This is a genomic window from Achromobacter agilis (assembly GCF_900496965.1).
Classification (GTDB): domain Bacteria; phylum Pseudomonadota; class Gammaproteobacteria; order Burkholderiales; family Burkholderiaceae_B; genus Achromobacter; species Achromobacter agilis.
This window is the reverse complement of the sequence record NZ_UFQB01000011.1, coordinates 54809-110644: the sequence shown is the minus strand read 5'-3', so window position 1 is coordinate 110644 and position 55836 is coordinate 54809. Positions and strand designations below refer to the sequence as shown.

Genomic DNA, 55836 nt, shown 5'->3' with positions numbered 1-55836 from the left:
GACCAGCATGCCCATGCCTTCGGTGAACTCGCCGTTGCCGTCAGGCAGCAGCGTGATGTTGGCGGACTCCTGGTCCTTTGCCCATTCGTTCATGACGAAGGTGTCGTTCACCGACACGCACACGATGCTGTCCACGCCGGCTTCGAAGAAAGCGGGCGCCAGTTCGTTGTAGCGCGGCAGGTGAGTCGACGAGCAGGTCGGCGTGAAGGCGCCGGGGAGCGAGAAGACCACGACGGTCTTGTTCTTGAACAGGTCGTCCGAGGTGACCTGCTTCCAGGTGTTGTCCTGGCGGACGGGGAACGTTACGTTCGGAACACGTTGGCCTTCGCGGTTTTGCAGCATTCAATCTCTCCTTGGGTAGCGGGGTTTCGTTCAACCACCATGGAAAGAATGATAAATCCTGGCTATCAATTAATCAAATTTAATAATTTAAATTGATTGATAGCTTTAATCAATGATAAAAAATAAACCGCCAGACGCGAACTATCATAGCGCGGCTGGCGGCCAGGGAGATTACACGCGCGCGGGTTGGTACCCGGCCTCGCGGATCGCGGCCTCGATCTTGTCGGCTTCGCCAGCGCCCGCCACGGTCACGCGGTGCGACGGCAGGTCCACGGTCACGGTCGCGCCGGGCGCGGCCTGGTTCACCGCGCCGGTAATCGTCTTGACGCAATGGCCGCAGGTCATGTCAGGCACTTGGAACTCGATGCTCATGTCTATCTCCAAAGGGATTCAAGGTTGGCGGACAGTGTTTCATCCATCGTGAATACAGCTTAAACCTTCCAACAATGTCAAGGTCAAGCGTAGAATCGAGGTATTGGAACGAAAGGAGTCGCGCGATGAATATCGGCCAGGCAGCGAAAAGCTCGGGCATTTCTGCCAAGATGATCCGCTATTACGAAAGCATCGGCCTGATCGGGCCGGCCGTGCGCACGGATTCCGGCTATCGGGTCTACAGCGACCATGACCTGCACACGCTGCGCTTCGTGCGCCGGGCGCGGGATCTGGGCTTCTCGGTGGAACAGATGAACGAACTGCTGGCGCTCTGGAAAGACCGCAGCCGGGCCAGCGCCGACGTCAAGCGCATCGCGCTGGAACACGTGCAGGAATTGGAGCGCAAGGCCGAGGCGCTGCGCGACATGGCCGCCACGCTCAAGCACCTTGCACATCATTGCCACGGCGACGACAGGCCGGACTGCCCTATTCTCGAGGGCCTGGAGCGGGCGCACTGATGCGCCGCCCCAGCGGCCCGGCGCATTAACCCGGGACCGGCGCCCCGGCCGCGGCGACGGCAGCTTGCGCCTCGGCCGCCTCAGCCGCCGCTGCCAGCTTGGCGGCTTCGGCTGCTGCGGCGTCGGCGGCGGCCTTTGCGGCGCGTTCGCGGGCGCGTTCCTTCACCACCTGGACGCCCTCGGCGTCCAGCGATTCGAATACCGCGATGGATTCCACGTGGCCCGTGTGCGGGAACATGTTGATCACGCCCGCGCTCTTGAGCACGTAACCGCCTTCATGCACGAGGATGGCCGCGTCGCGCGCCAGCGTGGCCGGATTACAGGACACGTAGACGATACGGCGAGGACGCTCCTGCGGTTCGAGCTGCGACAGCGCCTGCGCCACGGCCTGCGCGCCTTCGCGCGGCGGATCGATCAGCATGCGGTCGAAATAGCCCAGGCCGCGCAGCCAGTCCACGTCTACTTCGAATAGGTTCAAGGTCGCGAAGCTGGTGCTGCCGCCCAGGCCGTGGCGCGACGCGGCGTCAAGGGCACGGTCGGTCAGCGCCTTGCTGCCCTCCACGCCCACCGCCTCGCGGGCCTGCGTGGCCAGGGGCAGCGTGAAATTGCCCAGGCCGCAGAACAGGTCGGCCACGCGGTCGGTGGGCTGCACTTCCAGCAGTTGCAGGGCCCGCGACACCATGGCGCGGTTGATGGAGTGATTGACCTGCGTGAAGTCCGTGGGCCGGTACGGCATGCGCAGGCCGAACTGCGGCATGGTGTAGGCCAGCGTGTCGTCGTGCTCGCGTTCGAGCGGGTGCACGGTGTCGGGCCCCTTCGCCTGCAGCCACCACTGCACATTGTGCTTGGCGGCGAAGGCGCGCAGGATGGCGATGTCGCCGTCGGTCAGCGGCAGCAGGTGGCGCAGGACCAGCGCGGTCACGCCCTCTCCCAGCGACACCTCGATCTGCGGCAGGCGGTCGGGCGCCGACATGGAAGCGATCATCGCGCGCAGCGGCAGCAGCAGGTCGCTGACGTGGCGGGGCAGCACGTGGCATTCGCGCATGTCGGCCACATAGCTGCTCTTGCGTTCATGGAAGCCGACCAGCACGCCGCCCTTCTTCGGCACGACGCGCACGGACAGCCGGGCGCGGTAGCGGTAGCCCCAGGTCGGGCCTTGCAGGGGAGCCAGGATGCGCGCGGGACGCAGCTTGCCGACGTGCCAGAACGTGTCTTCCAGCGAACGCTGCTTGATGGCGACCTGCGTGCTGGGCTCCAGGTGCTGCATGGCACAGCCGCCGCAGACGCCGAAGTGCGGGCAGCGCGGCACCACGCGCTGCGAGGACGGCCGCAGCACCTCGTCCACGCGTGCGATCTCATACGAAGGCTTGCGGCGCACCGTGACCGTCGAGACCCGCTCGCCCGGCAAGGCGCCTTCCACGAATACGACTTTCCCGTCGCGGCGGGCGATACCCCTGGCTTCCAGGTCCAGGGATTCGATATTCAAAACGTCAGACATCTCACGCAGTCCAGAATTACACGCAACCCATTATTGTAAAAGGACTGCGGCCGATCCCGGAAATGGCCTTTGGGCCGCCCAGGCCGGCTGCCTGGGCGGCATGCGCCGTGCGGCTGAAATGCAGGGTTTCCGCCGCCGCGATGAACTGCCGCAGCAGGCGGTTTTCCATCATTGGCATGCCCCAGGCATCGGTGTCAGAAAGAGCGCGACACGGAGAACACCGCGCCCAGGCGCCCCGAAGGATGGCCGTATTTGGTAGGCAGCCAGTTGTCCTTCGTGGCCCCCACGGCGGCCAGGCCCAGGATCCAGCCCTTCAGGTCCTTGGTCACGCCGACCTTGTAATCGACGTAATGGCCAATCGAGTCGCCTTCCATATTGGTCTGGTTCTTGAGCTTCTGGTAGCCCAGGTGGCCGACGAGACCCCAGCCGTCGCCCAGGTCGAAGTTGGCCGTGCCGTCCAGGTACCAGGTGCCCTTGCTGTCGGGCGTGCTGAAGAAATCGCTGGGTGTGTAGGAGTACTTGAGGCTGTAGCTGCCGTACGAGGCGCCCAGGTAGAGATCGGTGTTGTTGTAGTTGCCGCCCTTCGGGGAGTTCGAACCCGGGTAGTAGTAGTGCAGCACGCCCGCGTCCAGCGAGAAGCCGCCGCCGACGTCACCCTTCCAGCCGCCGTAGAAATCCATTTCCAGGTTGCCGTCGGTGAACACGAAGCTGGAAACGTTCGAGTTCCAGTTGCCCAGGTAGAAGCCGGAACTGTGGGTCAGGTCGAAGCCCAGTTGCACGGCGGGCCGGAAGTCGGTCTGCGAATAGCCGCGGAAGCGATAGTCGCTGGCGATGGTGGCGTTGCCGCTGAGCGAAAAGCCGCCTCCCAGGTCGGTGGGTTCGGCCAGCGCCGGCGCGGCGAAGCAAACGGCAAGCACAAGGGGCAAGGCGGACAGCGTCTTCTTCATGGTGCGGAGTCCTGATCGGATTTAACGGGAGGTGGATGGCGTTGGCGCGCATCCATCAGACCGGCGTTACGGCGTCGTGACCGGTTCCCTATCCCTAAAGCAATGTCTGTGCCAACTGGCGGGCCGCGCGCGGCAACTCCCCAAAGAGGCGGCCCAAGCTGCTCGGCGCACCAGGATCGTGCAAACCCGGGCCGCCGAGGCGCGCCGCGTGCGTCAAGATGGGGAGCGCGCGCCTGGCAGCAAAAGACCCCGGTACACGCAAGCGTGTCCGGGGTCTGGCGGGCATGGCGGCCTTGCGGCCGGCCCAGGGTTTACTTGGCGGCGGGTGCGGCGGACGGCGCCGCTTCGGCCGGGCCCCTGCCCTTGCCGTGGCGTGCTTCCATCTTGGCCATGCGGTCCTGCCGCTTGGCTTCGCGGTCCTTGAGCATCTGGGTCACCTGGCCGCGCTGGGTGTCGTTCAGGCTGTCCCAGACCGCCAGCCATTGGTCGCGGACCTGCTTGGCTTGCGTGCCGAAGGCGTCGCGCGACGTTTCGGACTGAGCGATCAGCGCGCGCGGATCCAGCTTGCCGCTGTCCAGTTGCGCCTTCAGCAGGTCGTGGCGCTTGCCGCCGGAAGCGCGCATGGCTTCATGCAGGCTGCGCTGGCCGTCCTGCGCGGTCTTGAACAAGGCTTGCTGCTTGTCGTCCAGCTTCAGTTCGGCGACCTGCGCCTTGGACACGGGACCCAGGCCCGGGACGAACAGGCCGTCGCGCATGCCTTTGTGAAAGCCGCCGCCATGATGGCGTTCGTGCATCGCGGCGGGGCCGCCGTCGGCCGGGGTAGGAGCAGCCATAACGGTGCCGGCCACCAGGCCACCCGTAGCGGCGACAAGAGCAAGAGCGGCCAAGTTGGAGCGGATAGCGAATCGGGACATGAAGGTCTCCTGTAAGTGAAGAAAGCGAGACCATTGTGCGATCGGGCCGGTTTCATCCGGGTTTCGTCCGCGCAAGCCATGTTTCAGTCGATTGCGTGCGGCCAGGACGTGAAAACGGGGCCGCGCGGGCCCCGTCGTTATTGCTTCCTGGCTTGGCGGGAACGCCCTGCGTTCACTCGGCGTCCCAGGCCGCCATATATTCCTTCCAGTGCGGCGCGTCGCTGGCGGTGAGCGTATCGCGCACCAGCGCGATTTCTGCCTCGTAGGCCGTGCGGTCGAGTTCGCCGCGCAGGAAGCGGAAGCGGCAATACACCAGCCAGGTGTTGACCACGTCCGTTTCGCAATAGGCCCGCACTTCGTCGGCGCGGCCCTGGCTCCAGGCTTCCCATACCTTGCTGCCGTCCATGCCCAGCTTGCCGGGAAAGCCGCAAAGCTTGGCCAGTTCGTCCAGCGGCGCGTTGGCGCGGCCGTTGTACTTGGCCAGCAGGTCCATCAGGTCCAGGTGGCGCGAATGGTAGCGCGAGATGTAGTTGTTGAACTTGAAATCGCGGTCTTCTTCGCCCATGTCCCAGTAGCGCGGCGCGGGCACTCCCTGGATCAGGCTGCGGTAATGCAGCACCGGCAGGTCGAATCCCGAACCATTCCAGCTCACGAGCTTGGGTGTGTAGCGTTCGATGGTCTTGAAGAAGCCCGCCAGCAAGGCGGCTTCGGGATCATCGGGCTGGCCCAGCGTCTTGACGCGAAAGCCCTGGTCGTCGCGGAATACGCAACCCACCACCGCGACCTTGTGCAGGTGCAGCGGCAGGAAATCGTGCCCGACGGCCTCGCGGCGCGCCGTCAGCGCGCGCTCGACCACTTCCTGGTCGGAAACCTCGGGGCCCCAGCCGTTGAGCTTGCGCAGCCCGTCGGCATCGGGGATGGTTTCCAGGTCGAATACCAGGGTCGGGGTCATTTGGCGGGCAGGTATTGCATCGGGTCCACCGGCGTGCCCTGGCGGCGGATTTCGAAGTGCAGGCGCGGCGAGGTGGTGTCGCTTTGGCCCAGTTCGGCGATCTTGGCGCCGCGCTTGACCGTCTGGCCCGTCTTCACCAGCACCGCGCGGTTATGCGCGTAAGCGGTGATGAAACCGTTCTGGTGTTCGACGATGATCAGGTTGCCCAGGCCGCGGACGCCGTTGCCGCTGTACTTGACGAGCCCGTCGGCGGCGGCGGTGATCGGATCACCCAGCGCGCCGGCGATGTCGATGCCCTTGCTGCTGGAGTTGAAGCCCTGCACGATCTGGCCATTCGCCGGCCAGGCCCAATTGATGACGCCGGCGTCCGCCGCGCGCGTGGCGGGTTTGGTCTCGACCGGCGCGGGCGCCGGGGTCGCCGTGGTTTCAGGCGGCGGCGTGGTGGTATCGGGCTGGTCCAGCGGACGCGGCTGCGGCTTGGCGCCGCCCACCGGCGCAGTTTGCGCGCCGCCGGCGCTGCCGGACATCTTCAGCACCTGGCCGACGGAGATCTGGTTGGGATCGCTGAGGTTGTTCCAGCGCTTGACGTTTTCGACATCCACATTGTTGGCGCGGGCGATCTTGTAGAGCGTGTCGCCCGGCTTGACCACATAGGTGCCGCCGGGCGCGACCGGCGACGCGGATTGCCCGCCGGTCATGTCGACCACCGGGGCACGAGTACCTTTCGATGCGCAGCCCGCCAAAATGGCCAGGCTGAGCGCCCCCGCGATGAAGAGCGGGCGGCGCAGGCGCGTCGACGACGCGCCCAGAGTGATATCGGTCAGTTGCAACTGCCCGTTGAGCATACGTTTCTCCTGTTTGCTCAAGATTGTATTCCGGCCCGTAGCGGCACAAAGCGCACGGCCTCTAATTCATTGCGTTTCCAGCTGGCCGCGCCTGTGCGTTCGATCAGAACCAGGCGCTGGTTGGCGCCCCCTTCAGGAGCGATCAGGCGGCCACCCGGCGCAAGCTGCGAGAGCAGAGCCTGCGGGATGGCGAGGCCAGCGGCAGCCACAACGATAGCATCGAACGGCGCCACGCCGGGCAGGCCCAGCATGCCGTCGCCATAGATGAGTCGGATCCTCGTGGTGAGCTTCAAGGCGCGCAGATGTTCGCGCGCGAGTTCGTACAGCCCGCGGATGCGTTCGATGGTGTGCACCTCGCGCACGAACTGCGCCAGCACGGCGGCCTGGTACCCGCAACCCGCGCCGACTTCCAGCACGCGGGTGGGCGCGCGGTCCTCGCACACCGCGGCGATCATGCGCGCCACCACCCAAGGCTGGGAGATGGTTTGCGAATGGCCGATGGGCAGCGCGGCGTCTTCATAGGCGCGGCTTGCCAGCGCCTCGTCCACGAACAGGTGGCGAGGCACCGCGCCCATGGCGGCAAGCACCCGCTCGTCGCTGATGCCCTGCGCGCGCAGGCGCTCTACCATGGCCTGGCGCAGGCGGTCGGAGTTCAGCCCCAGGTTGCCGCCGGAGGCAGGCGCCGGGGCCTGGGCCTGGCGCGGCAGCGTGGCCGCCGAGATCCGGGTGTTGCTGTTCGCGGGCGTGACGCCCGGGCTGAGCCGGCCCGAGTCATAGCGGACCGGGCCGCTGCGTCCCGGCACGGCCTGCGACACATCCGGTTGGCTTACGCGTCTACGCATAGCGGCTCCGCCCAGGTACGGATCTCGTCGAGCTGGCTGTGCTGGGTGAGATCCAGCCGCAGCGGCGTGACGGACACCGTTCCTTGTTCGACGGCATGGAAGTCCGTGCCCGGGGCGGCGTCGGCCGCCATGCCCACGGGACCGATCCAGTACACCGTATCGCCATAAGGGGTGGTGGTGCGTACCACCGGCTGCGACGGATGGCGCTTGCCCAAGCGCGTGACCGTGAAACCATGGAGGTCTTCGAAGCGGCGGCTGGGGATGTTGACGTTGAGCAGCACCGGCGCGGCCAGGGGCTGGGCCAGATGGCGCTCCACGACCAGGCGCGCGGCGCGGGCCGCGGAGTCGATGTGCGCCCAGCCTTTCTCGGCCAGGGAGAACGCAATGGCGGGGATACCGAACAGGTAGCCTTCGCTGGCGGCGGCCACGGTGCCCGAATAGAGCGTGTCGTCCCCCATGTTGGCGCCGTTGTTGATGCCCGAGACGACCAGGTCCGGGCGTGTATCCATGAGCCCGGTGAGGGCCACGTGGACGCAGTCGGAGGGCGTGCCGTTGACGGCGATGAAGCCGTTGGCAGCGGTACGCACCGACAAGGGGCGGTTCAACGTCAGGGAGTTGGAGGCGCCGCTGTGGTTGGTCTCGGGCGCGACGACGGTGAGATCGCCCAGCCCTTGCAGCGCCTCTACTAGCGCTTCGAGCCCAGGGGCCGAATAACCATCATCGTTCGAAACCAGAATTCGCATTGTGCATCCGAAAGAAAATATGACACGGGTGGACGTGTCGGATTGTACCGTCCGCAGCCCCCGTCCGGATGACAGGGCCGCGACCCTGCCACGCCGCCACGCTCGATAACCCGTAGCCGGCCCCGGCGCGGGGCGCGGTAGAATCCGCAGCCATTACGACAATAACGGATTCCCTTTCCATGGCGATAACCGCACCCTCCCTGGCGTTCAATGTTGCGCTCATCCTGCTGGCCTACCTAATCGGCTCCGTGCCCTTCGCCGTGGTGGTCAGCAAGGTTATGGGCCTGCAGGACCCCCGCAGCTACGGCTCCAAGAACCCGGGCGCCACCAACGTGCTGCGCACGGGCAACAAGACAGCCGCGGCGCTGACGTTGCTGGGCGATGCGGCCAAGGGATGGTTCGCGATCTGGCTGGCCGAAAAAATCGCCCCCGGCATCCCCGCCGGAGCGCTGGCGGCAGTGGCGCTGGCCGCTTTCCTGGGCCATTTGTACCCCGTTTTCCTGGGGTTCAAGGGCGGCAAGGGCGTGGCCACGGCGCTGGGCGTGCTGGTGGCGATCCAGCCGTGGCTGGCTGTCGCCACGGCGGCCACCTGGCTGATTATCGCCGTCTTTTTCCGGTATTCGTCCCTGGCCTCGCTCGTGGCGGCCTTCTTCGCCCCGGTGTACTACGTGTTCGGCTCCGGGCTGGCCTGGTTCGCCCAGCCCGCCATGGGGGTGGCGCTGGCCATCATCGGGGTTCTGTTGTTCTACCGCCACCGGGCCAATATCACGCGCCTGCTCCAGGGCACGGAAAGCCGGATCGGCGGCGGCAAAAAGCAATAAACCGGGGCGCGCAGCCCCGCAAGCGGATTCGAAGGGCGGCCTGGGCCGCCCTTTTCCCTGGCGCCGGGCCGGTCCGCGGCACAGGCCCATCCCTGGCGATCTCAGGCGATTTCCGCCAGATCCCAGCGCGGCTTGACCGTAAAACTGTGGGCGTCCGCGTCCAGGGTGGCCAGGCCTGCCTTGACCCGCTCGGCGGCCGCGAAGGCGATCATGGCGCCGTTGTCGGTACACAACGCCAGCGGCGGAAAATAGGCGCGCGCCTTCAGCGGCTTGAGCGCCGCGTCCAGCTTGGCGCGCAGCAGCTGATTGGCGCCCACGCCCCCGGCCACCACCAAGCGCTTCAGGCCGGTTTGTTTCAGCGCGCGGATCGCCTTGGCCGCCAGCACCTCCACAATGGCGGCCTGCGTGGCCGCCGCCAGGTCGGCGCGGCCCTGTTCGTCCAGGCCTCCGGCCGCCTCGGCGGCCTTGACCCGGGTCAGGACGGCCGTTTTCAGGCCGCTGAAGCTGAAATCCAGGTCGCCGCTGTGCAGCATCGGGCGCGGCAGGTCGAAGCGCGCCGCGTCCCCGCTGCCGGCCAGCTTGGCCAGCGCCGGGCCGCCGGGGTAGCCCAGGCCCATCAGCTTGGCGGACTTGTCGAAGGCCTCGCCCGCCGCGTCATCCAGCGTTTCGCCCAGCAATTCGTACTGCCCCACTCCGTCCACGCGCATCAGCTGCGTATGGCCGCCGGACACCAGCAGCGCCACGAAGGGGAAGTCCGGCCGCGGGTCCGCCAGCATCGGCGACAGCAGATGCCCTTCCAGGTGGTGGATACCGATGGCCGGCAGGTGGCGCGCCCAGGCGAACGACTGCGCGACGCTGGCGCCCACCAGCAAGGCGCCTGCCAGACCGGGGCCGGCCGTGTAGGCGACCGCGCCGATATCGGACATCTGCAGGCCCGCCTCGTCCAGGACCTGGCGGGTAAGCGGCACGACGCGGCGGATATGGTCGCGCGAGGCGAGTTCCGGCACCACGCCCCCGTATTCCTGGTGCATGGCGATCTGGGTGTGCAACGCGTGCGCGAGCAGACCCCGTTCAGTACAGACGGCTGCAACGCCGGTTTCGTCGCAGGAGCTTTCAAAGCCGAGAATAATCATGGCGGCAGAGTTTACAACTGATGCGAAAATAGCAACCCGCTAGCCTGCAAACATACTGGGGACTCGAATGCTGGAGAAGCTATTCAAGCTGCGTGAACACGGCACCACCGCGCGTACGGAACTCGTGGCCGGCCTGACGACATTCCTGACGATGTCGTACATCATTTTCGTCAATCCGGACATTCTGTCGTCGACGGGCATGGATCGCAACGCCGTGTTCGTCGCCACCTGCCTGGCCGCCGCGCTGGGTTCGCTGGTGATGGCGCTGATCGCCAACTGGCCCATCGGGATGGCGCCGGGCATGGGCCTGAACGCCTTCTTCGCGTTCACCGTCGTCAAGACCATGGGCTACACCTGGGAGCAGGCGCTGGGCGCCGTGTTCATTTCGGGCGTGATCTTCCTGATCCTGACGGTCTCCGGAATCCGGGTGTGGCTGGTCAAGGGCATACCGCATTCGCTGCGCAGCGCCATCGCCGCGGGCATCGGGCTGTTCCTTGCCATTATCGCGCTATCCAATGCCGGCATCGTCGTCGCCCACCCGGCCACCAAGGTTACCTTGGGCAACCTGACCGAACCCGGTCCGCTGTTCGCCATCCTGGGCTTTTTCATCATTGCGGCGCTGGACGCGCTGCGCGTGCGCGGCGCGATCCTGATCGGCATTATCGTCGTCACCCTGCTGTCCATGGCGCTGGGCTACAACGAGTTCAAAGGCATCTTCGCCGCGCCGCCCAGCCTGGCGCCCACGCTGTTCAAGCTGGACATCCTGGGCGCCCTGCACAGCGGCTTCGTGCACGTGATCCTGGTGTTCGTGCTGGTCGAAGTCTTCGACGCCACGGGCACACTGGTGGGCGTGGCCCGGCGCGCCGGCCTGATGCCGGAGAACCGCCCCAACCGCCTGGGCCGCGCGCTGTTCGCCGACAGCACCGCCATCGTGGCCGGCTCGATGCTGGGCACCAGCAGCACCACGGCCTACGTGGAAAGCGCTTCCGGCGTGCAGGCCGGCGGCCGCACCGGCATGACCGCCCTGGTCGTGGCGCTGCTGTTCCTGGCTGCGCTGTTCATCTCCCCGCTGGCGAGCGCCGTGCCCGCCTACGCTACCGCGCCCGCCCTGCTCTACGTGGCCGGCCTGATGATGCGCGAACTGATCGACATCGACTGGAACGACGTCTGCGAGGCGACGCCGGCTGCGCTGACCGCGCTCGTCATGCCCTTCACGTATTCGATCGCCAACGGGATCGCCTTCGGCTTCATCAGCTATGTGGTGCTGAAGACCGCAACCGGCAAGATCCGCGACGTGCATCCCGCCACCTGGCTGGTCGCCGCGCTGTTCGTGATCCGCTATGCCTTCTTTCCTGGATAAGGCCTGATCATCCCCTGGGGCTCTTTCCGGCCATGCGCCGGAAACGCCCTGGAGCCGCGCGCCAGCCAATCGCGGGGATAGGCAAATTCAATCAACCCGCCAGCGCATAAGGTTGCTGGCGGTCCCGGTTGATTTCGCCGATAAACTCCCCATGTATCACGGTATATGGAGTCCGCCTTGCGCCTTACCCGCTTTATCCCCGCCCTGTCCTGTCCCGCCGCGAGCACGGAGGTTTCCGCATGAGCAGCCTGGCCCGCATTCCCTTTTCCGTCCTGGACCTGGCCCCGATCGTGCAGGGCCGCGACGCGGCCGACGCCTTCCGCAACACGGTCGCGGTGGCGCAGCACGTCGAGCGCCTGGGATACAAGCGCTTCTGGCTGGCCGAACACCACAACATCAACGGCGTGGCCAGCAGCGCTACCGCCGTCCTGATCGGGCATGTCGCCGCCCATACCCGCAGCCTGCGCGTGGGCTCCGGCGGCGTCATGCTGCCCAACCACGCGCCGCTGATCATCGCCGAGCAGTTCGGCACCCTTGAAACCCTGTACCCGGGCCGCATCGACCTGGGCCTGGGCCGCGCGCCCGGCAGCGACGGCGCCACGCAGCACGCCTTGCGCCGCGGTCCCCGCAGCGGGCTGGAGTTTCCGGCCCTGGTCGAGGAATTGCGCGGTTTCCTGGCGCCTTCGCGCCCCGGGCAGCCGGTGCGCGCCATCCCCGGCGAAGGGCTGGACATTCCGATCTGGCTGCTGGGATCCAGCGATTTCAGCGCCCGGCTGGCGGCCGAACTGGGCCTGCCGTTCTCGTTCGCCGGGCACTTCTCGCCCGAAGGCATGGCGGCGATGCGCCTGTACCGCCATCTGTTCAAGCCGTCCGCGACGCTGTCCCGCCCCTACGCCATGATCGGCGTTCCGGTCGTCGCGGCGGAATCCGACGAAGCGGCCCGGCGCCAGGCCACCACCCAGCAGCTGAAATTCCTGTCGCTGGTCCGGGGCAACCGCCTGCAATTGCAGCCGCCCGTGGACAGCATGGACGGCCTATGGAACGAATGGGAGCGCGAAGCGGTCAATCAAAGACTGGGCGCCGCCATCGTCGGCGGCCCGGAAACCGTCCGGCGCGAGCTTGAGGCGCTGGTTGCCGAAACCGAAGCCGACGAAGTGATGATCGTCTCGGATTTCTACGACATTGCCGACCGCCTGCGCTCCTTCGAGATCGTCGCTTCGCTGAAGAACGGCGCCGCGGCCTGAGCGCCGCCAACCATTGCGACGCAACGGCCACCCGCTCTACTATGGGCCAAAGAACGCAAAACGCCGTAGCGTCGCCGATCAGACACCGCTATTTCGCCGCTCGCGCGGCAAGGATTCAAAATGAGTACCGTTGAACTCACCAAAGACAGCTTCCAAGACGCCATCACGCCCGACGGCACCCTGATCGTCGATTTCTGGGCGCCCTGGTGCGGCCCGTGCCGCGGCTTCGCGCCGGTCTTCGAACAGGCCGCCGCCGAGCACCCCGACGTCACGTTCGCCAAGGTGAATACCGACGTCGAGCAGGAACTGGCCGGCGCGCTGGGCATCCGCTCGATCCCGACGCTGATGGTCTTCCGCGAAAAAGTCCTGCTGTTCTCGCAGCCCGGCGCCTTGTCGGCCGGCCAGCTGAACGAACTGCTCACCAAGATCAAGGAAGTCGACATGGAGCAGGTCCACAAGGAAATCGCCGCCGCCCAGAACGGCCAGGACGCGTAAGCGGCAACCGGCCCGAAGACCCGCGCGCCGCCGCCCGCCTACGACTCCTGCTCCCAGGCGGCGCGGCCGCGCGTAATGTTGGCCACGGTCATCGCCAGCTCGGCGACCGCCACGCGCGGCACGGTAAAGCGCAGCGCCGCCCCTTCCCCGTTGAAATCTTCCTGCAGGATGGCGGCGCCCGCCTGCGCCAGGCGCGACTTCAGCAGCGGCAATTCCGCGAAGCCGCAAGTGCAGGAGATGGTCGCGAGATCCACGATCTCGGTCCGGTCCCCCAGCCGCAGGCAATTCGCCGCGCAGCCTCCATAGGCCCGCACCAGCCCCCCTGCTCCGAGCTTCACGCCGCCGAACCAGCGCACCACCAGCACGGCCACCCGGTCCATGTCCTGCCCTTCGATGGCCTGCAAGATGGGGCGGCCCGCCGTGCCCCCGGGCTCGCCGTCGTCGTTGAAGCGGTATTCCTGCCCGATGCGGTAGGCCCAGCAGTTGTGGGTGGCCTCGGGATCGCTGTGCTCGGCGAAGAAGCGCATGGCTTCTTCCACCGTCGACACCGGCGTCGCGTATGCGGCAAAGCGGCTTTTCTTGATGTCTTCCTGGTAGGAACAGGGAGCGGTCAACGTGTGCGTCATGCCCGGCATTGTAAGAGCAGGCACAGGCCCGTAAGGCCCTAGCCGTGGCAGTCGGGGACTTCCTGGTCCAGGTAGACGTCGAAGGCCACGTCGCGCGCCCATTTGGCCGCCATGGCCTTCCAGGCGCCCGCCTGGTCCCAGGCACGCATTTCCTGGCCCAGCCAGCCGCGGCTGGCTGCGTCGTCCGCGGGCAGCAGCCATACCCGTTCGCGCGTGGCGCCGTCGGCGGCCAGCGTGGACGAAAACTTCTTCCATTCCGGAAAGCGCATCAGCGGCCCCCAGACGGCGTCATCCACCAGCCCGATATCGCAGTTGCCTTCGCGCACCGCGACCAGGGCATCGGACGGCACGCGGTAGGTGCGCACGACGGCGCCCCAGTTCTCGGCCAGGGCCTTGGACGCGGTCGCGGCCTCGGCCATGCAAACGCTGCGGCCGCGCGCATCGGCCGGCTGGCGCAGGCGCGTATCGCTGCGGATGACGGCCTTGGGACGGAAGGCATAGCCGGTGGGTTGAGCGGCAACCGATGCCGGCTGGCTGGCCGCGCCGTCGGCCAGCGCGAGGTCCACCTCGCCCGCCGCCAGCGCGGCCGCGGCCTGCTGCGGCGGCAGCTGCCGCAGGCGGACCGGCAGGCCCAGGCGCTGCCCCAGCTTGTCGGCCATGGCGGCATCCAGGCCGTCCGGCGTGCGTATCTTGGCGCCGGCTTCAGGCGGCGGCGCGAGGTACGGCACGCCCACCACCAGCTCTCCGCGCGCGCGCGCCGCCGCGAACGGCTCGGCCTGCGCCTGCGCGGCGGCTGCCGCCAGGCAGGCGCCGAGAGCCAGGAAGCGTAGAGGGCGGATCATGCGGAACTCCGTTGCGCTCAGACGTACTGGTAGCGCAGCAGGCGGTGCTTGAGGTTCTCAAGCACGAACTGGTCGATCAGCGCCGCCAGCACCGCGATGACGAGGATGTTGGTCATGACGCCGGTCATGTCGGCGATTTCGCCCGAATAGGCCAGCGAGCGGCCCAGGCCCTTGCCGAAGCCGATCAGCATTTCCGCCGAAATCAGCGCGCGCCAGGCATTGCCGAACGCCAGCTGCGCGCCCGTGATGAGCTCGGGCATGACGGCCGGCAGGTAGACGCGCTTGACCAGGCCCCAGGGCGTAGCGCCCATGACGCGCGCCGCCGACACGTGCACGCGCTGCACGGATTCGGTGGCGTTCATCACGCTGAGCGCGGCCGGGAAGAACGCGGACAGCGCCACCACCACGATGATCGGCGTATTGCCGAAGCCCATCACGATCAGGAACAGCGGCACCCAGGCGATCGACGGGATCGATTGCAGGATGACGATGGCGCTGCGCAGGACTTCGCGGAAGAAGAACAGCACGGCCGCCACCAGCCCGAAGCCGATGCCGGCGGCCAGCGCCAGCCCGTAGCCCGCGCCCAGCCGCCCGAGCGTGCCGAGCAGGCTTTGGTGGAAGGACTGCTTGCCCAGGTCCTCGAACAGGCGCTCGACCACGGACGGCACGCCCGGCATGAGGAAGTCCGGCAGCGCGAACGACGCCAGCTGCCACAACGCCAGGATGAACATTACGCCCAGCACACCCGCAAGATGCTTGCGGGCGCCGGTGACTCGGGTAGAGGCGCTCAAAGCTTGCGAGCCTCTTGCCAGGACAGGTCGATGATGCTGGAAACGTCGTACGGCTTGCCGTCACGCGTCTTCAGCGAACCCTGGGCCTGCAGGATGTCGGCGATCTCCTGCATGCGGCGGGTGTCCTTGTCGGTGAGCTTCGGCGTGAAGACCTGCGTGCCGATGGCTTCCGCGATGACCGTTTCGCGCGGCAGTTCGCCGCGCGTCAGCGTCTTGAGCGTGGGTTCCGCGATGAAGTAGGAAGCGATCAGCTTGGAAGCCTGCGCGGGTTCCTTCTGCAGCAGGCCGATGGCCTGGTTCTGCGCGTCCAGCGCCTTCCAGACGTCGTCCTTGCGCTTGGCCAGCGTTTCGCCCGAGGTGATCACGACCATGCAGGGGAACGGCCAGGCCTGGCCCACTTCATAGATCTGCTTGACCGGCGCGACCAGCTGCGCGATGCGGTCGTAGGGTTCGAACAGGAACGCCGCGTCCACGCGCTTGCCCACCAGCGATTGCACCGCCACGGCCGGGCTCACGCCCATGACGTTGACGTCGTCGGCGCCGAGATTGCCCTGCTTGAGCACCACGCCCTTCAGCACCACGTCGGCCGTGCTGCCTTCGGCCTGCGAGGCCAGCGTCTTGCCCTTCAGGCCGGCGATGTCCTTGATGCCCGAGTCGTCGCGCACGATCAGCGAGTGATAGCCCTGCTGCGCGCCGCCCACCACCTTCAGGTCGGCGCCCTTGGAGGCCCAGGCCACGGCATTGGTGAAACCCAGCACGCCGATGTCCAGCTGGCCGCCGACGATGGCCTTGATCAGGTCGGTGCCCGACTTGAATTCGATCAGTTCGGAGTCCAGGCCGGCCTTTTTGTAGTAGCCGCCTTCCTGGGCGACGATGGCCTGCGCGTCGTCCATCACGCGCAGATAGCCGATGCGGAATTTCTCGGCGGCCATCGCGGGGGCCGCTGCCAGCAGCGCCGCAGCCAGCGGCAGGGACAGCCATTGCTTCAGTTTCATGAGAGGAGCTCCAGGGGAATCAGGGATCGGCGGCGCGAACGCGCCGCCTGGAATAATCGGGTCAGGCCGTCAGGCGGCCAGCGCCAGGTCGGCGTGCGCGCCCGCCCCGTCCACCGCGATGCCGAGCAGGCGCAGGATCTCGCGCTTCTCGTCGGCCAGGCCGGACAGGTCGTGGGTCTTTTCGTGGTGTGCCAGGTTGAACTCGCGCAGCACGCGCGCGGGACGCGGGCTGAAGACGATGATGCGGTCCGCCAGGAACAGGGCCTCGTCCACGTCGTGGGTCACGAGCAGCACGGTGGGCTTTTCCTGGGCGATCAGCTGGCGCAATACGTCTTGCAGGCTCAGCCGGGTCAGCGCGTCCAGCGCGCCGAAGGGTTCGTCCATGAGCAGCGTTTGCGGCTGCGCGATGAACGCCCGGGCCAGCGCGGCGCGCTGCCGCATGCCGCCGGAGACCTGGTGGGGGTAATAGTGCTCGAACCCGGCCAGGCTGACGCGCGCCAGCCACTGGCGGGCGGCCTCGCGGGCGCGGCTCTTGGGCGCCTTCTGGAATTCCAGCGCCAGCGCCACGTTGTCCAGCAGCGTCAGCCAGGGATACAGCGCGTGCTCCTGGAACACCAGCGTGCGGCTGGGATGCGGGCCGGACACCGCGCGGCCGTCGGCCAGGACGCTGCCCTGCGTGGGTTTTTCCAGGCCCGCGGCCAGATGCAGCAAGGTGGATTTGCCGCAGCCCGACGGGCCGACCAGGGCGACCAGTTCGCCGGTCTTGATTTCGTTGGCAAAGCCGTCCACGACGGGCAGTTCGCCGAAATGTTTATGGACGTGGTCGAAGGTAAGGTTCATGGAACGAATCGTGGCCCGGGTGGAAACGAGCCTCAAATCTAACAATTCGTTATATGAATCCAAACGATCAATATCGCATGTCTTAAGAGCTTTTCGTAATAAAGATCATGCCCTGGACGGCGCCGCGGCCTCGCGCACGGCATGGCGCTGCAGGCCGAACGCGATCCGGAACCCGGCCAGCACCGCCATGGCCGCCGCCAGGAAGATGGCCGGATAACCGAAGCCGCCCGATATATAGCCCGCGATCGGGCCGGTGATGCCCAGCGCCAGGTCCAGGAAGGCGGAATACGCGCCCAGCGCAGCGCCGCGGCTGCCCGCGGGCACGCGCGCCACGGCTTCCACGCCGATCGCCGGGAACACCAGGGCGAAGCCGCAGCCGGTCAGTGCCGCCCCCAGCAAGGCCGCGCCCGGGTTGGGCGCCAGCCACAGCAGCAACAGGCCGGCCGCCTCCACCAGGAAGGACACCTGCGCCACGCGGAAGCCGCCGAAACGCGTGATGGTGCCCGCGAACAGCAGGCGCACGCCGATGAAGGCGCAACCGAAGGCGCTCAGCGCGTGGGCCGCCCCGTCCCAGGACGCGCTGGCGTAGTACAGGGCCACGAACGCCGCCAGCGTGCCGAAGCCCACGGAGCCCAGGCCCAGCGCCATACCGTGCGGAAACACCCGCAGCACCACGCTCTTGAACGCCATGCGGTGCCCGCCCACGATGGCGACCGCCGCCCGCGACATCGCCAGCCCCAGGCCGGCCAGCCCCAGCAGCAGCACGGCGCCGCCGAGCGCGCCCATGCTCCATTCCTTTTCCAGGTACACGCCCAGCGGCGCGCCCAGCGCCAGGCCGCCGTAGGTGCAGATGCCGTTCCACGAAATCACGCGCGCGGTGTGCAGCGGGCCGACGCGGGCGATGGCCCACGTCGCCGAGCCCGTGCCCACCCAGCTCTCGCCGAAGCCCAGCGCCAGCCGGCTGGCGATGATCGTGGCCAGGCTGAGCCAGGCGCTGCGCTCAAAGGCGTAGGCCAGCAGCAGGAACACCCCGCTGGCCGCACAGGCCGCCATGCCGATCACCACGGTCTGCTTCGGGCCCACCGTGTCCGCCATGCGGCCCGCGTGGGAGCGGCTGAGCAAGGTGGCGGCGTACTGCACGCTGATCGCCAGGCCGGCCAGCACCGACCCGTAACCGAGCTGGTCATGGACGTAGCCGGGCAGCACGGCCAGCGGCAGGCCGATGGCCAGATAGCAGACAAAGGTGAAAAAGGCGATGGAAACGATGCGGAACGTCAGCGTGAACGTGCTGATCTGCGCGCCGTCGGGCGCGGTATGCGGTGTGCGGGACATGGGGGGACTGAAAAGATGCCTGGCCGAAGTGGCACCAGGGTTTACCCGGATGATAGCGCACGCCGATTGGCAAACCGCTGAACGGCCGCGCTTTCCGGCCGGCAATACACCAATCGAATCGATACCGCGCAAAACGATATTGGACGCTCTATCGCCCGGTCATTAAGGTGGTCTCAAGACATAACGGGGTCCACCCCGATCGGAGCGACATGGAACGAGACAACAGCGGCGCCGCGCAAACGCCTGGCGCCCTTTCCCATCTGAAAATCCTGGACCTGACCCGCGTGCTGGCCGGCCCCTGGGCGACGCAGACGCTGGCCGACATGGGCGCCGACGTCATCAAGGTCGAGCGGCCGAAGGAAGGCGACGACACCCGGGGCTGGGGCCCTCCCTTCCTGACCGGCGCGGACGGCGCCGAAACCCGGGACTCTTCCTATTTCCTCAGCGCCAACCGAGGCAAGCGCTCAATCACCGTCGACCTGGCCACACCGGAAGGCCAGGCGCTCATCGTCGAGCTGGCCCGGGATTCCGACGTGCTGGTCGAGAACTACAAGGTCGGCACGCTGGCGCGCTACGGGCTGGACTACGACAGCCTGCGGGAGGTCAATCCGCGCCTGATCTACTGCTCGATCACCGGCTTCGGCCAGGACGGCCCCTACGCGCCCCTGCCCGGGTATGACTTCGTTTTCCAGGGCATGGGCGGCCTGATGAGCATCACCGGCGACCCCGCCGGCGAACCGATGAAATCGGGGATCGCGATCACGGACCTGCTGACAGGCGTATACACCAGCACGGCCATCCTGGCCGCGGTCGAGCACCGCCGCGTAAGCGGCGTAGGGCAGTACATCGACATGTCGCTGCTGGACTGCGTGGTCACCATCTCTTCCTACCAGGCGATCAATTACTTCCTTTCCGGCCGCGTGCCGCAGCGTATGGGCAACGCCCATTCGAACATGGTTCCCTACCAGGTGTTCGGTTGCAAGGAAGGCGAAGTCATCGTCGCGGTGGGCAACGACGCCCAGTTCCGCGCCTTTTGCGGGGCGATCGGCCGGCCGGACCTGGCCACCGATGAGCGCTACGCCACGGCGGGACGGCGCAACCGGAACCGCGAGACGCTGATCCCCCCGATCGCCGAGGCCATGCTGGCGCGCTCCATGGGCGAATGGGTGCAGGCCCTGCAGGCGGTCAACGTCCCCTGCGGCCCTATCTACAACATGGAACAGGTATTCCAGGACCCGCACGTGCGCCACCGCGGCATGCAGCTGTCGCTGCCGCATGCCGCAGGCGTCGACACGCCGTCCGTGGCAAATCCCATCCGGATGCGCGACACGCCGCTGCGTTATGAGCGGGCCGCGCCCACGCTGGGGCAGCACACGGACGCGGTGCTGCGCGAGCGGCTGGCGCTCAGCGACGAGCGCATCGCGGAGCTGAAGGCCAAAGGCATCGTCTGACCCCTGCCGCCTTCGCGGCGGCCATAACAAGCACTCAAGGAGACAACACCATGCGCATTCTGACCGCGGCGGCCTGCGCCGCCCTGGCCCTTGTGGCCCTCGACGCCCCCACCGTCCACGCCCAGGACGCTCCCATCCGCTTCGTCGTCCCCTACCCGCCCGGCGGCGCCGCCGACCAGATCGCCCGGCTGGTGGCGCAGGAAATGAGCAAGAACGGCGGCCCCACGATCATCGTCGACAACAAGCCCGGCGCCGCGGGCATGATCGCCGCGGACCACGTGGCCCGCGCCAAGCCCGACGGCAAAACGTTCTTCGTCGGCTCCAACGCCCCCCTGGTGGTGAACCAGGCCCTGTACGCCAAGATGACCTATGACCCGGCGAAGGACTTCGTCCCGGTCTCGGGCATGGCCAAGTCGCCGCTCCTGCTGGTGGTCCGCCAGGACCTGCCGGCTCAGGACGTGAAAGCGCTGATCGCGCTGGGCAAGCAGTCTCCCGGCAAGCTGACCATGGGTTCGGCCGGCACCGGCAACATCACCTACCTGGCCGGCGAGTATGCCGTCAGCAAGCTGGGCTTCCAGGTCACGCACGTGCCCTATCAAGGCAGCGCGCCGGCCATCGTCGGCCTGATGGGCAGCAACACGGACATGATGTTCGACGCCCTGCCGTCGAGCATGGCGCAGGCGCAGGCCGGCAAGATCCGCCCTTTCGCCGTGCTCGACGACAAGCGCTTCGCCGGCCTGCCCAACGTACCCACCGCCGCCGAACTGGGCTACCCCGGCATCGACGCCAGCGCCTGGTTCGGGCTGGTGGCGCCCGCCGGCACGCCGGCCGCCGCCGTCGAACAGATGAACCAGGGCGTCAACAAGGCCCTGGCGCAACCCGAGCTGCAACAAAAGCTCACCAACATCGGCGCGGTGCCCATGCCCGGCGACGCCAGCGTGTTCGCCGCCTTCGTGCAGGCCGAACGGGACCGCTGGCTGCCGGTTGCCCGCGACCTCGGCCTGAAGGCGCAATAAGGAGGCCCGAGCATGATCACCCTGGATTCCATCGAGGCGCTGCGGGCGTTTGCCGGCCAGCCTCCCGCCCTCACCGACTGGCAGACCGTCGACCAGGACACCATCAACCGCTTCGGCCTGGCCACCGGCGACACGCAGTGGATCCACATGGACCCGCAGCGCGCGCAGGCCGAATCGCCCTACGGCGCGGCCATCGCCCACGGCCTGCTGACGCTGTCTCTGCTGCCCAGCCTGTTCGCCTCCGCGATGCGCTTTCCGAACCGCCGGCTGGCGGTGAACTACGGCTTCGACCGCGTGCGCTTCACGCAGGCAGTCAAGGCCGGAGCACGCATCCGCGCCGCCTTCTCCCTGGCCACCGTTGACGAGCTGCCCGACGGCCAGGCCCGTCTTCACTGGGACGTGCGCATCGACATCGACGGCGAACAGCGGCCCGCGCTGGTGGCGCGCTGGCTCACGCAGGTCGCCTATCACAGCCGCAACGAGGAGCAGTCATGACATTGAAGATATCGCGCCACGGCGCCACCGCGGTGCTGACCATGGACCGCCCGGACCAGCGCAACGCGCTCAATCTGGAGATGCGCGATGCCTTCGCGCGCGCGCTGCCTGAACTGCGCGAGGACGATGGCATCAAGGCGGTCGTGCTGACCGGCGCCGGCGGGCATTTCTGCGCCGGCGGCGACATCAAGTCCATCGCGCAGGCCCACGCCCAGGGCCTGGATGCGTTCGAAGGACGCGAACGCATCCGCAAGATCCACCGCTGGTACGACGCGCTGGTGGACCTGGAAAAGCCCGTGATCAGCGCGGTGGACGGCGTCGCCTTCGGCGCCGGCCTATCGCTCGCGCTGTGCGCCGATTACGCCATCGCGCGGCGCGGCGCCACCTTCTGCGCCGTGTTCGCCCGCATCGGCTATGTGCCGGACATGCTGGGCATGTATCTGCTGCCGCGGGCAGTCGGCCTGGCGCGCGCCAAGGAACTGGTATTCACCGCCCGGGTGTGCGAGGCCGAGGAGGCGCTGAGCCTCGGCCTGGTACAGGCCCTGTGCGACGGCGATCCGCTGGAGCAGGCGCTGGCCATGGCCGAGCGCTTCCATGCCGCCCCGACTCAGGCCCTGGGCCTGGCGAAATCCATCATGAACCGCACCTTCGAGTCCACGCGCGAAGACATCTACACGCAAGAGGCGATGGCCCAGGCGATCTGCCGCGACAGCGCCTACCACCGCGACGCCGCCCGGCGCTTCGTGGAAAAGCAACCGCTTGCCTACAAATGGGATTGAACCGCATGCCCACGGAAAACACGCCGGCCGAGCTGGCTCCCCAGGCCCGCTACGAGGCCTATCTGGACGAAGGCCGCTTCATGCTGCAGCGCGACCGCATCAGCGGCGAGCATTTCTTCTATCCGCGCGTGGCGGCGCCGCGCAGCGGCTCGCGCGACGTGGAATGGGTCGCCCCCAGCGGACTGGCCCGCGTCTATGCCGCCACCGTCATCCATCCGCGCCCGCCCGAACCGCCCTATGGCGTCGTGCTGGTAGACCTGGATGAAGGGCCGCGGCTGATGTCCCGGGTGGAAGGCCTCCCCGCGCACGAGGTGCGCATCGGCTTGCGGGTGCGCGCCCGCGTCGTCCAGGAAGCCGGCCGCGGCGTGCTGGTGTTCGAACCCGCGACGGAGCAGGCATGAACCAGGATCGCTTTCCGCGCGGCAAGGCCGCCATCGTCGCCGGCGCCACCTACGGCATCGGTCAGGCGCCGGGCATGAGTTCCATGGACCTGGCCGTCGCCGCCAGCCTGCGGGCGCTAGATCAGGCCGGGCTGCGGCCCGACCAGGTCGACGGCCTGTTCATCGGCCTGCCCGACGACTTCATGTCCGGCCTGGGCTTTGCCGAGTACCTCGGCATTTCGCCCCGCCTGACCGACAACAACCGGACCGGCGGATCCTCTTTCCTGACGCACGCCATGTGGGCCGCGCTGGCGCTTGAGGCGGGCCAGTGCGATGTCGCGCTCATCGCCTACGGCAGCAACCAGCGCAGCGCGGCGGGCAAGCTGGTCAGCTCCATGCGCCCCTCGCCCAACGAGGCACCCTACCGTCTTGCGCGGCCCGTGGGGGCCTACGCAATGGCGGCCTCGCGCTACGCCCACCAATATGGGCTTACGCGCGAGCAACTGGGCGCGGTAGCCATCGCCGCCCGCCAATGGGCCATGCTCAACCCGGAGGCCTACCTGCGCGAGCCCCTGGACATGCAGCAGTACCTGTCGGCCCGGATGGTCGCCGAACCGCTGGGCGTACGCGACTGCTGCCTGGTCACGGACGGCGCCGCCGCGGTGGTAATGACCCGCGCCGACCGGGCGCGCGACCATTGCGCGCGGCCGGCCTATCTGCTGGGCGCCGCGGCCGCGACGGACCACCGCGAAATCACCAACATGCCGGACCTGACCGTCACGGCGGCCGTCCGCAGCGGCGCGCGCGCCTTCGCCCAGGCCGGCGTGCGTCCGCAGGACATCGACGTGCTGGAGCTTTACGACGCCTTCACCATCAATCCCATCCTGTTCCTCGAAGACCTGGGCTTCTGCGCCAAGGGCGAAGGCGCCGCCTTCGTCGAAAACGGGCGCATCGCGCCGGGCGGCGAACTGCCGGTCAACACCAACGGCGGCGGCCTGTCCTGCGTGCACCCCGGCATGTACGGCCTGTTCACCATGGTCGAAGCCTTCGTCCAACTGGCCGGCCAGGGCGGCGCGCGCCAGGTGCCCGGGGCGCGCCTCGCGCTTGCGCACGGCAACGGCGGCGAACTGTCCAGCCAGGCCACGCTGATCCTCGGCAGCGCCGAAACGCTCTGACCTCACACAAGGAAAAACCATGAACCAAACCGCCTATCTTCTCGACCAGCGCAGCATCATCGTGACGGGCGCGGCCCAGGGCATCGGCCGCGCCATCAGCGAACTGGCGCTGCAGCTCGGCGCCCGCGTGACCGCAGTGGACATGAACGCCGATGCGCTGGCCGCCTTCGAACGCGACGCACCCGAAGGCCGGCTCCTGCCGCTGGCCGGCGACGTCTCCGACCCGGCATTCGCCGCCTCAGCGATGGAAAGCGCCGCCGCGCGTTTCGGCACGGTCGACGGCCTGGTGAACAACGCCGGCATCACCCGGATCGCCATGATCGAGAAAATGACGCAGGAAGCGTGGCAGAAGGTGATCGACGTGCATCTCACGGGGTCTTTCCAATTCCTGCAGGCAGCCGGCCGCCACATGCTGGCCACGGCCCGCGAGACGGGCAGGCCCGGCGGCGCCATTGTCAACATCACGTCGGACGCGGGACGCCGCGGCACGATCGGGCAGATCAACTATGCGGCGGCCAAATCGGGCGTGCTGGGGCTGACCATGAGCGCAGCGCGCGAATGGGGCAAGTACGGAATACGCGTGAACACCGTCGGCTTCGGGGTGGTGGAAACGCCCATGACGGAAACGATCCGCGGGGACAAGTTCCGCGACACTTATCTGTCGCAGATCCCGCTGGGACGGTTTGGGCAGGCCGGAGAAGTGGCCTGGCCGGTGTGCTTCCTGCTGTCGGATGCCGCCTCGTACATAACGGGGCAGCACATCTATGCCAATGGCGGCATGACCATCGGCATGTGAACGGCGCCGAGCCGCCGCCAGTGGCGGCCCGGCACGGTCTCAGGCGTCGATGCCGCGGGAAGTCAGGTAGTCGTCGTAGCCGCCGCGGTAATCGACGATCTCGCCCGAGGGCAGGATTTCGATCACGCGGGTGGCCAGGCCGGACACAAACTCGCGATCGTGCGACACGAAGACCAGCGTGCCTTCGTACTTTTCCAGCGCGAACTGCAGCGACTCGATCGATTCCATGTCCAGGTGGTTGGTGGGCTCGTCGAGCAGCATGACGTTGTGCCGGCCCAGCATCAGGCGGCCGAAGGTCATGCGGTTCTTTTCGCCGCCCGACAGCACCTTGGGCGCCTTGGGCAGATCGTCCGCCGAGAACAGCAGGCGGCCCAGCACGGAACGGATCGACTGGTCGTCGTCGCCCGGCTGGCGGTGTTCGCCCATCCAGTCGAGCAGGTTGATGTCGGTTTGCAGGAACTGGTCCGACACGTCCTGCGCCATATAGCCCAGGTCCGCGTTCTCGGACCACTTCACCGAGCCGGCATCCGGCTGCAAGTCGGTGGCCAGCAGGCGCAGCAGCGTCGTTTTACCGACGCCGTTGGCGCCGATGATGGCGATCTTCTCGCCAGCGTCGACCATGGCCGAGAAGTTGCGGATCACGGGTGCGTCATAGGACTTCGACAGCTGCTCGACCGTGACGGCCAGGCGGTGCATGACCTTGTTCTGCTCGAAGCGGATGTAGGGGTTCTGGCGCGACGACGGCTTGACCACGACCTGCTCGGACTTGATGCGGTCGATCTGCTTGAGGCGCGAGGTGGCCTGGCGCGACTTGGACTTGTTGGCCGCGAAACGGCGCACGAAGTCCTGCAGTTCGGCCACGCGTTCCTTGGCCTTGGCGTTGTTGGCCACCAGGCGCTCGCGGGCCTGGGTGGAGGCCAGCATGTAGTCGTCGTAGTTGCCGGGGTAGACGCGGATCTCGCCGTAGTCCACGTCGGCCATGTGCGTGCACACCTGGTTCAGGAAGTGGCGGTCGTGGCTGATGATGATCATCGTGCTCTGGTAGCTGTTGAGCACGTTTTCCAGCCAACGAATGGTGTTGATGTCCAGGTTGTTGGTGGGTTCGTCCAGCAGCAGGACGTCAGGATTCGAGAACAGCGCCTGCGCCAGCAGCACGCGCAGCTTCCAGCCGGGCGCCACTTCGCGCATGGGCAGATTGTGCTGGTCGACGGCGATTTCCAGGCCCAGCAACAGTTCGCCGGCGCGGGCTTCGGCCGTATAGCCGTCATATTCCGCGAACTTGGCTTCAAGTTCGGCGGCGCGCATGTAGTCGTCCTCGGTGGCTTCCGGATTCGCGTAGATGGCGTCGCGTTCGGACATGGCCGCCCACATCTCGGTGTGGCCCATCATGACGACGTCCAGCACGCGCAGGTCTTCGAACGCGAACTGGTCCTGGCGCAGCTTGCCCAGGCGCACGCCCGGCTCCAGCGACACGTTGCCCGCCGACGCCTCCAGGTCACCGCCGATGATCTTCATGAAGGTCGACTTGCCGGACCCATTGGCCCCGATCAACCCGTAGCGGTTGCCTTCCCCGAACTTGACGCTGACGTTCTCGAAAAGGGGTTTGGGACCGAACTGGATGGTGAGATTGGCGGTGGATATCACGGTGTTTTTTAGAGGCTAAGGGCGTCGGGGACGCGTGCGGGAAACCTGACATTGTACCAAGCCCGTCTGGCACCCGCCCCGCCGGGCGCGTTCACCCCTGCGTAGCCCCGCGTTTTCGCCCCTGCGGCGGCCCGCCAGCCGCCCTCGTGCCGCCTCTGCGCTACCGGTTCACGTCGATGACGTATCGCCCGCGGTTGTTCCCCGCCATCAGCCGGGCGGCGAGTTGCGGCACCTGCCCCAGGCCGGCGGTCACGGCGATGTCGCCGAACGGCATTTCCTCATAGACCCGCCCCAGCCTCTCCCAGGCCTGCCGCCGCCTGGACACCGGGCACATCACCGAATCTACCCCCAGCAGCCGCACGCCGCGCAGAATGAAGGGCATGACCGTCGCGGGCAGATCGGCGCCGCCGGCCAGGCCGCAGGCCGCGACCGCGCCGCCATATTCCATCGACGCCAACACCCGCGCCAGCACCTTGGCGCCCACGGTGTCGACCGCGGCAGCCCAGCGCTGGTTCTCCAGGGGTTTGGGCGGCTCCGCCCATTCCGGCCCCGAAACGATCTCGGCCGCGCCCAGCGACGTCAGGTAAGGATGGACGGATTCACGCCCGGGCTGCACCAGCGCCGCGACCCGGTACCCCAAGCGGGCCAGCAGCGCCACCGCCACGCTGCCCACGCCGCCGGACGCGCCCGTGACCAGCACCGTCCCGGCGCCCGGCGCGACGCCCGCCGCCTCGATTTCCATGACGCAGAGCATGGCGGTGAGCCCGGCCGTGCCGATGGCCATGGCCTTGAAGCTGTCCAGGCCCGGCGCAAGCGGCACCAGCCATTCCGACTTGACGCGCTGCACCTGGGTGTAGCCGCCCCAGAAGCGCTCGCCCACGCTCCAGCCCGTCAGAACTACGGGCGCGCCGGCCGGGTAATCCGCCGCGCTGGATTCGAGCACTGTGCCCGCCAGGTCGATGCCGGGCACCATGGGGAAATCGCGCACGATCCGGCCCCTGCCGGTCACCGCCATCGCGTCCTTGTAGTTCAGGCTGGAATAATCGACCTTGACCGTCACGTCGCCGGGCGGCAAGCGGGCAATGGTCAGGTCCTGCAACCCGCACTTCGTCTTGCCGTCATCCTGCGTCAGCACCAAGGCCTTGAATGGATCGTCATGCTTCATCGGTTTTCCTCTGTGATTGATCATTGCGGCGGGCTAGTCGACGCGGCTGCCCGATAGCTGGACGAGTTCGCCCCAGCCGCGGTATTCCTGGCGCAGCAGCTGGGCGAAGTCCTCCGGCGTATCCACCCGCGCGAACGCGCCGATGGACTTGAGCGACTGGGCCAGCGCCGGCGTGGCCACGGCCTCGCCGATTTCCTGGTTCATGCGCTGCACGATGGATTTGGGCGTGCCCTTCGGAAACAGCATGCCCAGCCAGGGATTGGCCTGGAACGCCGGATAGCCCGCTTCGGCAAAGGTGGGCGTGTCTGGGAGCATCGGCAGGCGCTGGCTCGCGCCCACGGCCAACGCCTTCAGGCGCCCGGACTGGATATGCGGCAGGGTGACCGCCACCGTGTCCAGGCCGATGGCAACGTTGCCGGCGATCATGTCCGTCATCGCCTTGGCGCTGCCCTGATACGGAATGTGGGTCAGTTGCAGCCCCGCCTCGCGCTCCAGCATCACCATTCCCAGGTGCGACAGCGTGCCATTGCCGGACGACGAAAAATTCAACGCCCCGGGGTGTTGCTTTGCGTAGTCGCGCAGCCCCGCCACGTCGCCGAATGGCTGCGCGGCGTTGGCCACCAGCACCATCGGCAGATCGGCCACCAGGCCGACCGGCTCGAAATCGCGCAGGGTGTCGTAGCCGGTGGACTTGTACAGATGCGGGTTGGTGACCAGTGACGCGGTAGCCGAGAGCATCATGGTGTAGCCGTCGGGCGCGGACTTCGCCAGCGCCGCCAGCGCGATGCTGCCGCCCTGCCCCGGCCGGTTCTCCACGATGACGGGCTGCTTCAATCTGGTGGATAGCCGTTCGGCCAGGATCCGCGCCACCGCATCCGTCGCCTGCCCCGGCGGGAAGCCCACCAGCAGTTTGATCGGCTTGGCGGGCCAGTCGGCCGCGGCCTGCGCTGGCGCCGCCGCGATCAGGCCGATCGCAAATATCCACGCTACTGTCCATGCACGCATTGCTGTCTCCTCCTGATGGCGCCCGGGGCCTGTCTGAAAGCGGCTCCGTGGCGATGGAACCGGTCTCAGATCACGCCCCGCTCCCGCAAGCCGGCCTGCTGCGCGCCGGAGAAACCCAGCGCGCCCAGCACCTCGTCGTTGTGCTGCCCGAGGCTGGGCCCCGCGTGATGCACGGCGCCCGGCGTCGCAGAGAACCGGGGCACCACGCTCTGCATCCTGACGGGCCCCAGTTCGTCGTCGTGCACGGACACGATTCCCTCGCGGGCCGCGATGTGCGGGTCCCGGAAGATGTCCACGATGTCGTAAATAGGGCTGAATCCAACGGCATGCGCGTCCAGCAAGGCTGCCAGCTCGTCGAGCGTATGGCGCGCGATCGCCTCGGCCACGAGCGCATCCAGCGCCTCGCGGTTGCGCACCCGGTCGGGATTGGTCCTGTAGCGCGGATCCTCGGCCACGCCGGTCAGTTCCAGCGCCACGCAGAGCCGCTCGAAAATGCGTTGCGTCGAGGCCGCGATCGAGGCCCAATGGCCGTCCCGGGTCCGGTACACATTGCCGGGCGCCGCGTACTGGCTGCTGTTGCCCAGCCGGCCCCTGACGATACCGAGCTGGTCGTACTCGATGGGAAGAAAATCCATCACCCGGAACATCGATTCCATCAGCGAACAATCGATTTCCTGGCCCTGGCCGCGCGGCGCCACTTTTTCGCGGTACAAGGCGGCGACGATGCCGAGCGCGCCGAACAGGCCGGCCACGGCGTCGGCAATGGGAAACCCCATGTGCAGGGGCCGTCCGTCCGATTCGCCGCAAATATTGGTAAGGCCGCTCATGGCTTCGAACACCCGGGCGAATCCGGGCTTGTTGCGGTACGGGCCGGTCTGCCCGAACCCCGTCACGCGCAAGATGGTCAGCGCCGGATTCTGCTCATGCAGCCATTCGCGCGTCATGCCCCAGCCGTCCAGCGTGCCGGGGCGGAAGTTCTCCACCAGCGCATCGAAGCCGGGCAGCAGACGCGCCACGATGTCGCGCCCTTCCGGGGTGCGCAGATCGATCGAAATGCCTTTCTTGTTGCGATTGGCCACCTTCCACCACAGCGGCACGCCCTCCTTGTGCGGCGCCAGGGCCCGCAGGGGATCGCCCGCCCCGGGAATTTCCACCTTCAGCACGTCGGCGCCCAGGTCTGCCAGCAGCGTTGCGGCCCAGGGGCCGGCCACCACGGTGGACAGGTCAAGAATACGGACGCCTTTCAACGGACCGGCACTTTCCTCGAAACTCATCTGCTGACTCCTTGGGCCTTGCCGGAGCGATCCGGCAAGCCACGCTGCGCGAACACGAGAGGTATGGGGAATTCTGTGCTGAAATCGAGCCATCCGGAATGGACATTTTTGATAAACCAGTTATCTTGATTTGAGATGGGTTTCAGCCATGGACCTCAAGAACCTGCGGGTATTCACACGCATCGCCGAAGCCGGCAGCCTGACCCGGGCCGCCGCCGCGCTGGGGATCGTGCAATCGGCGTTGAGCCGCCAGCTGTCCGAGCTGGAACAGGAGTTCGGCGGACGGTTGTTTTTTCGCACCGGACGCGGCGTGCTCCTGACCGAGCTGGGCGAAAGCCTGATGCCGCGCGCCCAGGCGCTGCTGCTGGAGGCCGACCAACTGCTGGAGGAAGCGAAGGCCGCCCAGCGCAAGCCGGCCGGGATCGTCAATCTGGGCGTGATTCCCTCGCTATCGCAGCCGCTGACCGGCATGCTGCTGACGTACACGCAGGCGCGCTATCCCGGAATCCGGCTGCGGGTTTTCGAAGGCTATAGCGGGGAGATCGAGGCCTGGCTGGCCAACGGCAAGATCGATATCGGTATTTACAACCGCTATCGCACCGCCTCCACGCGCATGCTGGAAGTGCTGTTCGAGACGGAAATGACGGTGGTGACCCGGGCCGGTTCCGCGCTGGCCGCCAGCCCCGAACTGCGCCTGGTCGACCTGGCGGCGGCGCCATTGGCGCTGCCCGTGCGCCCCAACGCGCTGCGCACGGTGCTGGACAGCCTGACTTTGCGCGCGGGAATTGAGTTGAACGTCGTGCTCGAGGCCGACTCCGGCGTCGTCATCAAGGACGCCATACGGCGCGGCGGCCTGCACAGCATTCTGCCCAGCCATGCCGTATCGGCGGAAGTGGCGGACGGCAGCCTGGTCCCGATCCGCCTGGCCGATCCCGTCATCCGCCAGACGGTGCTGATGGATCTCAGCCGGCAACGGCCCGCCACCGCGGCCACGCGGCTGCTTTTCAAGGCATTGCCGGATCTTGCGCGGGAAGTCGTGGCGGGCGCGCCCGCCAGCGCGCCGCTTCGCCCTGCTTAGTGGTGGTGTTCGTCCAGCACCAGGTGCGCCAGCCCGCGCTCGGTGGCCAGGCCCACTTTCTGCCCGATCGGCAGCGTCGCCTTGGTGGCCACGTGCCCGTAAGGCAGCCCTGTCACGACGGGAACCTTGACCGTCCGGCGCAGCCAGGCGACCACCTCGTGCAGGTCATAGCCCTTGTCGTGAGGAGCCAGCTTGTAATCGGAAAAACGGCCCAGCACGATGGCCTTCTGGCGGCCGAGGATGCCCGCCTGGTGCAGCTGGATCAGCATGCGTTCGATGCGGTAGGGATGCTCGGCCACGTCTTCCAGGAACAGGATGCCGCCGCGCACCTTGGGCAGGTAGGGGGTGCCTACCAGGGACGTCAGCATGGCCAGGTTGCCGCCCCAGAGAATGCCGCGGCAATCCACCGGATCGGCGTCCTGGGTTTCGAAGCTGAGGATTTCCAGCTCGCCGCGCATCACTTCGCCGAACAAGGCCTCGGTCAGGTCGTCGACCTTCTTGCCGCCGAAATCGGCGACGGCGGTGGCGCCGGTGTAGCTGACCGCGCCGGTCTGCGCCAGCAGGCCCAGGTTGAACGCGGTGAAGTCGCTCATGCCGACGAAGCGCTTGCCGCTGTCGGCCATGGCTTTCCAGTCGATGGAAGGCAGCAGGCGGCCCAAGCCATAGCCGCCGCGCGTCACCATCACGATCGGCAGTTTCTGCTTGGCGGCCCGCGTCAGGCTGGCCAGGCGCTGCGCATCGGTGCCCGCGAAACGCTGGTGCACGGCCAACGCCGTGCGGTCCAGGGCCGTCTTGAACCCCTGCCCCTGCAGGCGCGTGCGCGCCAGTTCGACGGTGGCCGGATCGCGCACCGCTGACGAGGGCGAGATCAGGTAGATGCCGCGCGCGTCGGGCAGCGCGTGATCGTGGCTGTGGTCATGCCCGCAATCCTCGCCGCATTCGTGGTCGTGATCGTGATCGTGGCCATGGTCGTGGCCGGCGGCCTTCGCGCCACGCGGCTTGGCGGCTTTGGGGGTACTCATGCTATGGATTCCTTGCTGCGGCGTTCGCGGAAGAACCGGCGCAGCAGCGCGCCGCAGGGTTCCGCCAGCACGCCGCCGGTGACTGAGGTGTGATGATTGAGTTTGGGAACCGACCCCACATCCAGCACGCTGCCGCAGGCGCCGGTCTTGGGATCGTAGGCGCCGAACACAACGCGGGCCAGCCGCGCGTGCAGCATGGCGCCGATGCACATGACGCAGGGCTCCAGGGTGACGTACACGGTGATGCCGGGCAGGCGGTAGTTCTCGAGCGCCCGGGCGGCGCTGCGCAGCGCCACGATCTCGGCGTGGGCGGTCGGGTCGTGATCGATGATGGTACGGTTGTAGCCGCGCCCCAGGATGTCGCCCTGCGCGGACACCACCAGCGCGCCCACCGGCACTTCGCCGATGTCGTAGGCGGCCTGGGCCTCTTCCAGCGCCGCGGCCATGAAGCTGGCATCCTGCGCCGTCCAGGACGGAACGGCCGCCACCGCGTCCGCCTCAACCACGGTACACCCGCGACTTCAATGCGATGCGGCCGGCCAGGCTGGTCACGGCCTCTTCGAGCCATTGATAGAGTTCGGCCTCTTCGCTGTAGCGGGCCTGGTTCAGGTTCGACACCCGGCCCTCTTCGATGAAGCCCCAGGCCCGGCTGCGCTTGTCGCGATGCTTCGGATCCCAGACGCCGAAGGCGAAGCCGCCGGCGCGGCGGATCAGCGAAAAGCACGGAATATCGGTGTAGCCGTCGCCGACGAACACCATCTGATCGAACGGCACGCGCAGGCGGTCTTCGGGCACCTTGCGGTTGACCTCGAAGGGCTTGTTGCGGAAATCGCGGCCGATGATGCCTTTCTGGATGTGGAACAGGTAGCGGGTCTTGTCCGTGAAGCTGACGATGCGGCGCGGGAAATCGATGCCGCCGTTCTCGCCGTAGACGAATTCGGACGCCCAGATCTCGGTGAATTCATGGGCGATGGGCGTGGAACGGACCACGTCGCCGATGCCGCTGGAAATCAGGTAGAACTCCAGTTGCACCTGCGGCTGCTCTGCCCTGACGGCGGCGCGCAGGCGCTGGAACAACGTGGGCACGCCTTCATGCAATTCCAGCCGGGCGCCCCAGTCCTGGAGGCGCTGCTGCGTGATCAGGCCGTGCTTGCCCCCCTGCGACAGGCGGATCATCTGGTACAGGTAGGCGGGCACCGGGTCCCAGTCCTGCCGCGACAGCAGCGGATCGACGTCGTCCTTCCAGAAGGACGCCGTGTCCACCCCGATGCTCTCCAGGAAGCCGGACGTGCTGTCCGAGGCCAGCGTGTCGTCAAAATCGAAAACCAGGGCGATGACGTCGGACATGAATGTGCGTGAAAAAGGGCAATAGCCGCCATTTTGCCTGAATGTGGCGGCGGCTGCGCCCCCGGAAGGGCCGGAACGCGCGGTTCCCGCCCCTCCTTTTGCCCCCGCCTTACTGGCGAACGGGCGCCGTCATCGCGCCGCCGGCCGGCGCGGGGGCCATGCCCGGCGCGCCCGCGGCAGGCGGAACCGAGTCCGCCGGTACCTGGATCACCGTTTCGCGCAGGACGCCGCCGCCCTGCACGCTGCCGCGCACATTGGTCGGCGCGGTCATCTGGGTTACGCAGTCCTGGCGGGACGCCGCCGGCAGGCGGTTGCAGCGGTCGATCATGTTCTGCTGGTACTGGTCGGCGCTGCCTTCCTTCAGGTTCTGGCGGCCGGCTTCCTGGCGGGCCGCGCCGGCTTCGCGCATGCAGGCGGCCGGATCCTGGCCGGTGGAGCCGCTTTTGCAGGCCGCCACGTCTTGCTGATACTGGGATTGGGCTGTGCCGCGGCCGGTCGCATCAGCCGCGTGGACCGCCCCCGCGGCCAGCATCAGGCCTGCCGCGCAAAGGGTCGCCGCGAGGCGTTTGGTGTGCATGGGTCGAATATTCATGGCCAGCTCCTTCAATAGCGATTGCACCAGAACGGCGCGGCCTGAGGACCGGCGCCGCTCGCTCGAGACCTGCCACGCCTTGCGGGGGCGGGTCATTGCTTCACTATCCCACGATGAAGCGGCGCCGGGGTGTCCAGCAACATGAAATCGTAAGACGACGTTTCAGATGACGCGGCGCAGCATCGGGAGTTGGCAGAGACGGGGCAGCCTCCGCGGGCGGGCTAACGCGCGTCCGCTAACGCGCGTCCCTGTCGGCATCCGCCTCGGTTAGGCGGTTGCGGTAGGTTGCGGCGCGCATCAGCAGCATCGCGGTCACGGGGGACGACACGATCAGCAGCAAGGTAATGACGACTTCGTGGAACACCGGGCGGGCCGACAGCGCCGAAAACACCAGGATCGACGCGCCCAGGACGCAGCCGCAACCCATGGTGTTGCCCAGCGTAGGCGCATGGATGCGCGCATAGAACGTGCGAAAGCGCAGCAGGCCGGCCGAGCCGGTCAGGGCCAGCAGGCCGCCGAGCACCAGCAGGATGCTGGCTGGAATGCCTGCCCACAGCGGGATCTGGGCGTCGATCATGGCTCGATCACCTCGCCGCGCAGCAGGAAGCGGGCCATCGCGGTGGATCCGACGAAGCCGAACAGCGCGATCAGCAGCGCGATATCGAAATACACGGAAGTGCCGGAGCGGATGCCGAAGACCAGCATCGTCAGCATGCCGTTGATGTAAAGGGTATCCAGGGCCAGGACGCGGTCCTGGGCGGTGGGCCCGCGCAGCAGGCGGATGGTGGCGCACACCATGCCCAGCGCGAAGCAAAGCAAGGCAAAGGACGCCGCCCAATAAAGTACGGTATTCATTCGAAAATCTCCATCAGCGGGCGCTCGTAGCGCTCCTGCACCAGCTTGACCCAGTGTCCTTCATGCTGCAGATCCAGCACGTGCAGCTTGAGGTGGTGGTCGTCGGTCAGGTCCACCCAGACCGTGCCGGGCGTGTAGGTGACGATGCAGGCCAGCATCGCCAGGCCGTGCGGGTCGCGCATGGTCAGCGGAATCATGATGAATCCGGGGGAAAAATCATTGGGCCGGGGGTTCAGGATCAGCTTGCCCACCGCAATGTTGGACCTGATGATGTCCGCCGTTACGTGCAGGAACAGCGGCACCGCCTTCCACAAGCGGCGCGGCCGCGCGTGCAGCGGACGCAGGCGCGACGCCGCCCAGGTGAACCACAGCGCCAGCGCGATGCCCAGGGCAATCTGGCCCGCGGACAGGCTTTGGTTCAGGACCAGCCACAGGACGAACAGGAACGCCGGCAGGAAAACGAAATAAAAGCGCCGCATCAGCTTCCCCCCTTGAGGCCGCGCACGGTCTGCGCCGACATGACGGCCTCGATATACGACTGGGGCCGGTCCAGGGAACGGGCTGCATCGTCCAGGTAGGCCGACACCGGCCCCGCGCCGGCGGCCAGGCCCACGCAAAGCAATAGCAGCACGGCCACCGGGCCGGCTTCGATCACGCGCAGGCGCGGCGTGCTGCGGTCGTCGCTTGCCCAGAACACGCGGATGCCGGTGCGGCTCAGACCGATCAGGCCGGCCAGGCCGGAAACGAGCACCGCAGCCACCAATATCCAGGCGTCCATCGGCAAGGCCGATTCATTGGCCGCCGACACGGCGGCCGACAGCAGCGAGAGCTTCGCGACGAAGCCCGACAGCGGCGGCAGCCCCGTCACCAGCAGCGCGCAACAGATGAACGCCAGGCCCAGGAAGGCCATGGCAGCGGGGATGGCCACCCCCACCACGTCGTCGGAACGGTTGACCGAGGCCGGGTCGTCGAGGTCGAAAGCGTCGAGCGTCACCGCCAGCACGTTGGCGCCGAAACTGCGGGTACGCTCGATCAGCTCGGCCAGCAGGAAGAACGCGCCCGTGGTCAGCACCGAACTGATCAGGTAGAACAGCGCCGGGCCGGTCAGCGTTACGCCGGGCATGCCCAGGGCGGTCAGCAGCGTGCCGGCCGACACAATGACGCAGTAGCCCACCATTTTCTCCAGCTGCTGCGTGGCCAGCAGGCCAAGGCCGCCGAACAGCAGCGTGGCCAGGCCGGCCGCGAACATCCAGTCCAGGCTGAACGCCGCGGGCGCGCCCGTCGGCAGCAGCAGCGAACCGATGCGCAGCAGCGCGTAGATGCCCACCTTGGTCATGATGGAGAACATGGCGGCGACGGGCGCGCCGGCCGAGCCATAACCCCTGACGAGCCAGAAGTTCAAGGGCCAGGCGCCCGCCTTCACCAGGAAGGCCACGCCCAGGATGGCTGCGCCCGCCTCGAACAGCATGCGGTCGGCGCCGGCCAGGTTGCCCGCGCGCAGCGCCAGGTCCGCCAGATTCAGCGTGCCCGTGACGCCATAGATCAGCGCAATGCTGATCAGCAGCAGGAACGACGCCGCCAGGTTCACCGCGATGTACTGCAGGCCGGCGCTGACGCGCGTCATACCGGAGCCGTGCAGCAACAGGCCGTAGGACGCGGCCAGCAGCACCTCGAAGAACACGAACAGGTTGAAGAGGTCGCCCGTAAGGAAGGCGCCATTCAGCCCCATCAGCAGGAACTGGAACAAGGAATGGAAATGCACGCCCGCGCGGTCCCAACGGGCCAGCGCGTACACCAGCGTGGCCAGGCCCAGCACCGCGGTCAGCGTCAGCATGACGGCGGCCAGCCGGTCCACCACCAGCACGATGCCAAAGGGCGCGGGCCAATCGCCCACCAGGTAGACCCCTACCCCATCGGGCCAGATGCCCGGCACGGCGCCGCCGGCGACCGCCAGCAAGGCGATGGCGGCGGCCAGTTGGGCCAGCGTGGACACCAGCGCGATCGCGCCGCGCGCGTAGCGGCTGGTGTCGGCCAGCAGGAGCATCACCGCGCCGGCCAGCAGCGGAGTGATGATGGGCAATATCGGAAGATGCTGAAGCCAGAAACTCAAGATTGGGACTCCCGTCCATCAACGTGGTCGGTACCCGTGAGGCCGCGCGAGGCCAACAGCACAACCAGGAACAGCGCAGTGGTGGCGAAGCCGATCACGATGGCCGTCAGCACCAGCGCCTGGGGCAGCGGATCGGCATACCAGGAGGGATCATGGGCCATGGCCGGATCCACCACCGGCGGACGGCCCGACGTGAGCCGGCCCATGCCGAAAATGAACAGGTTCACCGCGTAGGAAACGAGCGACAGGCCCATGATGAACTGGAACGTCCGCGGCCGCAGCAGCAGCCACACGCCCGAGCCCGCCAATACGCCGATCGCGATGGCATAGATCAATTCCATCAGGCTTCCCCTGTTTGAGCGGCGGCCGCCTGGACCTCGGCGGCGGCCTTGCGTTGCGCGCGTAGCGATTGGTGAGCCAGCGCCACCAGCACCAGCACGGTGGATCCCACGACCAGCATGTACACGCCCAGGTCGAACAGCAGCACGCTGGACAGATGCACGTGGCCGACCAGCGGCAGCGCGATGTCCCAGGACAGCGCGGCCAGGAAGGGTTTGTAGGCCAGCCAGGCGGCCATCGCGGCGGAGCCCGCGAACAGCAGGCCGATGCCGATCCAGTTCTGCGGGTTGAGGCGGCTGCGCGACTCGACCCAGTACACGCCGCCGACCATGTATTGCAGAATGACGGCCGTGGCGAAGATGAGGCCGCCGACAAATCCGCCGCCCGGCTCGTTGTGCCCGCGCAGCAGGAAGTAGACCGAAACCAGCGCGGCCGTGGGCAACAGCAGGCGCACCAGGACCGTGGGCACCATCATCGAACCCGAGGGCACCAGGGATTTGATGTCCGGCGCGGCGGGCACGCCGCCGTCCTGGTCGAGCTGCTGGCGCGGCAGGTCCGCGCTTTCGGTGGCGGGACGGAAGCGGCGCAGCAGCGCATAGACCGTGAGCGCCACGATGCCCAGCACCGTGATCTCGCCGAACGTATCGAAACCGCGGAAGTCGACCAGGATCACGTTCACCACGTTGGTGCCGCCGCCGTCGGGCAGCGCGCGGTCCACGAAAAAGGACGAAATCGTTTCGCCCTGCGGACGCGTCAGCACCGCATACGCCAGCGCCGACATCCCGGCGCCCGCGGCCACGGCGATCAGCAGGTCGCGCAGGCGGCGGCCCCGGGCGCGCAGGGAAGCCGTGAGGCTTTCCTCTTCGTCGTCCTGCGCGATCCGCCGGGGCAGCCAGCGCAGGCCCAGCAACAGCAGCACCAGGGTCACGACCTCGACAGACAGCTGGGTCAATGCCAGGTCGGGCGCGGAGAACCAGACGAAGGTCAGGCAGGTGATGAGCCCCGCGCCGCCGGCCAGCGCCAGCGATGCCAGGCGGTGGTACTTGGCCTGGTAGGCCGCGGCCAGGGCGCAGACCCCACCCACCAGCCACAGCAGCGCGAACGCCGGGTCGACCGGGCTCAGGCTGCCGTCGCCGTTCAGCCAGCCGCCCGCACGCAGCGGCAGCCAGGCGACGAACAAGGTGCCCAGCACGATCAGCAGCATTTGCACCTGCAGGCGCGAGGACGACACCCAGCGCAGCAGCCAGGCGGCGGCCACGCTGGAACCGTCCAGCAGCGCCTCGAACGTGCGGCGGCCGTCCAGGCGGTAGATGAATGGCACCCGGCCGGGATTGGCGCGCTGGTGCGCGCGCAGGGCCAGGTACAGCAGCACGCCCGCCGTGGTGGCGACCAGGCTCATGACCAGCGGCAGGTTGACGCCGTGCCAGACGGCGAGGCTGTACTCGGGCATGTCCTGCCCCAGGATGCTGTGGGCCGCGGTGGCCAGGAACGGACCGACGGTCAGGCCGGGCAGCACGCCCACCAGCAGGCACATGAAAACCAGCAGCGCGCTCGGGAACAGCATCCAGCGGGGCGGCTCGTGCGGCGCGCGCGGCAGGTCGGTGGCCGGCGGGCCGAAGAACACTTGCAGGATGAAACGCAGCGAATACGCCACGCTGAACGCCCCGGCGATCGTGGCCACCAGCGGCAGGCCGATCTCGGTGATCCGGTCGCCGCTGACGAAGGTCGTTTCGGCGAAGAACATTTCCTTGGACAGGAAGCCGTTGAGCAGCGGCACGCCCGCCATCGACGCCGCCGCCACCATGGCCAGCGTGGCGGTGATGGGCATGGCCTTGTACAGGCCCGACAGGCGGCCGAGGTCGCGCGTGCCGGTTTCGTGGTCCACCACGCCCGCCGCCATGAAGAGCGACGCCTTGAACGTGGCGTGGTTGATCATGTGGAAGATGGCGGCCACCAGCGCCAGCGTGCTGTTCAGGCCCAGCAGCAACGTGATCAGCCCCAGGTGGCTGATGGTGGAGTAGGCCAGCACCCCTTTCATATCCTGCTGGAAGATGGCGGCGTACGCGCCCAGCACGAGCGTGATCAGCCCCGCCCCGCCGATGATCCAGAACCATTCGTCCGTGCCCGACAGCACCGGCCAGAAACGCGCCAGCAGGAAGACGCCGGCTTTCACCATGGTGGCCGAGTGCAGGTAGGCGGATACCGGGGTGGGCGCCGCCATCGCGTTGGGCAGCCAGAAATGGAACGGGAACTGCGCGCTCTTGGTCAGCGCGCCCAGCGCCACCAGGATCAGCACGGCCGGATACCAGGGATCGGCGCGCACCAGGTCGCCCGCGGCCAGCACGCGGTCCAGGTCGTAGCTGCCGACGATGTGGCCCAGGATCAGCACCCCGGCCAGCAGGCACAGCCCGCCCCCGCCCGTGACGGTCAGCGCCATGCGGGCGCCGCGCCGGGCGTCCAGGCGATGGTGCCAGTAGGCGATCAGCATGAACGAAGCCAGGCTGGTCATTTCCCAGAACATGACCAGCTGGATCAGGTTGCCCGACAGCACGACGCCGAGCATGGCGGCCATGAAAGCCTGGAAAAACGAGAAGAAGCGCGGCACCGGATCTTCCGGCGACATGTAGTAGCGGGCATACAGCACCACCAGCGCGCCCATGCCGGACACGATCAGCGCGAACAGCCAGGCGTAGCCGTCCATGCGCAGGGTGAACTGCAGGCCCAGGGCCGGCGCCCACGGCATATCGACGCGGACCACGCCGCCGTTGGCGACGTCGGGATAGAGGGTGGCGACCAGAACCACACAGGCCAGGGCGATAAGGCCCGCCAACCACGCCTCGGCATTGCGGGCGTTGGATGGCAGCAGCGCGGCGCACAGGCTGCCGGCGAACGGCAGAGCGAGGATCAGGATCAGCGACATGGCGTTCCGAGAATGTCCGGGCCCCCTCCCGCCAGCGCAAGGCAGCGAAAGACGAAACAGACCGGGGATTGAAAAACGGACGGAACCCTGGCCCGGTGCGTCGCTGCACTACACGTTGCCCCGCGGGGACATCAACCAACGCCATTGAACGGCGCAGACAGAAACAAACGCAATAGTTTTCTTGCAAGACCGGCCAAGAATCTCATACGAAAAATATCAGATTCTTGTAAGTTATGCAGAGATTTATGTGCGAACCAGGCTGATGACGACACGATCGATGCGCAATGATTGCTCAATCGACGGGGTTGCGTACGTATTCATTTCTTTGTCAGCATTGGTTTTTTTCCGTATTTGCGGTCTTCTTCGCGCAACAGCGGCACTTCCGAAATCCTTGACGTCGGTCAGGGTCGATCCGGGTTGACCGGTGGATAATTCCTGTGTGGAATGGCGCCCACAAAGCGTTGGCCGGGCCGGCATCAGTGCACGGCACGCTTTACCGACGCCGGCCAGAGAAGCCGGCCGGGTCGGAATTCAATAATATGGAGAAGACTCTTGACCGTGCTGTCTCAAGCCAAGGCCATCCTGGCCGCCGCAATCGCAGGCGTCTGCTTTAGTACCGGCGCGCAAGCCGCCGACCCCTACCCCAACAAGCCCATCCGCTTGATCGTTCCCTTCGCCGCCGGCGGCACCACCGACATCGTCGCCCGCATCGTCGCCGAAGGCCTGGGCCGTCAGCTCGGCCAGCCCGTCGTCGTGGAAAACCGCGGCGGCGGCGGCGGCGCGATCGGCGCCGACGCCCTGGTGCGCTCCGCTCCCGACGGCTACACCCTGGGCGTGGCCACGGTCAGCACCATGGCCACCAATCCGGCCACCAACCCCAAGAACCCGTACAACCCGCTGAAGGACTTCGCGCCCATCACCAATATGGTGAACGTGCCGAACGTGCTGACGGTGAACCCCGCCGTGCCCGCCAAGACGCTGGCCGAGTTCATCGCCCTGCTGAAGGCCAACCCCGGCAAGTACACCTACGCATCCTCGGGCTCGGGCGGCATCGGCCACCTGGACGGCGAGCTCTTCAAATCGCTGACCAAGACCGACATGGTGCATGTGCCCTATCGCGGCTCGGGCCCGGCGCTCAATGACGTGATCGCCGGCCAGGTCAACGCCCAGTTCGACAACCTGCCGTCGTCCATGCCCCACATCCAGGCCGGCAAGCTGCGCGCCCTGGCCGTGGCGGCGCCCAAGCGCGTGCCCACGCTGCCGGACGTGCCGACCTTCACCGAAGGCGGCCTGCCGGAGATGGACAACATGGCCTGGTACGGCCTGGTCGCGCCTGCCGGCACGCCCCAGGCGGTCATCGACCGTATCCATGACGCCGCCGTCAAGGCGCTCCAGGATCCGAAGACCGTGCAGCGCCTGGCCGATGGCGGCTCGCTGGTGGACGGCAATACGCCGGCCGAGTATGCCGCCCAGATCAAGCGCGAGCTCGAACTGCGCCAGCGCATCGCCAAGGAACGCAACATCCAGTCCACGAACTGATCCCGCGTTTCCTCCCGCCGGCCCCCTTCGCGGGGGCCGGCGCTTGACTGCAATCGCCCGGCTGGTAGCATGTGCGTCCGTGCGATCCCATTTTTCTCCCCTCCCCTGCGCCGCATGCGCCATCTGCGCCCTGCGCTCGACCCTGTTGAGCTCGCAGGAAGTCGCCGCGCGTTCCGCCTACGCGCGTTCCAAGCCCGGCTAATCGCCCGCTTTTCCCCTCTCTAGAAGCCTTACCGGCCCGCCGCCGGCTGCCAGCGCACATCCGCGCATCTCAGCCTTGCCGCCCGCCGACGGACGCCCTGCCGCGTGGCCGGGCGCCCCGCCTCGCCTCATTCGTCACATTTTCCGCATGCCCTGGAGGGCCTGCGGCCAGGCCACGCACCGACCTTTTCCAAGCGCCATGCAACTCACCAAGAAATTCGTCAAAGCCAAGAACCCCTGCGCGGGCGGCTACAAATGGTTCATCCGCGACCACAACGGACAGGGGGATTACCAGGCCGTCCTTGACGCCTTGGTCGCTGACGGACGGGTCAGCGACGCCTGCTGGCTGCTGGACCAGTTCGGCCCGACCGACGCCGTGCTCAAGCTGGACGCCGTCGACGCCACCGCCATCGTCTTCGCCGGCACCCTGGAAGTGCGCATGGGCATCAACGTGGACTCCGTCGTGCGCGCGGGCCGCAGCATCGTGACCGGCGGCGGCATCCGCGCGGGCGAAACCATCATGGCGGGCGAGAACATTTCCGCCGGCGCCAACATCGCCAGCGGCGGCGACCTGCGCGCGGGCGGCGACGTATCCGCAGAATGGGGCATCGAGGCCGCCACCCGCCTGGACTGCGTCGGCAACGTGCGCGCCAAATGGGACATCTGCGCCGGCCAGGACCTGGCCGTGACCGGCCACCTCCATGCCGGGCAGGACGTTCAAACGCAAGGCGCGATCAAATGCGGCCAGGGCATCAAGGCCGGCGGCGACGTGCGCGCCGAGAAGGAAATCGACGCGGCCTGCGGCATCCAGGCCGGCGGTTCCATCGTCTGCGGCGATCACCTGGCCTCCGGCTGGGGCCTGATCGCGGGCGAGGACATCCGCGCCGAAGGCGCGATCCGGGCCGGCGAAGGAGTGCAGGCCGCGGGCCTCATCGAAGCGGGCGCCGGACACGGCATCTACGCCGGCCTGAGCGTGCGCCTGGACGCCTGGTCGGCCTGCGCCCGGGTCGTGGCGCAAACGCGGCCTGAACAGCTGGTCAGCGGATACTGGACTGGCCAGGACGACTCCGAACCCGCCGGCCAACCGTGGAACGGCTGGCACGGCGAAGCCGCGCCGACCGGGCTCCTGGCCGCCCGCGAAGCGGCGGCCGGCCAGAAACCGGGGCCGCACAACTAGGCGCTGGCGGCCTCCCGCGCCGGGCTGCGCAGCACCAGCATCAGGCCCAGCAGGATCGCGCCCATCCCGGCCACGCTGAGCATCGACAGGCGGTTGCCCAGGATCAGGTAATCCAGCACGGCGGTGCCGGCCGGCACCAGATAGAACAGGCTCGTGACGTTGACCAGGTTGCCGGCCTGGATCATGCGGTAGAACAGCAGGGTCGCCCCCACCGAAATCACGAGGCCCATCCACACCAGCGGCGCGATGAAACCGGCCACCCATTCCACGCGCATGGGCTGGAACGGCACGAACAGCAGGCACAGCGCCAGGCTGACCGCGTATTGCAGCGGCATCACGTCCATTGGCGCCTGGCGCACCCGCTTCTGCAGGATTGCCCCCACCGTCATGCACGCCAGCGCGGCGAACGCGAACGCCATGCCGGCCGCCGAGTAGCGAGCCATGCCGATGCTCTGGTACATGACCATGGCCAGCCCGCAGAACGCCAGGAAGAGTCCGGCCAGGCGGGCGGGCGAATAGCGCCGTTCCATCAAGGCGAGGGTCAGGATGGGCTGCGCGCCCAGCAGCGTGGCCAGCACGCCCGGCGTAATGCCGTTGTCCAGCGCAAGCAGATAGCAAATGGAATAGCCGCCGATCAGGAGCAGGCCCGTCACCGCAACGGTGGCGCGCGTGCCCGGTTCGGGCAGCCAGCGCCGCCGCCGCGCGCAGATCAGCAACAGCACGGCCAAGGCCAGAAGGAAGCGCAACAGCAGGAACGCGAAGGCGGAGGCGTGGAACAGCCCCCATTTGGCGAAGATCGCGCCGCCGCTCCACAGCAGCACGAACAAGGTGGTGGAACCGTAGGAGGTCCACGCGGATCTATCGAAAGACATGAGGTTTCTACCTGTCGAAGTCATAACAGGCTCCGCCCCTGCCCAGGCGCGGCGATCGGCCGCGCAGGGCGCAAGCCGGCACGTGACGGACGCGGCACGCGTCAAGGCGTCAGGCGGACAGGCTCGGGAAGGGGCTGGAGTCGGGTGCGGACGGCGTCAGCCGACGACGGCCGCGGACGGCGGGCATGCGCCAGCCACCACGCCGCAAGGCGGCGAGACGGGCGGAGACACCACCGTGGAGACGACAGGAGAAAAACCAGGAGAAACTGCGAAACGCCGTGACATCACGCGCGCGCGGCTGCCCGCTGCGCAGGCAGCAGAGGCGAAGTCGGCGATGTACGTGGAATCAGGCATCCCGCTAGGCTACCGTCAGCGCCGCACTGCGTCAAGCGATCCGGCGCTGTTCCACGCCCATGTCGCGCCATGCTTCGCCGTGGCACGTGAACATCAGGATCTGATGCCGGGTCGCGGCGTCGAACAGCGCGCGCTTCATGAAGTCGCGCCGCGCGTCGTCGGTATGGACAAGCGCGTCGTCGAGCAGCAGCAGCGTCGGCCGCCCGGCTTCGCGCAACAGGTCCGCGTAGGCAAAGCGGGCCAGGATGCCCAACTGTTCGCGCGTGCCGAAGCTGAGCGCGGCCAGCATGTCTTCGCTGCCGCCGCGGCGCAGCGCCGTCGGCAGCAAGGCGTCGTCCAGCCGCAGGTCGGCCTCGGGAAACAGCAGCGCCAGGTAATGGTTCAGGCGGCGCGCCAGCGGCGCCTGCAGCCGCTGGGTGGCGGCCGCGCGCTGGTCGGTGAGCAGGCTGAGCAGCAGGTCCAGGGCGCAGGCGCGGCGGGCCAGTTCGTCGCGCCGCCGCGCAAGGCGTTCACAGGCCGCGGCGGCTTCGGACAGGCGTTCGCCCAGGCCTTGCGCGCCCGCCTGGTCCAGCTTGCCCTGCAGCTGCAGGATGTCGCCGTGGCGCTTGTGCTGCGCTTCGCGCTCGATGGCGGCGGACTTCTCATAGCGCAGAACGTCCTGCTCCGCCAGCTCGGGCTGATGCCCGGCCAGCGCCGCTTGCGCGGCCTGCACGCGGCGTTCGAGTTCGTCGTGGCCGCTGCGCGCTTCGGCCAGCCGGCCCGCGCGGGATTGGCGTTGCGCGGCGCGTTCCGGCGACTGCAGGTCGGCGCCGCGGGCGGCCGCCTGGCCTTCAAGCAGCTGGGCGCGGGCGCTGTCGGCATCCAGCGCGCGCTGCGCGGCCGCCAGCGTTTTCTCGGCCTGCGCCGCGACCGCCTCTGCCTCGCGCAGGGCCTGGACCGCCGCCGGCAGATCGACATTGCCCGGTTCGTCCGCGGCGGGCAGCTTCGACAGGCGCGCTTCCAGCTGGGCGCGGCGCGCCAGCGCCTCGTCGCGCTGGCTGCGCAGCGCGTCCATGCCCTTGGGCGCGTGGATGCCCAGCGCCTTGCGCATGCCCTCCAGTTCACGCAGCAGCGCGCTGTAGCGGGCATGGCGCCGTTCGGCCTCGGCCAGCGTGTCGACGCCCAGTCGCTTGAGCCCGGCGGCGCAGGCCGCCTGGGCTTCGCTCACGTCGCGCTTCAGAGCGGGCAAATCCTTGCCGCCCGGCTCGATGCGCAAGCGCCCGACACCCGGCAGATCGAGCTCGGCGGCGGCCGTGAGCAGGACCTCGCCGGCGCCGCCGAGCAGCTTGCCGTCCAGCCGCGCCTCGCGCCCCGCCTCCAATTGGTAGGACAGGCGCGTGGCGATGGCCTGCTGTTGCAGCTGCAGATTGGCCAGTTCTCGCTCGGCCTTGCGTAACGCGTCGATATCGGCCTCGGCGATTTCGATGCGCACGCTCTCGGCCTTCAGGGCCGACCCTTGTTCGATCAGTGCGGCGGCTTCCTTCAGCGCATTGTCCAGGCGTTCGATTTCGGGTGCGAGCTGGGCGAGCTGCCGTTCCAGATCGCGCCGGTCGGCCACGGCCTGCACGGAGGCCACCCGCTGGCGCGCGGCGTCGACGGCCTCGGCATGAGCCTGGCGCTGCTGTTGCGCGCGCGCCAGCGGATCGTGCGAGGCCTCGGCACGGGCGCGGGCGGCGCGGGCCTCGTCCGCCAGCGCCTTGAGTTCGGCATCGTCCTGCTGATCGCGGCGCACCTGGTCCTGCAACAGGACCAGCGTCTGCGCGGCTTGCGCCTGCTCGCGGCGCAAGCCCTCGAACGCCTCGCGCTCCTTGGCCACGGCGGCCAACCGCGAGCGCGCCTCGGCGGCCTTGGCCTCGAAGTCCTTCCAGGGCTCGCCCGCCTGGGCGCGCTCATGCGCGCGGCGCAGCTCGGCCAGCCGGTCGACGTCGGCATTCAGCTGGGCCATGGCCTGCGCGCATTCGTCGCGTTCAGCCACCGCGCGCGCAAGCGCATCCTCGGCCTCTTTGTAGACGCCCTTGGGGCGGCCGTTGCGCGCGTCCAGTAACGCGCCGCGTTCCGCGGACACGCGGTCGTACAGGCGGTCGCCGTCGCTTGCGGTCAGTTCGCCCGACAGTTGCGTCAGGGCATCACGCAGGTGCGCGCCGGCATACCCCGCCGCTTCCTGCAGATTCTGTCCGTCGCCCTGCTGGATCCACAACAGGCCCGGGATCCCCGCGAGGTCCGGCTTGCTCTGGCCGCGCCCGGCCAGCTCGAAACCCAGCAGCGCGGCCAACGCGTTCTCGGCTTCTTCGCCGTCCAGGCGCCGCGCGCCGTCGTCGATCAGCAGCTCGCAGCGGGCGCGGGACAGGAATTGCTTTTTCAGCACATAGCTGTGGCCGGCGTGCGTGAACGCGAGCTCGACGCAGGGGCGCGCGCCGGATTCGCCATGCGGCGCCAGGTCGGCCACCTTGCTGGTGCTGTAGCGCTCCAGGAAGGCTGAGCGGATGGCCATGGCCACCGTGCTCTTGCCGGCTTCGTTCGGCCCCACGAACAGGTTCAGGCCGTCTTGCAGGCCGTCCAGCACCAGCGGCTGGCGGAACTTGCGGAATTCTTCCAGGGCGATGCGCGAGAGCTTCATTTCGCGCCTCCAGGCATGGCGCTTTCGCGCTGGAACCGCAACAACAGCCGCAGGGCCTCGCCCGCGACCGCCGACTGCGCAGCGTCCGCCTGCAGCGCCTGCAAATGCGCGGCCACTGCACCCACATAGCCGCTGGCGCGCAGCTCGGCCAGGTCGGTGTCGTCGGGCTCCAGCTTCAAGCCGGACAGGTCCGGCAGCAGCGCGCGTACCTGCGCGGCGGCCCGGTCCACCGCCTGCTGCAGCGCATCCCAGGTTTCCATATTGACGTGCCCCTGCACGTCCAGCCGCAGCACGTCTTCCGCGCGCAGCGCGGCCATGCGTTCGGCCAGCGCCTGCGCATCGGTAGGCAGGCTCAGCGTTTCCGACCAGGCCGACCAGCGGTACCTGCCCGTGGCCAGCCGTTCCACCGCCGGCGCCGCGCCGGGCGCCTCGATGCGCACGTCCAGCACATAGCCGGGTTCGTTGCCGCGAAAGCGGTCCTGCTCCGGCGTGCCGGCATACCAGGTGCGTTCGTCGATGGACAGGCAGCCATGCCAGTCGCCCAGCGCCAGGTAATCCAGCCGGGCGCGGGCCGCGCGATCCGGCGCGATAGGATTGGTGGCGTCGATGTTGTCCGGCAGCCGCCCCGCCACGCTGCCGTGCGCCAGGCCCACGCGGATGCGGCCCGGCTCGGTGTCCAGGGCGTCGAAGGCCTGGGTCACGTCCTCGTAAGTGTGGCGCTGCGTCAAGGGCGCAGCCAGGACGGCCAGATTGATGGCGGGCAGGTCCACCACGCCCGTGCCGAGCGGCACGTGGACGTTGGGCGGGATGCAATCCAGCTGCATCGCGCGGCTCCAGACGCTGTCGGCGAGCGCCGCGTCGTGGTTGCCGGCGATCATGACCCAAGGCCCGGCATAGGCGGCCATGGCGGCGAACAGCCGGCGCACCGTGCGGTCAGACACGCCCTGCGTATCGAACACGTCGCCCGCGACCAGCACGGCATCCACGCGGCGTTCGGCGGCCAGCGCCGCGATCCGCGCCACGACCTCGAAGCGCGCCTCGGCCAGCATGGCGGCGTCGTCGGTTTCAAACTGGCCGTACTGTCGGCCGATCTGCCAGTCGGCGGTATGCAGGAAATGGGTCATGCGCGGAATTGTAAGAGGAAGACGCTCCCTTCGGCGCCGCCCTTCGCGACTTCCTCTTCCCCGGGCCGGTCTCGCTCAGGAGGCCGGGGTCAGCCATGGCAACACCTGCGCGAGCGTCAAGGGCGCCTCTTGCAGCAACAGCCTGTCTCCTTGCGTTTCGCCCTCTTCGCCGGCGCGCAAAGGATCCGAAGCGAGCAAGCGGTGGCGCAGCACGGCATCGGCAAGCAACAGGCGCCTAGCGTCCACGCCCGGTTGGCAGCCCTCCCAGGCCATGAACACGGCGGCCGACACGTAGTACAGCGCGGATGCCGCGCGGCGCACCTGGGCCTCGAGCCGCTCCTGCGTCCCGACTGCGTGCGCCAGATCGATCGCCCGGCGCACGCAGTCGCGCAAGCTTGCGCGCCACGCCGCCGGCAATGCGGCCGCTTCCTCGAGCCTGCTGTTGAGCAGGGCCGACAGCGCTTCGTGCGCGCCGTCCTTGCGCACGGCCCGCTGGATCGCGTCCAGCGCGTTGATATTGCTGGTGCCTTCCCACAACACGCCGATATGGGCGTCGCGCACCAGGCGGGCATTGATGAAATCCTCGATGTACCCATTTCCGCCGCGTATTTCCATTGCGCCTGTCGCGACGGCGATATTGTCCCGGCAGGTCCGCAGCTTGAGCAGCGGCGTCAGCAAACGCAATACCCGCGCGGCATCTGCGTTGCCGTCATAGGCGCGCCCCATGACGTCCGCCGCCGCCATGACCATGGACAACGCCGCTTCCGTCGGCGTCAACAGCTTGAGCAACTGCCGGCGCAGCAACGGATAGCCCATGATGTCGCGCCCGAAGGCGTGGCGGTGGCGCGCCGCCACCATGGATTCATTCAAGCAGCGGCGCATCATCGCCGCCGCGCGCACGCCATGCGACAGACGCGACAGATTGACCTGTTCCATCATGTGCTTCAGGCCTTGGTCGACGTCTCCGACCAGATACGCCAACGCCCCCTCCAGCCGGATTTCCCCACTGGCCATCGAGCGGGTGCCCAGCTTGTCTTTGAGACGCACGATGCGATAGGCATTGCGGCTGCCGTCGTCCAGGCGGCGTGGCATCGCGAACAACGCCAGTCCGCGCGTACCCTGCGGCGCGCCTTCCGGACGGGCCAGCAGCAAGGCGACGTCCGCATCCGTGTGGGAGCAGAACCACTTCTCTCCATGCAGCCGCCACTGCCCGTCGGCCTGGCGCGCGACGGTTTCCAGGGCGCCGACATCTGAGCCGCCCGTTTTTTCCGTCATGAACTGTGTCCCCTTCCAGAGCGTGGCCGGATCGTTCGACAGCATGCGAGGAAGCAGCTTTTCGCGCAGGGCCGGGCTGCCGAACTTCCGGATCAGGTGAATCGACGTGTCCGACACGCTGATTGGACACATCTGGCCGAACTCCGCCTGGACGAACAGGTATTGCAGCGCGTACTTTGCTATCGGCGGCAATGGCGCATCGCAGCCCAGCACGCCGGCCCGATGGCTCATGGCATGGAACTGAAAATCGCCAAAGGCGATGTGCTCCATTTCTTGATAGGCAGGGTGGTATTCGATCCAGTCTTCGTCTTCGCCCCAGCGGGTGCGCGCATGCAGCACGGGCGGGAACTTATCCGCAACGGTAGCCAGCGTATTGAGGCGGCCTCCGGCCAACTGCCCCATGCGTTCAAACTGCGGCAACAGTTTGCCATGCACGGCGGCCGGCAGATAGAGCTTGAGCAGGTCCTGCAAGCCCCGATCCAGCGCGAAGAAATCCTGGCCGGCGCAATCGGGCGCAAGGTAGTGGGAACTCTGGAAAGACCGCTCCGGACGCGGGCGGACATACTCGTCATACTTGGCTTGGAATGGCACGGGCAGCTCCTGAAGGTCGTGACTCGGCGCCGCGCCTGAAGCGGCGCGGCTACGTACGTCACCAATATGAAAATGCGTCAGACCACGCCGGCTGCGCGCAACTGCGCCAGCGCCGCGTCCGATAAGCCAAGACGCTGTGTCAATACGTCTTGCGTGTGTTCGCCCAGGACGGGGGGACCGATCGCGTGATCGAGCGGCGTCTCCGAAAACCGCATCGGGCTCGCGATGCCAGGGCACGTGCCGCCCGTGGACAAAGGCAGATCCACCCGCAGCTTCCGGTGCACCACTTGCGGATCCGAGAACGTTTCGGAAAAGGTGTTGATGGGTCCGCAGGGCACTCCCGCGCTTTCCAGCCGCCGCTGCCAGGCGGCGCTGGTATCCGTTGCCATGGCCTGAGACAGCTGGGGCAACAGCGTGTCGCGATGGACCAAGCGCCCGCTGACCTTGGCATAGCGCGGATCCTGGGCCAGGTCCGGCCGCTGGATTTCCCGGCAATAGGCCGCAAACTGGCTGTCGTTGCCCACGGCCACGATCAATCGTCCGTCCTGCGTATCGAAAACCTGGTACGGCACCGCGTTGGCATGGGCATTGCCGTAGCGCTTGGGCTCCTTGCCCGACACCAGATGGTTGACGGCAGGATTGCTGCCGAAGGCAAGGATGCAATCCAGCAGAGCCATGTCGATATGCTGCCCTTGCCCGCTGCGCTCCCGCCACGTCAACGCGGCCGTGATCGCAAGGCTGGCGTACATGCCCGTTGTGATATCCGCGACCGCGACGCCCACTTTCTGCGGACCGCCGCCCGGCAGTCCATCGGCCTCGCCAGTAATGCTCATCAAACCGCCCATGCCCTGGAAGATGAAGTCGTACCCCGGACGGTGCCGATAGGGCCCCGTCTGGCCGAACCCCGTGATCGAGCAATAGACCAGCGACGGATTGACGGCCCGCAGATCCTCGTAGCTCAACCCATAGCGCGCCAGCGTGCCGACCTTGTAGTTCTCCACCAGCACGTCGGAATCCTTGGCCAGCCGGCGAACGATTTCCTGCCCCTGCGCGGTGGAAATATCCACGGTCACGGACTTCTTGCCGCGGTTGGCCGAAGCGTAGTAACCGGAGTCCTCGCGCGGCCGCCCGTTGGCGTCCGGCATCCAGGGAGGGCCCCAGCCCCGGGTGTCGTCCCCGGCGCCGGGGCGTTCGATCTTGATGACTTCGGCGCCCAGGTCGGCAAGGTTCTGGGTACACCAGGGCCCCGCCAGCACCCGGGTCAGGTCCAGCACGCGTATGTGAGAAAGCGGTTTGATCTTCATGTCTGCGGTCTCGATGCCAGCTAGCGCGCGATTAGTCGATGCGAATGTGGGCGTCTTCGATGACACGCCCGTAGCGGGCGCTTTCGTCGCGGATGTACGCGCTGAACGCGTCTCCGAAATAGCCGACAGGCTCCCCGCCCGAGCGCAGCAGGGCCTGGCGCACATCGGCCTGGGCCATGATTTGCTCGATCGTGCTGTTCAGGGTCTGGACAATGGCCGGCGGCGTGCCCGACGGTGCCAGGATGCCGACCCAGGCGGACATTTTCATGTCGGGGTAGCCCAGTTCCGCCGTGGTGGGCAGATCCGGCAGCACCGCGGAACGCTTGTCGCTCATGACGGCCAGCGCAGTCAGCTTGCCCGCCTGGATCTGGGGCAAACCGGTGAACGCGGGCTCGAACGTGACGGAAACCTCGCCACCCATTACCGCGGCCTTGGCAGGCGCGCTGCCCTTGTATGGAACGTGCAGGAAATTGGTCTTGGTCCTGGACCGCAGCATTTCGCCCGCCAGATGGGCCGTCGAACCGTTCCCGTACGAGGCGTAGCTCAACTCGCCTGACTTGGCCCGGGCCAGGTCCACGAGCTGTTGCAGCGTTTGGGCGGGCACCTTCGGGTTGACGACGATGACGCTGGGTGTGGTGGCAATGAGCGCAATCGGCGCAAAGCTCTTGACCGCGTCGTAGGGCAGCTTGGGATATAGCCAGGGGTTAATCGTCAGCGTCGTGTTGGTTGCCGCCAGCAGTGTGTAGCCATCGGGCTTGGCGTTGGCCACCATCTCGGCGCCGATGATGGTGGCCGCGCCGGCGCGGTTCTCCACGATCACTGGCTGCCCGAGGCGCTCGCCCAATTTTTGGCCGATGACGCGCGCCACCACGTCCGTCATGCCGCCCGCCGAGTACGGCACGATGAGCCGAATGGGCATGCGGGGATAGTCCTGGGCTTGCGCGGCGGCGGTCAGCAACGAGGCAGCGGCAAGCGTGATGAGGGTATTGATACGCAAAACAGTCTCCTTGGTGGATCGCGGGTCTGCGCCCGGATTCATTGCCGCGTACCGCTGCGGTGAAGCCCATTATTGGCAGCACCATTTTTCTCGTCCAATATATTTTTTTGTGCTATTCATACAGATATTGGATCAATATTTGCAGGCCGAGGCGGGCAATCGCTCCGGCCTCACCCTAAGCGTCCCCATGGATCTGCGCCAACTCCGGTATTTCGTCGCCGTCGCCGAGGAATTGCACTTCGGACGAGCCGCCAAGCGGCTGTCCATCACCCAGCCGCCGCTCAGCTTCAACATCCGCCAGCTGGAAGCATCGCTGGGCATGGAGCTGCTGCGGCGCACCACGCGCGAGGTGGCGCTGACGGAAGCGGGAAAAGTGATCTACCGGGAGGCGCTGAAGCTCCTGGCCCTGGCGCGCGACGCCGAAGAGCAGGCCCGGCGGGCCGCCAACGGTGAGGCCGGCGCCGTGCATATCGGCTTTGTGGGTTCGTCATTCCTGACGCGCCTGGCCTCGGACATCCGCGGCTTTGCCGCGGCACGTCCGGAGGTCGAAGTCGTGCTGTACGAACTCAGCAGCTACGAACAGATCGACGCATTGCAGCGAGGCCAGATCGACATCGGGATCGTGCATCCCCGAGTGATGCCGTCCGGCATCGCATCGCGGGTGATGCACCGCGAGGCCTTCGCCTGCCTGCTTCCCGAAACACACACGCTGGCGCGCCAGGAAGCCATCGACTTGCAGCAATTGCGGCACGACGATTTTGTGCTGTTTCCGAGGGATTTTTCTCCCGGCTACTACGACAAGATTCTTTCGCTTTGCCTGGAAGCCGGCTTCACGCCCCACATCCGGCACAAAGTCCGGAACATGCTGACGATCGCGACATTGGTATCGCACGAATTCGGCGTATCCCTGGTGCCGGCGTCGTTGGGCAAAGTGCGATTGCCGAATCTGGTGTGCCGCCCCATCGCGCACGCCGCAAACCCGTCGGACCTGCGCGGCATCTGGCGCCAGGACGAAGCACAGCCTGCGGTGCTCGCCCTGCTGGAATGCCTGGCGGCATCGCCTGCCTAGCCCATGCAACATGAAAATGGCCCGAGCGGCGTTTTGCGCCGGTCGGGCCATTGCGGGCACGGCTTCTGGCCGCCGCCGCGCGACTTGCGGGGATCAGGCGCCCTTGCTGTCCAGCACCAGCGGCCGACCGGCCTTGGCCTTGCGGTCATAGCGGGACAGGTCCAGGCCGTCCGTGCGGATCGCCGGGCGCTGGCCCATGACCAGGTCGGCGACCAGCTTGCCGGAGCCGCAGGCCATGGTCCAGCCCAGCGTGCCGTGGCCGGTGTTCAGGTAGAGGTTGCCGTAGCGGGTCGGGCCGACCACCGGCGTGCTGTCCGGCGTCATGGGACGCAGGCCCGTCCAGAACTCGGCCTGGGCCACATTGCCGCTGCCGGGGAACAGGTCGTTCACGACCAGTTCCAGCGTCTTGCGGCGGGCATCCTTCAGGCGCAGGTCGAAGCCCGACAGTTCGGCCATGCCGCCCACGCGGATGCGCTTGTCGAAGCGCGTCACGGCGATCTTGTAGGTTTCGTCCAGGATCGTCGAAACCGGCGCGGCGGATTCGTCGGCCATGGGGATGGTCAGCGAGTAGCCCTTGACCGGATAGACCGGCAGGTCCAGGCCCAGCGGCTCCAGGAAACCGCGCGTGTAGCTGCCGAAGGCGGCAACGTAGCGGTCCGCGGTCAGCACGTCGTTGCCGACGCGCACGCCCGAGACCTGGCCGCCCGCGGTGTTCAGGCCGGACACCGATTGGCCGTAGCGGAATTCCACGCCGAGCCCGGCGGCCATTTCCGCCAGGCGGGTGGTGAATAGCTGGCAATCGCCGGTTTCGTCATTGGGCAGGCGCAGGCCTCCGGACAGCTTGCCGATCGAGCGGGCCAGCGCGGGCTCGGCGGTCGCCAGGCGATTGCGGTCCAGCAGTTCGTAGGGCACGCCCACCTCTTCCAGCACGGCGATGTCGCGGCGCGCGGCTTCCAGCTGGGCCTCCGTACGGAACAGCTGCAGGGTGCCCCGCGTGCGTTCTTCATAATGGATGCCGGTGGATGCGCGCAGTTCGCGCAGGCAATCGCGGCTGTATTCGGACAGGCGCAGCATGCGTTCCTTGTTGACCGAATAGCGCTCGGCCGAACAGTTGGCCAGCATGGCGGCCATCCACTTCAGCTGGTACAGGCTGCCGTCCAGGCGGATCGCCAGCGGCGCGTGCTTCTGGAACAGCCACTTGATGGCCTTCAGGGGGATGCCGGGCGCGGCCCAGGGGGTGGAATAGCCCGGCGACACCTGGCCGGCGTTGGCGTAGCTGGTCTCCAGCGCGGCCGCCGGCTGGCGGTCCAGCACGGTCACTTTGGCGCCCTGGCGGGCAAGGTAATAGGCGGTCGTGGTGCCGATAACGCCGCTGCCGAGGACGATGACGTGCATGATTCTTTCCAGTGTTTGGTTTTGTGCAGGAATTTCGGTAGTCTATGAGTCTCTATCTAGTGAAAAACACTGAAGAATTGCCTTTGGCAGTGCTTTTTCCCGGCCCAATCCTGTTTTCCGATCGCCAAAAGTGAAATGCGCGACCTAGACCGTATCGACCTGAAAATCCTGGATATTCTGCAGCGCGAAGGCCGGATTTCCGTGACCGAATTGGCCGACCGGATCAGCCTGTCGGCCACCCCCTGCTCGGACCGCATCAAGCGCATGGAGCGCGAAGGCGTCATCACGGGTTACCATGCGCGCGTCAATCCTTCGGCGCTGGGCAAGAACCTGCTGGTCTTTCTCGAAATCAAGCTGTCGGCCAAATCCGGCGACGTGTTCGACAAGGTCAAGAAGGAACTGCTGTACGTGCCTGAAGTCATGGAGTGCCACCTGGTGTCGGGCGATTTCGATTACCTGGTCAAGGCGCGCCTGACCGAAATGAATGAATACCGCCGTCTCCTGGGCGAAATCCTCAAGCGCCTGCCGGCATCCGCCGAGTCGCGCAGCTATGTCGTCATGGAGGAGATCAAGGAGACGCTGTACGTGCCCGTGGACCGCTAGGGCGGCGCCCTGGGACCGCAGGCGGCCGGGCGCGAGCGCGGCGCCGCTTTCCACGCGGTTTGTTACCGGATCGCACCGCGCCGGCTGCTATGCTGGCGGCCCCCGGCTTGCGCCGCTGCGCATGCGACCCCAATTTCTTTGCCTTTTTGCCTATGACTCGTCTCTATAAATACTTCTTCCGCGGGCTGATCACCGTCCTGCCCCTGGCGCTGACCATCTACCTGCTCTATATATTCCTGGCCTGGACCGAGGCCGTGGCGCTGACCTTCCTGCGCCCCTTCATCGGCGGCTTCTACGTGCCGGGCATGGGCCTGGCGCTGGGCATCCTGGGCATCCTCGCGATCGGCTACCTCGTCTCCAAGGAGCGCGTGCAGCGCGTGCTGACGCTCGTGGAAATGCCGTTCACCAACCTGCCGGTGGTCAAGAGCATCTATTCGTCCCTGAAAAGCTTCGCGGACTATTTCTCGCCCAGTTCCAAGAACACCGCCCAGCAGGTCGTGATCCTGCGCATTCCCGGCCAGCAACTGGAGTTGGTGGGCCTGGTCACCCGCCGCAGCATGGAGGGGCTGCCCGAAGGCTTTTCGCAGGACGGCCGCGTGGCCGTCTACCTGCCGATGGGCTACATGATCGGCGGCTACACCGTGTTCGTGCCGCAGGAGTGGGTGCAACCCATCCAGATGTCCGTCGAGGAAGCCATGCGCTCGTCGCTGATCGCCTGGATGGCGCGCGCCGAGAACAACAACCGGCCGGCCGCGCCCGCCATGCCGGAACCGCCGGGCAGCGC

At 67.4% G+C, this 55836-nt stretch carries 56 protein-coding genes (2 of these 56 only partly in view); 18 read left to right on the top strand and 38 right to left on the bottom strand.

Going from position 1 to position 55836, the window contains the following annotated elements; all coding sequences use genetic code 11:
* Both AGI3411_RS14930 and AGI3411_RS14925 read right to left on the bottom strand, forming a co-directional pair.
* Positions 1–342 carry the 5' end (the start) of a glutathione peroxidase gene (locus AGI3411_RS14930; RefSeq protein ID WP_129528148.1) on the bottom strand. The gene continues 387 nt to the left of window position 1, outside the view, so 342 of the gene's 729 nt are visible here — the first part of the coding sequence; the start codon lies at positions 340–342; the stop codon falls past the left edge of the window.
* A gap of 171 nt (positions 343–513) precedes the next feature.
* Positions 514–714, bottom strand: coding sequence for a heavy-metal-associated domain-containing protein (locus AGI3411_RS14925; protein ID WP_129528147.1), 201 nt, complete (start codon positions 712–714; stop codon positions 514–516).
* Between the two features lie 125 nt (positions 715–839).
* On the opposite strand from AGI3411_RS14925, the gene cueR reads away from it, so the two are divergent.
* Entirely contained in the window at positions 840–1232 is a 393-nt protein-coding gene (gene cueR / locus AGI3411_RS14920; protein ID WP_129528146.1) for a Cu(I)-responsive transcriptional regulator, read from the top strand.
* Between the two features lie 25 nt (positions 1233–1257).
* On the opposite strand, the gene rlmD is transcribed toward cueR, so the two are convergent.
* The 8 genes from rlmD to surE all read right to left on the bottom strand — a co-directional run bounded on the left by rlmD (position 1258) and on the right by surE (position 7973).
* Complete coding sequence (gene rlmD / locus AGI3411_RS14915) at positions 1258–2730, bottom strand: 23S rRNA (uracil(1939)-C(5))-methyltransferase RlmD (protein ID WP_129528145.1); 1473 nt, start codon at positions 2728–2730, stop codon at positions 1258–1260.
* Positions 2731–2746: 16 nt separating this feature from the next.
* A complete protein-coding gene (locus tag AGI3411_RS30120) occupies positions 2747–2902 on the bottom strand; it encodes a hypothetical protein (RefSeq protein WP_165359181.1) in 156 nt (51 codons plus the stop codon).
* A 22-nt stretch (positions 2903–2924) separates the two neighbouring features.
* On the bottom strand, positions 2925–3677 hold the full coding sequence (locus AGI3411_RS14910) for a TorF family putative porin (protein WP_129528144.1): 753 nt from the start codon (positions 3675–3677) through the stop codon (positions 2925–2927).
* A gap of 311 nt (positions 3678–3988) precedes the next feature.
* A complete protein-coding gene (locus AGI3411_RS14905; RefSeq protein ID WP_129528143.1) occupies positions 3989–4591 on the bottom strand; it encodes a hypothetical protein in 603 nt (200 codons plus the stop codon).
* A 172-nt stretch (positions 4592–4763) separates the two neighbouring features.
* The gene (locus AGI3411_RS14900; RefSeq protein WP_129528142.1) at positions 4764–5543 is read right to left on the bottom strand and encodes a 3'-5' exonuclease; all 780 of its coding nucleotides are present in this window, start codon (positions 5541–5543) and stop codon (positions 4764–4766) included.
* Complete coding sequence (locus AGI3411_RS14895; RefSeq protein WP_129528141.1) at positions 5540–6388, bottom strand: peptidoglycan DD-metalloendopeptidase family protein; 849 nt, start codon at positions 6386–6388, stop codon at positions 5540–5542. The genes AGI3411_RS14900 and AGI3411_RS14895 overlap by 4 nt, the downstream gene beginning before the upstream one ends.
* Positions 6389–6405: 17 nt before the next feature.
* Positions 6406–7230 carry a protein-L-isoaspartate(D-aspartate) O-methyltransferase gene (locus AGI3411_RS14890; RefSeq protein ID WP_165359180.1) on the bottom strand — a complete coding sequence of 275 codons (825 nt, stop codon included), beginning with the start codon at positions 7228–7230 and terminating at the stop codon, positions 6406–6408.
* Complete coding sequence (gene surE / locus AGI3411_RS14885) at positions 7215–7973, bottom strand: 5'/3'-nucleotidase SurE (RefSeq protein ID WP_129528140.1); 759 nt, start codon at positions 7971–7973, stop codon at positions 7215–7217. The genes AGI3411_RS14890 and surE overlap by 16 nt, the downstream gene beginning before the upstream one ends.
* Positions 7974–8152: 179 nt before the next feature.
* On the opposite strand from surE, the gene plsY reads away from it, so the two are divergent.
* Complete coding sequence (plsY, locus tag AGI3411_RS14880) at positions 8153–8794, top strand: glycerol-3-phosphate 1-O-acyltransferase PlsY (RefSeq protein WP_129528139.1); 642 nt, start codon at positions 8153–8155, stop codon at positions 8792–8794.
* A gap of 101 nt (positions 8795–8895) precedes the next feature.
* On the opposite strand, the gene tsaD is transcribed toward plsY, so the two are convergent.
* Entirely contained in the window at positions 8896–9927 is a 1032-nt protein-coding gene (gene tsaD, locus AGI3411_RS14875; RefSeq protein ID WP_129528138.1) for a tRNA (adenosine(37)-N6)-threonylcarbamoyltransferase complex transferase subunit TsaD, read from the bottom strand.
* 67 nt (positions 9928–9994) lie between these two features.
* Between tsaD and AGI3411_RS14870 the strand changes: the two genes are divergently transcribed.
* The 3 genes from AGI3411_RS14870 to AGI3411_RS14860 all read left to right on the top strand — a co-directional run bounded on the left by AGI3411_RS14870 (position 9995) and on the right by AGI3411_RS14860 (position 13026).
* Entirely contained in the window at positions 9995–11287 is a 1293-nt protein-coding gene (locus AGI3411_RS14870; protein WP_129528137.1) for an NCS2 family permease, read from the top strand.
* A 239-nt stretch (positions 11288–11526) separates the two neighbouring features.
* Entirely contained in the window at positions 11527–12531 is a 1005-nt protein-coding gene (locus AGI3411_RS14865; RefSeq protein ID WP_129528136.1) for an LLM class flavin-dependent oxidoreductase, read from the top strand.
* A gap of 120 nt (positions 12532–12651) precedes the next feature.
* Positions 12652–13026 carry a thioredoxin family protein gene (locus AGI3411_RS14860; RefSeq protein ID WP_062682555.1) on the top strand — a complete coding sequence of 125 codons (375 nt, stop codon included), beginning with the start codon at positions 12652–12654 and terminating at the stop codon, positions 13024–13026.
* Between the two features lie 38 nt (positions 13027–13064).
* On the opposite strand, the gene AGI3411_RS14855 is transcribed toward AGI3411_RS14860, so the two are convergent.
* The 6 genes from AGI3411_RS14855 to AGI3411_RS14830 all read right to left on the bottom strand — a co-directional run bounded on the left by AGI3411_RS14855 (position 13065) and on the right by AGI3411_RS14830 (position 18452).
* Positions 13065–13652, bottom strand: a complete 588-nt coding sequence (locus tag AGI3411_RS14855) for an IMPACT family protein (protein WP_129528135.1) — start codon at positions 13650–13652, stop codon at positions 13065–13067.
* A gap of 38 nt (positions 13653–13690) precedes the next feature.
* The gene (locus tag AGI3411_RS14850) at positions 13691–14494 is read right to left on the bottom strand and encodes a transporter substrate-binding domain-containing protein (protein ID WP_129528134.1); all 804 of its coding nucleotides are present in this window, start codon (positions 14492–14494) and stop codon (positions 13691–13693) included.
* Positions 14495–14511: 17 nt separating this feature from the next.
* A complete protein-coding gene (locus AGI3411_RS14845; RefSeq protein WP_129528133.1) occupies positions 14512–15285 on the bottom strand; it encodes an ABC transporter permease in 774 nt (257 codons plus the stop codon).
* Positions 15282–16280, bottom strand: coding sequence for an ABC transporter substrate-binding protein (locus AGI3411_RS14840; RefSeq protein ID WP_129528132.1), 999 nt, complete (start codon positions 16278–16280; stop codon positions 15282–15284). Before AGI3411_RS14840 ends, AGI3411_RS14845 begins: the two co-directional genes overlap by 4 nt.
* A 69-nt stretch (positions 16281–16349) precedes the next feature.
* Complete coding sequence (locus AGI3411_RS14835) at positions 16350–17120, bottom strand: ABC transporter ATP-binding protein (RefSeq protein WP_129528131.1); 771 nt, start codon at positions 17118–17120, stop codon at positions 16350–16352.
* A 105-nt stretch (positions 17121–17225) separates the two neighbouring features.
* A complete protein-coding gene (locus tag AGI3411_RS14830; protein ID WP_129528130.1) occupies positions 17226–18452 on the bottom strand; it encodes an MFS transporter in 1227 nt (408 codons plus the stop codon).
* Positions 18453–18661: 209 nt separating this feature from the next.
* Here AGI3411_RS14830 and AGI3411_RS14825 point away from each other — a divergent pair, with 209 nt between their 5' ends.
* Genes AGI3411_RS14825 through AGI3411_RS14795 form a run of 7 tightly spaced genes read left to right on the top strand, consistent with a single transcriptional unit; the run spans position 18662 to position 24544 of the window.
* A complete protein-coding gene (locus tag AGI3411_RS14825; protein WP_129528129.1) occupies positions 18662–19903 on the top strand; it encodes a CaiB/BaiF CoA transferase family protein in 1242 nt (413 codons plus the stop codon).
* 50 nt (positions 19904–19953) lie between these two features.
* Positions 19954–20919, top strand: coding sequence for a Bug family tripartite tricarboxylate transporter substrate binding protein (locus AGI3411_RS14820; protein WP_129528128.1), 966 nt, complete (start codon positions 19954–19956; stop codon positions 20917–20919).
* Between the two features lie 12 nt (positions 20920–20931).
* Entirely contained in the window at positions 20932–21414 is a 483-nt protein-coding gene (locus AGI3411_RS14815; protein ID WP_129528127.1) for a MaoC family dehydratase, read from the top strand.
* Positions 21411–22193, top strand: a complete 783-nt coding sequence (locus tag AGI3411_RS14810) for an enoyl-CoA hydratase/isomerase family protein (RefSeq protein ID WP_129528126.1) — start codon at positions 21411–21413, stop codon at positions 22191–22193. Before AGI3411_RS14815 ends, AGI3411_RS14810 begins: the two co-directional genes overlap by 4 nt.
* A gap of 5 nt (positions 22194–22198) precedes the next feature.
* Positions 22199–22594, top strand: a complete 396-nt coding sequence (locus AGI3411_RS14805) for a Zn-ribbon domain-containing OB-fold protein (RefSeq protein WP_129528125.1) — start codon at positions 22199–22201, stop codon at positions 22592–22594.
* Entirely contained in the window at positions 22591–23748 is a 1158-nt protein-coding gene (locus AGI3411_RS14800; protein ID WP_129528124.1) for a thiolase, read from the top strand. The genes AGI3411_RS14805 and AGI3411_RS14800 overlap by 4 nt, the downstream gene beginning before the upstream one ends.
* Before the next feature lie 19 nt (positions 23749–23767).
* Positions 23768–24544: an SDR family NAD(P)-dependent oxidoreductase gene (locus tag AGI3411_RS14795; RefSeq protein ID WP_129528123.1), complete on the top strand. Its 777-nt coding sequence runs from the start codon at positions 23768–23770 to the stop codon at positions 24542–24544.
* 39 nt (positions 24545–24583) lie between these two features.
* On the opposite strand, the gene AGI3411_RS14790 is transcribed toward AGI3411_RS14795, so the two are convergent.
* From AGI3411_RS14790 to AGI3411_RS14775, 4 genes are all read right to left on the bottom strand, one after another.
* Positions 24584–26188 (bottom strand): ABC-F family ATPase, encoded by a 1605-nt coding sequence (locus tag AGI3411_RS14790; protein WP_129528122.1) that lies wholly within the window; start codon positions 26186–26188, stop codon positions 24584–24586.
* A 160-nt stretch (positions 26189–26348) separates the two neighbouring features.
* Positions 26349–27353 (bottom strand): MDR family oxidoreductase, encoded by a 1005-nt coding sequence (locus AGI3411_RS14785; RefSeq protein ID WP_129528121.1) that lies wholly within the window; start codon positions 27351–27353, stop codon positions 26349–26351.
* Positions 27354–27386: 33 nt separating this feature from the next.
* A complete protein-coding gene (locus tag AGI3411_RS14780; RefSeq protein WP_129528120.1) occupies positions 27387–28358 on the bottom strand; it encodes a Bug family tripartite tricarboxylate transporter substrate binding protein in 972 nt (323 codons plus the stop codon).
* A 65-nt stretch (positions 28359–28423) separates the two neighbouring features.
* Positions 28424–29632 (bottom strand): CaiB/BaiF CoA transferase family protein, encoded by a 1209-nt coding sequence (locus tag AGI3411_RS14775; RefSeq protein WP_129528119.1) that lies wholly within the window; start codon positions 29630–29632, stop codon positions 28424–28426.
* A gap of 148 nt (positions 29633–29780) precedes the next feature.
* On the opposite strand from AGI3411_RS14775, the gene AGI3411_RS14770 reads away from it, so the two are divergent.
* Positions 29781–30710 carry a LysR family transcriptional regulator gene (locus tag AGI3411_RS14770; protein ID WP_129528118.1) on the top strand — a complete coding sequence of 310 codons (930 nt, stop codon included), beginning with the start codon at positions 29781–29783 and terminating at the stop codon, positions 30708–30710.
* Here the strand turns inward: AGI3411_RS14770 and AGI3411_RS14765 are convergent.
* The 10 genes from AGI3411_RS14765 to AGI3411_RS14720 form a co-directional block, all read right to left on the bottom strand.
* Entirely contained in the window at positions 30707–31732 is a 1026-nt protein-coding gene (locus tag AGI3411_RS14765) for an LD-carboxypeptidase (protein ID WP_129528117.1), read from the bottom strand. The genes AGI3411_RS14770 and AGI3411_RS14765 overlap by 4 nt on opposite strands.
* Positions 31729–32220 (bottom strand): tRNA adenosine(34) deaminase TadA, encoded by a 492-nt coding sequence (gene tadA, locus AGI3411_RS14760; protein WP_129528205.1) that lies wholly within the window; start codon positions 32218–32220, stop codon positions 31729–31731. Before tadA ends, AGI3411_RS14765 begins: the two co-directional genes overlap by 4 nt.
* A gap of 10 nt (positions 32221–32230) precedes the next feature.
* Positions 32231–33079 carry an HAD family hydrolase gene (locus AGI3411_RS14755; protein ID WP_129528116.1) on the bottom strand — a complete coding sequence of 283 codons (849 nt, stop codon included), beginning with the start codon at positions 33077–33079 and terminating at the stop codon, positions 32231–32233.
* 109 nt (positions 33080–33188) lie between these two features.
* The gene (locus AGI3411_RS14750; protein WP_129528115.1) at positions 33189–33671 is read right to left on the bottom strand and encodes a hypothetical protein; all 483 of its coding nucleotides are present in this window, start codon (positions 33669–33671) and stop codon (positions 33189–33191) included.
* Between the two features lie 235 nt (positions 33672–33906).
* Positions 33907–34248 carry a monovalent cation/H(+) antiporter subunit G gene (gene mnhG / locus AGI3411_RS14745; RefSeq protein WP_129528114.1) on the bottom strand — a complete coding sequence of 114 codons (342 nt, stop codon included), beginning with the start codon at positions 34246–34248 and terminating at the stop codon, positions 33907–33909.
* A complete protein-coding gene (locus AGI3411_RS14740; protein WP_129528113.1) occupies positions 34245–34526 on the bottom strand; it encodes a K+/H+ antiporter subunit F in 282 nt (93 codons plus the stop codon). The genes mnhG and AGI3411_RS14740 overlap by 4 nt, the downstream gene beginning before the upstream one ends.
* Positions 34523–35005: a Na+/H+ antiporter subunit E gene (locus AGI3411_RS14735; RefSeq protein WP_129528112.1), complete on the bottom strand. Its 483-nt coding sequence runs from the start codon at positions 35003–35005 to the stop codon at positions 34523–34525. Before AGI3411_RS14735 ends, AGI3411_RS14740 begins: the two co-directional genes overlap by 4 nt.
* Complete coding sequence (locus AGI3411_RS14730; protein ID WP_129528111.1) at positions 35005–36636, bottom strand: monovalent cation/H+ antiporter subunit D; 1632 nt, start codon at positions 36634–36636, stop codon at positions 35005–35007. Before AGI3411_RS14730 ends, AGI3411_RS14735 begins: the two co-directional genes overlap by 1 nt.
* Positions 36633–36977, bottom strand: a complete 345-nt coding sequence (locus tag AGI3411_RS14725; RefSeq protein ID WP_054453926.1) for a Na+/H+ antiporter subunit C — start codon at positions 36975–36977, stop codon at positions 36633–36635. The genes AGI3411_RS14730 and AGI3411_RS14725 overlap by 4 nt, the downstream gene beginning before the upstream one ends.
* Positions 36977–39895, bottom strand: a complete 2919-nt coding sequence (locus AGI3411_RS14720; protein ID WP_129528110.1) for a monovalent cation/H+ antiporter subunit A — start codon at positions 39893–39895, stop codon at positions 36977–36979. Before AGI3411_RS14720 ends, AGI3411_RS14725 begins: the two co-directional genes overlap by 1 nt.
* Before the next feature lie 552 nt (positions 39896–40447).
* Here AGI3411_RS14720 and AGI3411_RS14715 point away from each other — a divergent pair.
* The gene (locus tag AGI3411_RS14715) at positions 40448–41434 is read left to right on the top strand and encodes a Bug family tripartite tricarboxylate transporter substrate binding protein (RefSeq protein ID WP_129528109.1); all 987 of its coding nucleotides are present in this window, start codon (positions 40448–40450) and stop codon (positions 41432–41434) included.
* Between the two features lie 400 nt (positions 41435–41834).
* Positions 41835–42812 (top strand): hypothetical protein, encoded by a 978-nt coding sequence (locus AGI3411_RS14710; protein ID WP_244240363.1) that lies wholly within the window; start codon positions 41835–41837, stop codon positions 42810–42812.
* Here AGI3411_RS14710 and AGI3411_RS14705 read toward each other — a convergent pair.
* From AGI3411_RS14705 to AGI3411_RS14680, 6 genes are all read right to left on the bottom strand, one after another.
* Positions 42809–43684: a DMT family transporter gene (locus AGI3411_RS14705; protein ID WP_129528108.1), complete on the bottom strand. Its 876-nt coding sequence runs from the start codon at positions 43682–43684 to the stop codon at positions 42809–42811. The two genes, AGI3411_RS14710 and AGI3411_RS14705, sit on opposite strands and share 4 nt — an antisense overlap.
* Before the next feature lie 385 nt (positions 43685–44069).
* On the bottom strand, positions 44070–46694 hold the full coding sequence (locus AGI3411_RS14700; protein ID WP_129528107.1) for an AAA family ATPase: 2625 nt from the start codon (positions 46692–46694) through the stop codon (positions 44070–44072).
* Positions 46691–47818: a metallophosphoesterase family protein gene (locus tag AGI3411_RS14695; protein ID WP_129528106.1), complete on the bottom strand. Its 1128-nt coding sequence runs from the start codon at positions 47816–47818 to the stop codon at positions 46691–46693. The genes AGI3411_RS14700 and AGI3411_RS14695 overlap by 4 nt, the downstream gene beginning before the upstream one ends.
* A 75-nt stretch (positions 47819–47893) precedes the next feature.
* On the bottom strand, positions 47894–49684 hold the full coding sequence (locus tag AGI3411_RS14690; RefSeq protein ID WP_129528105.1) for an acyl-CoA dehydrogenase family protein: 1791 nt from the start codon (positions 49682–49684) through the stop codon (positions 47894–47896).
* Between the two features lie 77 nt (positions 49685–49761).
* On the bottom strand, positions 49762–50988 hold the full coding sequence (locus AGI3411_RS14685) for a CaiB/BaiF CoA transferase family protein (protein ID WP_129528104.1): 1227 nt from the start codon (positions 50986–50988) through the stop codon (positions 49762–49764).
* A gap of 31 nt (positions 50989–51019) precedes the next feature.
* The gene (locus tag AGI3411_RS14680; protein WP_244240362.1) at positions 51020–51985 is read right to left on the bottom strand and encodes a Bug family tripartite tricarboxylate transporter substrate binding protein; all 966 of its coding nucleotides are present in this window, start codon (positions 51983–51985) and stop codon (positions 51020–51022) included.
* Positions 51986–52172: 187 nt separating this feature from the next.
* Here AGI3411_RS14680 and AGI3411_RS14675 point away from each other — a divergent pair, with 187 nt between their 5' ends.
* Complete coding sequence (locus AGI3411_RS14675) at positions 52173–53054, top strand: LysR family transcriptional regulator (RefSeq protein ID WP_129528102.1); 882 nt, start codon at positions 52173–52175, stop codon at positions 53052–53054.
* 93 nt (positions 53055–53147) lie between these two features.
* Here AGI3411_RS14675 and AGI3411_RS14670 read toward each other — a convergent pair whose 3' ends face one another.
* On the bottom strand, positions 53148–54449 hold the full coding sequence (locus AGI3411_RS14670) for a D-amino acid dehydrogenase (RefSeq protein ID WP_129528101.1): 1302 nt from the start codon (positions 54447–54449) through the stop codon (positions 53148–53150).
* Positions 54450–54584: 135 nt separating this feature from the next.
* Between AGI3411_RS14670 and AGI3411_RS14665 the strand changes: the two genes are divergently transcribed.
* Complete coding sequence (locus AGI3411_RS14665; RefSeq protein ID WP_129528100.1) at positions 54585–55052, top strand: winged helix-turn-helix transcriptional regulator; 468 nt, start codon at positions 54585–54587, stop codon at positions 55050–55052.
* 152 nt (positions 55053–55204) lie between these two features.
* Positions 55205–55836, top strand: partial view of a DUF502 domain-containing protein gene (locus tag AGI3411_RS14660; protein WP_129528099.1) — the 5' portion only. It continues 52 nt past the right edge of the window; the window shows 632 of its 684 coding nt (coding positions 1–632); the start codon lies at positions 55205–55207; its stop codon lies beyond the right edge, outside the window.

Bases quoted from the DNA above. Each gene is read 5' to 3' on its own strand.
- AGI3411_RS14925 (WP_129528147.1), bottom strand. From the start codon at position 714: ATGAGCATCGAGTTCCAAGTGCCTGACATGACCTGCGGCCATTGCGTC.
- cueR (WP_129528146.1), top strand. From the start codon at position 840: ATGAATATCGGCCAGGCAGCGAAAAGCTCGGGCATTTCTGCCAAGATG.
- rlmD (WP_129528145.1), bottom strand. From the start codon at position 2,730: ATGTCTGACGTTTTGAATATCGAATCCCTGGACCTGGAAGCCAGGGGT.
- AGI3411_RS30120 (WP_165359181.1), bottom strand. From the start codon at position 2,902: ATGATGGAAAACCGCCTGCTGCGGCAGTTCATCGCGGCGGCGGAAACC.
- AGI3411_RS14910 (WP_129528144.1), bottom strand. From the start codon at position 3,677: ATGAAGAAGACGCTGTCCGCCTTGCCCCTTGTGCTTGCCGTTTGCTTC.
- AGI3411_RS14905 (WP_129528143.1), bottom strand. From the start codon at position 4,591: ATGTCCCGATTCGCTATCCGCTCCAACTTGGCCGCTCTTGCTCTTGTC.
- AGI3411_RS14900 (WP_129528142.1), bottom strand. From the start codon at position 5,543: ATGACCCCGACCCTGGTATTCGACCTGGAAACCATCCCCGATGCCGAC.
- AGI3411_RS14895 (WP_129528141.1), bottom strand. From the start codon at position 6,388: ATGCTCAACGGGCAGTTGCAACTGACCGATATCACTCTGGGCGCGTCG.
- AGI3411_RS14890 (WP_165359180.1), bottom strand. From the start codon at position 7,230: ATGCGTAGACGCGTAAGCCAACCGGATGTGTCGCAGGCCGTGCCGGGA.
- surE (WP_129528140.1), bottom strand. From the start codon at position 7,973: ATGCGAATTCTGGTTTCGAACGATGATGGTTATTCGGCCCCTGGGCTC.
- plsY (WP_129528139.1), top strand. From the start codon at position 8,153: ATGGCGATAACCGCACCCTCCCTGGCGTTCAATGTTGCGCTCATCCTG.
- tsaD (WP_129528138.1), bottom strand. From the start codon at position 9,927: ATGATTATTCTCGGCTTTGAAAGCTCCTGCGACGAAACCGGCGTTGCA.
- AGI3411_RS14870 (WP_129528137.1), top strand. From the start codon at position 9,995: ATGCTGGAGAAGCTATTCAAGCTGCGTGAACACGGCACCACCGCGCGT.
- AGI3411_RS14865 (WP_129528136.1), top strand. From the start codon at position 11,527: ATGAGCAGCCTGGCCCGCATTCCCTTTTCCGTCCTGGACCTGGCCCCG.
- AGI3411_RS14860 (WP_062682555.1), top strand. From the start codon at position 12,652: ATGAGTACCGTTGAACTCACCAAAGACAGCTTCCAAGACGCCATCACG.
- AGI3411_RS14855 (WP_129528135.1), bottom strand. From the start codon at position 13,652: ATGACGCACACGTTGACCGCTCCCTGTTCCTACCAGGAAGACATCAAG.
- AGI3411_RS14850 (WP_129528134.1), bottom strand. From the start codon at position 14,494: ATGATCCGCCCTCTACGCTTCCTGGCTCTCGGCGCCTGCCTGGCGGCA.
- AGI3411_RS14840 (WP_129528132.1), bottom strand. From the start codon at position 16,280: ATGAAACTGAAGCAATGGCTGTCCCTGCCGCTGGCTGCGGCGCTGCTG.
- AGI3411_RS14835 (WP_129528131.1), bottom strand. From the start codon at position 17,120: ATGAACCTTACCTTCGACCACGTCCATAAACATTTCGGCGAACTGCCC.
- AGI3411_RS14830 (WP_129528130.1), bottom strand. From the start codon at position 18,452: ATGTCCCGCACACCGCATACCGCGCCCGACGGCGCGCAGATCAGCACG.
- AGI3411_RS14825 (WP_129528129.1), top strand. From the start codon at position 18,662: ATGGAACGAGACAACAGCGGCGCCGCGCAAACGCCTGGCGCCCTTTCC.
- AGI3411_RS14820 (WP_129528128.1), top strand. From the start codon at position 19,954: ATGCGCATTCTGACCGCGGCGGCCTGCGCCGCCCTGGCCCTTGTGGCC.
- AGI3411_RS14815 (WP_129528127.1), top strand. From the start codon at position 20,932: ATGATCACCCTGGATTCCATCGAGGCGCTGCGGGCGTTTGCCGGCCAG.
- AGI3411_RS14810 (WP_129528126.1), top strand. From the start codon at position 21,411: ATGACATTGAAGATATCGCGCCACGGCGCCACCGCGGTGCTGACCATG.
- AGI3411_RS14805 (WP_129528125.1), top strand. From the start codon at position 22,199: ATGCCCACGGAAAACACGCCGGCCGAGCTGGCTCCCCAGGCCCGCTAC.
- AGI3411_RS14800 (WP_129528124.1), top strand. From the start codon at position 22,591: ATGAACCAGGATCGCTTTCCGCGCGGCAAGGCCGCCATCGTCGCCGGC.
- AGI3411_RS14795 (WP_129528123.1), top strand. From the start codon at position 23,768: ATGAACCAAACCGCCTATCTTCTCGACCAGCGCAGCATCATCGTGACG.
- AGI3411_RS14785 (WP_129528121.1), bottom strand. From the start codon at position 27,353: ATGAAGCATGACGATCCATTCAAGGCCTTGGTGCTGACGCAGGATGAC.
- AGI3411_RS14780 (WP_129528120.1), bottom strand. From the start codon at position 28,358: ATGCGTGCATGGACAGTAGCGTGGATATTTGCGATCGGCCTGATCGCG.
- AGI3411_RS14775 (WP_129528119.1), bottom strand. From the start codon at position 29,632: ATGAGTTTCGAGGAAAGTGCCGGTCCGTTGAAAGGCGTCCGTATTCTT.
- AGI3411_RS14770 (WP_129528118.1), top strand. From the start codon at position 29,781: ATGGACCTCAAGAACCTGCGGGTATTCACACGCATCGCCGAAGCCGGC.
- AGI3411_RS14765 (WP_129528117.1), bottom strand. From the start codon at position 31,732: ATGAGTACCCCCAAAGCCGCCAAGCCGCGTGGCGCGAAGGCCGCCGGC.
- AGI3411_RS14755 (WP_129528116.1), bottom strand. From the start codon at position 33,079: ATGTCCGACGTCATCGCCCTGGTTTTCGATTTTGACGACACGCTGGCC.
- AGI3411_RS14750 (WP_129528115.1), bottom strand. From the start codon at position 33,671: ATGAATATTCGACCCATGCACACCAAACGCCTCGCGGCGACCCTTTGC.
- mnhG (WP_129528114.1), bottom strand. From the start codon at position 34,248: ATGATCGACGCCCAGATCCCGCTGTGGGCAGGCATTCCAGCCAGCATC.
- AGI3411_RS14740 (WP_129528113.1), bottom strand. From the start codon at position 34,526: ATGAATACCGTACTTTATTGGGCGGCGTCCTTTGCCTTGCTTTGCTTC.
- AGI3411_RS14735 (WP_129528112.1), bottom strand. From the start codon at position 35,005: ATGCGGCGCTTTTATTTCGTTTTCCTGCCGGCGTTCCTGTTCGTCCTG.
- AGI3411_RS14725 (WP_054453926.1), bottom strand. From the start codon at position 36,977: ATGGAATTGATCTATGCCATCGCGATCGGCGTATTGGCGGGCTCGGGC.
- AGI3411_RS14720 (WP_129528110.1), bottom strand. From the start codon at position 39,895: ATGTCGCTGATCCTGATCCTCGCTCTGCCGTTCGCCGGCAGCCTGTGC.
- AGI3411_RS14710 (WP_244240363.1), top strand. From the start codon at position 41,835: ATGCAACTCACCAAGAAATTCGTCAAAGCCAAGAACCCCTGCGCGGGC.
- AGI3411_RS14705 (WP_129528108.1), bottom strand. From the start codon at position 43,684: ATGTCTTTCGATAGATCCGCGTGGACCTCCTACGGTTCCACCACCTTG.
- AGI3411_RS14700 (WP_129528107.1), bottom strand. From the start codon at position 46,694: ATGAAGCTCTCGCGCATCGCCCTGGAAGAATTCCGCAAGTTCCGCCAG.
- AGI3411_RS14695 (WP_129528106.1), bottom strand. From the start codon at position 47,818: ATGACCCATTTCCTGCATACCGCCGACTGGCAGATCGGCCGACAGTAC.
- AGI3411_RS14685 (WP_129528104.1), bottom strand. From the start codon at position 50,988: ATGAAGATCAAACCGCTTTCTCACATACGCGTGCTGGACCTGACCCGG.
- AGI3411_RS14675 (WP_129528102.1), top strand. From the start codon at position 52,173: ATGGATCTGCGCCAACTCCGGTATTTCGTCGCCGTCGCCGAGGAATTG.
- AGI3411_RS14670 (WP_129528101.1), bottom strand. From the start codon at position 54,449: ATGCACGTCATCGTCCTCGGCAGCGGCGTTATCGGCACCACGACCGCC.
- AGI3411_RS14665 (WP_129528100.1), top strand. From the start codon at position 54,585: ATGCGCGACCTAGACCGTATCGACCTGAAAATCCTGGATATTCTGCAG.